54 protein-coding genes (2 of these 54 running past the window's edge) are annotated in these 56514 nt (G+C 61.0%); 33 read left to right on the plus strand and 21 right to left on the minus strand.

What is annotated here, in order from left to right; all coding sequences use genetic code 11:
* Together eat and J1G33_RS13195 are read right to left on the minus strand one after the other, a co-directional pair.
* On the minus strand, positions 1 to 1091 hold the 5' portion of the coding sequence (gene eat, locus J1G33_RS13190) for an ethanolamine permease (RefSeq protein WP_223018199.1). It extends 343 nt beyond the left edge of the window; only the first 1091 of its 1434 coding nucleotides appear in the window; the start codon lies at positions 1089 to 1091; its stop codon lies beyond the left edge, outside the window.
* 207 nt (positions 1092 to 1298) lie between these two features.
* Positions 1299 to 2819, minus strand: coding sequence for an aldehyde dehydrogenase family protein (locus tag J1G33_RS13195; protein ID WP_223018200.1), 1521 nt, complete (start codon positions 2817 to 2819; stop codon positions 1299 to 1301).
* Between the two features lie 271 nt (positions 2820 to 3090).
* Between J1G33_RS13195 and J1G33_RS13200 the strand changes: the two genes are divergently transcribed.
* From J1G33_RS13200 to J1G33_RS13220, 5 genes are all read left to right on the plus strand, one after another.
* Positions 3091 to 5001 carry a sigma-54-dependent Fis family transcriptional regulator gene (locus J1G33_RS13200; RefSeq protein WP_223018201.1) on the plus strand — a complete coding sequence of 637 codons (1911 nt, stop codon included), beginning with the start codon at positions 3091 to 3093 and terminating at the stop codon, positions 4999 to 5001.
* A 651-nt stretch (positions 5002 to 5652) separates the two neighbouring features.
* Positions 5653 to 6351 carry a hypothetical protein gene (locus tag J1G33_RS27870; RefSeq protein WP_228309020.1) on the plus strand — a complete coding sequence of 233 codons (699 nt, stop codon included), beginning with the start codon at positions 5653 to 5655 and terminating at the stop codon, positions 6349 to 6351.
* 109 nt (positions 6352 to 6460) lie between these two features.
* Entirely contained in the window at positions 6461 to 7810 is a 1350-nt protein-coding gene (gene mpl / locus J1G33_RS13210) for a UDP-N-acetylmuramate:L-alanyl-gamma-D-glutamyl-meso-diaminopimelate ligase (protein ID WP_216090349.1), read from the plus strand.
* Positions 7807 to 8436 (plus strand): flavin prenyltransferase UbiX, encoded by a 630-nt coding sequence (ubiX, locus tag J1G33_RS13215; RefSeq protein ID WP_005791790.1) that lies wholly within the window; start codon positions 7807 to 7809, stop codon positions 8434 to 8436. The genes mpl and ubiX overlap by 4 nt, the downstream gene beginning before the upstream one ends.
* The gene (locus tag J1G33_RS13220) at positions 8429 to 8713 is read left to right on the plus strand and encodes a YceK/YidQ family lipoprotein (RefSeq protein WP_032879282.1); all 285 of its coding nucleotides are present in this window, start codon (positions 8429 to 8431) and stop codon (positions 8711 to 8713) included. Before ubiX ends, J1G33_RS13220 begins: the two co-directional genes overlap by 8 nt.
* Positions 8714 to 8773: 60 nt before the next feature.
* Here the strand turns inward: J1G33_RS13220 and J1G33_RS13225 are convergent, their stop codons facing one another.
* The 3 genes from J1G33_RS13225 to J1G33_RS13235 all read right to left on the minus strand — a co-directional run bounded on the left by J1G33_RS13225 (position 8774) and on the right by J1G33_RS13235 (position 11724).
* Positions 8774 to 9415: an oxidoreductase gene (locus J1G33_RS13225; protein WP_032879283.1), complete on the minus strand. Its 642-nt coding sequence runs from the start codon at positions 9413 to 9415 to the stop codon at positions 8774 to 8776.
* Positions 9416 to 9444: 29 nt separating this feature from the next.
* Positions 9445 to 11163 carry a C13 family peptidase gene (locus J1G33_RS13230; RefSeq protein ID WP_032879284.1) on the minus strand — a complete coding sequence of 573 codons (1719 nt, stop codon included), beginning with the start codon at positions 11161 to 11163 and terminating at the stop codon, positions 9445 to 9447.
* 105 nt (positions 11164 to 11268) lie between these two features.
* A complete protein-coding gene (locus J1G33_RS13235) occupies positions 11269 to 11724 on the minus strand; it encodes a MaoC family dehydratase (RefSeq protein WP_223018203.1) in 456 nt (151 codons plus the stop codon).
* A 185-nt stretch (positions 11725 to 11909) separates the two neighbouring features.
* Between J1G33_RS13235 and J1G33_RS13240 the strand changes: the two genes are divergently transcribed.
* From J1G33_RS13240 to J1G33_RS13255, 4 genes are all read left to right on the plus strand, one after another.
* Positions 11910 to 12263, plus strand: coding sequence for a CidA/LrgA family protein (locus J1G33_RS13240; protein WP_005791782.1), 354 nt, complete (start codon positions 11910 to 11912; stop codon positions 12261 to 12263).
* Entirely contained in the window at positions 12260 to 12976 is a 717-nt protein-coding gene (locus J1G33_RS13245) for an LrgB family protein (RefSeq protein WP_005791780.1), read from the plus strand. Before J1G33_RS13240 ends, J1G33_RS13245 begins: the two co-directional genes overlap by 4 nt.
* 22 nt (positions 12977 to 12998) lie before the next feature.
* Positions 12999 to 13589: an LON peptidase substrate-binding domain-containing protein gene (locus J1G33_RS13250; RefSeq protein ID WP_032879285.1), complete on the plus strand. Its 591-nt coding sequence runs from the start codon at positions 12999 to 13001 to the stop codon at positions 13587 to 13589.
* A gap of 100 nt (positions 13590 to 13689) precedes the next feature.
* On the plus strand, positions 13690 to 13905 hold the full coding sequence (locus J1G33_RS13255; RefSeq protein WP_032881203.1) for a hypothetical protein: 216 nt from the start codon (positions 13690 to 13692) through the stop codon (positions 13903 to 13905).
* Here the strand turns inward: J1G33_RS13255 and J1G33_RS13260 are convergent.
* Positions 13899 to 15215, minus strand: a complete 1317-nt coding sequence (locus tag J1G33_RS13260; protein ID WP_032879286.1) for a bifunctional DedA family/phosphatase PAP2 family protein — start codon at positions 15213 to 15215, stop codon at positions 13899 to 13901. The genes J1G33_RS13255 and J1G33_RS13260 overlap by 7 nt on opposite strands.
* Positions 15216 to 15356: 141 nt before the next feature.
* Positions 15357 to 16040 (minus strand): DNA-3-methyladenine glycosylase, encoded by a 684-nt coding sequence (locus J1G33_RS13265; RefSeq protein ID WP_223018204.1) that lies wholly within the window; start codon positions 16038 to 16040, stop codon positions 15357 to 15359.
* A gap of 174 nt (positions 16041 to 16214) precedes the next feature.
* Between J1G33_RS13265 and J1G33_RS13270 the strand changes: the two genes are divergently transcribed.
* From J1G33_RS13270 to J1G33_RS13330, 13 genes are all read left to right on the plus strand, one after another.
* A complete protein-coding gene (locus J1G33_RS13270; RefSeq protein ID WP_005791769.1) occupies positions 16215 to 17480 on the plus strand; it encodes a glutamate-5-semialdehyde dehydrogenase in 1266 nt (421 codons plus the stop codon).
* A complete protein-coding gene (gene nadD, locus J1G33_RS13275) occupies positions 17480 to 18124 on the plus strand; it encodes a nicotinate-nucleotide adenylyltransferase (protein WP_032879289.1) in 645 nt (214 codons plus the stop codon). The genes J1G33_RS13270 and nadD overlap by 1 nt, the downstream gene beginning before the upstream one ends.
* 66 nt (positions 18125 to 18190) lie before the next feature.
* Positions 18191 to 18685 (plus strand): ribosome silencing factor, encoded by a 495-nt coding sequence (rsfS, locus tag J1G33_RS13280; protein WP_003176298.1) that lies wholly within the window; start codon positions 18191 to 18193, stop codon positions 18683 to 18685.
* A 9-nt stretch (positions 18686 to 18694) separates the two neighbouring features.
* Positions 18695 to 19162, plus strand: coding sequence for a 23S rRNA (pseudouridine(1915)-N(3))-methyltransferase RlmH (gene rlmH, locus J1G33_RS13285; protein ID WP_003176297.1), 468 nt, complete (start codon positions 18695 to 18697; stop codon positions 19160 to 19162).
* Positions 19163 to 19177: 15 nt separating this feature from the next.
* Positions 19178 to 21076 carry a penicillin-binding protein 2 gene (mrdA, locus tag J1G33_RS13290; protein WP_032879291.1) on the plus strand — a complete coding sequence of 633 codons (1899 nt, stop codon included), beginning with the start codon at positions 19178 to 19180 and terminating at the stop codon, positions 21074 to 21076.
* 31 nt (positions 21077 to 21107) lie between these two features.
* Positions 21108 to 22211 carry a rod shape-determining protein RodA gene (rodA, locus tag J1G33_RS13295; RefSeq protein ID WP_050549432.1) on the plus strand — a complete coding sequence of 368 codons (1104 nt, stop codon included), beginning with the start codon at positions 21108 to 21110 and terminating at the stop codon, positions 22209 to 22211.
* 17 nt (positions 22212 to 22228) lie between these two features.
* The gene (gene mltB / locus J1G33_RS13300) at positions 22229 to 23239 is read left to right on the plus strand and encodes a lytic murein transglycosylase B (protein WP_005791758.1); all 1011 of its coding nucleotides are present in this window, start codon (positions 22229 to 22231) and stop codon (positions 23237 to 23239) included.
* On the plus strand, positions 23239 to 24243 hold the full coding sequence (locus J1G33_RS13305; protein WP_014720084.1) for a septal ring lytic transglycosylase RlpA family protein: 1005 nt from the start codon (positions 23239 to 23241) through the stop codon (positions 24241 to 24243). The genes mltB and J1G33_RS13305 overlap by 1 nt, the downstream gene beginning before the upstream one ends.
* A 180-nt stretch (positions 24244 to 24423) precedes the next feature.
* Positions 24424 to 25581, plus strand: a complete 1158-nt coding sequence (locus tag J1G33_RS13310) for a D-alanyl-D-alanine carboxypeptidase family protein (RefSeq protein ID WP_005791754.1) — start codon at positions 24424 to 24426, stop codon at positions 25579 to 25581.
* 85 nt (positions 25582 to 25666) lie between these two features.
* Positions 25667 to 25948: a DUF493 domain-containing protein gene (locus tag J1G33_RS13315; RefSeq protein WP_005791752.1), complete on the plus strand. Its 282-nt coding sequence runs from the start codon at positions 25667 to 25669 to the stop codon at positions 25946 to 25948.
* The gene (gene lipB, locus J1G33_RS13320) at positions 25948 to 26595 is read left to right on the plus strand and encodes a lipoyl(octanoyl) transferase LipB (protein WP_032879294.1); all 648 of its coding nucleotides are present in this window, start codon (positions 25948 to 25950) and stop codon (positions 26593 to 26595) included. The genes J1G33_RS13315 and lipB overlap by 1 nt, the downstream gene beginning before the upstream one ends.
* A gap of 25 nt (positions 26596 to 26620) precedes the next feature.
* Entirely contained in the window at positions 26621 to 27622 is a 1002-nt protein-coding gene (gene lipA / locus J1G33_RS13325) for a lipoyl synthase (RefSeq protein ID WP_179119850.1), read from the plus strand.
* A gap of 153 nt (positions 27623 to 27775) precedes the next feature.
* The gene (locus J1G33_RS13330; RefSeq protein WP_148854013.1) at positions 27776 to 28696 is read left to right on the plus strand and encodes an LD-carboxypeptidase; all 921 of its coding nucleotides are present in this window, start codon (positions 27776 to 27778) and stop codon (positions 28694 to 28696) included.
* 71 nt (positions 28697 to 28767) lie between these two features.
* Here the strand turns inward: J1G33_RS13330 and J1G33_RS13335 are convergent, their stop codons facing one another.
* The 5 genes from J1G33_RS13335 to leuS form a co-directional block, all read right to left on the minus strand.
* Positions 28768 to 30093: a lytic murein transglycosylase gene (locus J1G33_RS13335; protein WP_148854014.1), complete on the minus strand. Its 1326-nt coding sequence runs from the start codon at positions 30091 to 30093 to the stop codon at positions 28768 to 28770.
* A 62-nt stretch (positions 30094 to 30155) separates the two neighbouring features.
* Positions 30156 to 30320, minus strand: a complete 165-nt coding sequence (gene arfA, locus J1G33_RS13340; RefSeq protein WP_003176285.1) for an alternative ribosome rescue factor ArfA — start codon at positions 30318 to 30320, stop codon at positions 30156 to 30158.
* Positions 30321 to 30534: 214 nt separating this feature from the next.
* Positions 30535 to 31572 carry a DNA polymerase III subunit delta gene (holA, locus tag J1G33_RS13345; protein WP_005791737.1) on the minus strand — a complete coding sequence of 346 codons (1038 nt, stop codon included), beginning with the start codon at positions 31570 to 31572 and terminating at the stop codon, positions 30535 to 30537.
* A gap of 39 nt (positions 31573 to 31611) precedes the next feature.
* Positions 31612 to 32217, minus strand: a complete 606-nt coding sequence (lptE, locus tag J1G33_RS13350; RefSeq protein WP_032879303.1) for an LPS assembly lipoprotein LptE — start codon at positions 32215 to 32217, stop codon at positions 31612 to 31614.
* An 89-nt stretch (positions 32218 to 32306) separates the two neighbouring features.
* Positions 32307 to 34913: a leucine--tRNA ligase gene (gene leuS, locus J1G33_RS13355; RefSeq protein WP_005791732.1), complete on the minus strand. Its 2607-nt coding sequence runs from the start codon at positions 34911 to 34913 to the stop codon at positions 32307 to 32309.
* Positions 34914 to 35174: 261 nt separating this feature from the next.
* On the opposite strand from leuS, the gene J1G33_RS27875 reads away from it, so the two are divergent.
* Both J1G33_RS27875 and J1G33_RS13360 read left to right on the plus strand, forming a co-directional pair.
* Positions 35175 to 35492: a hypothetical protein gene (locus J1G33_RS27875; protein WP_005791730.1), complete on the plus strand. Its 318-nt coding sequence runs from the start codon at positions 35175 to 35177 to the stop codon at positions 35490 to 35492.
* A 97-nt stretch (positions 35493 to 35589) separates the two neighbouring features.
* A complete protein-coding gene (locus J1G33_RS13360; protein ID WP_005791728.1) occupies positions 35590 to 36351 on the plus strand; it encodes a YdcF family protein in 762 nt (253 codons plus the stop codon).
* A 111-nt stretch (positions 36352 to 36462) separates the two neighbouring features.
* Here the strand turns inward: J1G33_RS13360 and lnt are convergent, their stop codons facing one another.
* From lnt to miaB, 5 genes are all read right to left on the minus strand, one after another.
* Positions 36463 to 37986 (minus strand): apolipoprotein N-acyltransferase, encoded by a 1524-nt coding sequence (gene lnt / locus J1G33_RS13365; RefSeq protein ID WP_032881204.1) that lies wholly within the window; start codon positions 37984 to 37986, stop codon positions 36463 to 36465.
* Between the two features lie 273 nt (positions 37987 to 38259).
* Positions 38260 to 39099, minus strand: a complete 840-nt coding sequence (locus J1G33_RS13370) for an HlyC/CorC family transporter (protein ID WP_005791724.1) — start codon at positions 39097 to 39099, stop codon at positions 38260 to 38262.
* A gap of 42 nt (positions 39100 to 39141) precedes the next feature.
* Complete coding sequence (ybeY, locus tag J1G33_RS13375) at positions 39142 to 39600, minus strand: rRNA maturation RNase YbeY (protein WP_005791722.1); 459 nt, start codon at positions 39598 to 39600, stop codon at positions 39142 to 39144.
* Positions 39593 to 40597, minus strand: a complete 1005-nt coding sequence (locus J1G33_RS13380; RefSeq protein WP_005791720.1) for a PhoH family protein — start codon at positions 40595 to 40597, stop codon at positions 39593 to 39595. Before J1G33_RS13380 ends, ybeY begins: the two co-directional genes overlap by 8 nt.
* A 230-nt stretch (positions 40598 to 40827) precedes the next feature.
* The gene (miaB, locus tag J1G33_RS13385) at positions 40828 to 42156 is read right to left on the minus strand and encodes a tRNA (N6-isopentenyl adenosine(37)-C2)-methylthiotransferase MiaB (RefSeq protein WP_005791718.1); all 1329 of its coding nucleotides are present in this window, start codon (positions 42154 to 42156) and stop codon (positions 40828 to 40830) included.
* 130 nt (positions 42157 to 42286) lie between these two features.
* Between miaB and J1G33_RS13390 the strand changes: the two genes are divergently transcribed.
* From J1G33_RS13390 to J1G33_RS13415, 6 genes are all read left to right on the plus strand, one after another.
* Complete coding sequence (locus J1G33_RS13390; protein WP_003194436.1) at positions 42287 to 42613, plus strand: DUF1820 family protein; 327 nt, start codon at positions 42287 to 42289, stop codon at positions 42611 to 42613.
* A 223-nt stretch (positions 42614 to 42836) separates the two neighbouring features.
* A complete protein-coding gene (locus J1G33_RS13395) occupies positions 42837 to 44891 on the plus strand; it encodes an NAD(P)-binding protein (RefSeq protein WP_223018205.1) in 2055 nt (684 codons plus the stop codon).
* 38 nt (positions 44892 to 44929) lie between these two features.
* On the plus strand, positions 44930 to 45688 hold the full coding sequence (locus J1G33_RS13400) for a transporter substrate-binding domain-containing protein (protein ID WP_032879309.1): 759 nt from the start codon (positions 44930 to 44932) through the stop codon (positions 45686 to 45688).
* A 30-nt stretch (positions 45689 to 45718) separates the two neighbouring features.
* Positions 45719 to 46435 carry an ABC transporter permease subunit gene (locus tag J1G33_RS13405; protein ID WP_032879311.1) on the plus strand — a complete coding sequence of 239 codons (717 nt, stop codon included), beginning with the start codon at positions 45719 to 45721 and terminating at the stop codon, positions 46433 to 46435.
* A complete protein-coding gene (locus tag J1G33_RS13410) occupies positions 46432 to 47142 on the plus strand; it encodes an ABC transporter permease (protein ID WP_032879313.1) in 711 nt (236 codons plus the stop codon). The genes J1G33_RS13405 and J1G33_RS13410 overlap by 4 nt, the downstream gene beginning before the upstream one ends.
* 9 nt (positions 47143 to 47151) lie before the next feature.
* Entirely contained in the window at positions 47152 to 48264 is a 1113-nt protein-coding gene (locus J1G33_RS13415) for a succinylglutamate desuccinylase/aspartoacylase family protein (RefSeq protein ID WP_032879315.1), read from the plus strand.
* Here J1G33_RS13415 and J1G33_RS13420 read toward each other — a convergent pair whose 3' ends face one another.
* The 4 genes from J1G33_RS13420 to J1G33_RS13435 form a co-directional block, all read right to left on the minus strand.
* Positions 48265 to 48819 carry a tetratricopeptide repeat protein gene (locus tag J1G33_RS13420; protein WP_005791705.1) on the minus strand — a complete coding sequence of 185 codons (555 nt, stop codon included), beginning with the start codon at positions 48817 to 48819 and terminating at the stop codon, positions 48265 to 48267.
* Between the two features lie 226 nt (positions 48820 to 49045).
* Positions 49046 to 50329: a glutamate-1-semialdehyde 2,1-aminomutase gene (gene hemL, locus J1G33_RS13425; RefSeq protein WP_005791703.1), complete on the minus strand. Its 1284-nt coding sequence runs from the start codon at positions 50327 to 50329 to the stop codon at positions 49046 to 49048.
* A 19-nt stretch (positions 50330 to 50348) separates the two neighbouring features.
* Complete coding sequence (thiE, locus tag J1G33_RS13430; protein WP_223018206.1) at positions 50349 to 50972, minus strand: thiamine phosphate synthase; 624 nt, start codon at positions 50970 to 50972, stop codon at positions 50349 to 50351.
* Between the two features lie 32 nt (positions 50973 to 51004).
* Complete coding sequence (locus J1G33_RS13435; protein ID WP_216092149.1) at positions 51005 to 51802, minus strand: hydroxymethylpyrimidine/phosphomethylpyrimidine kinase; 798 nt, start codon at positions 51800 to 51802, stop codon at positions 51005 to 51007.
* 275 nt (positions 51803 to 52077) lie between these two features.
* On the opposite strand from J1G33_RS13435, the gene J1G33_RS13440 reads away from it, so the two are divergent.
* The 3 genes from J1G33_RS13440 to amn form a co-directional block, all read left to right on the plus strand.
* Complete coding sequence (locus J1G33_RS13440) at positions 52078 to 54477, plus strand: hybrid sensor histidine kinase/response regulator (protein WP_148854017.1); 2400 nt, start codon at positions 52078 to 52080, stop codon at positions 54475 to 54477.
* A 68-nt stretch (positions 54478 to 54545) separates the two neighbouring features.
* Positions 54546 to 56204 carry an acyl-CoA dehydrogenase family protein gene (locus tag J1G33_RS13445; RefSeq protein ID WP_223018207.1) on the plus strand — a complete coding sequence of 553 codons (1659 nt, stop codon included), beginning with the start codon at positions 54546 to 54548 and terminating at the stop codon, positions 56202 to 56204.
* A 75-nt stretch (positions 56205 to 56279) separates the two neighbouring features.
* A protein-coding gene (gene amn, locus J1G33_RS13450; protein WP_164699529.1) for an AMP nucleosidase crosses the window boundary here: on the plus strand, positions 56280 to 56514 show its 5' end (the start). 1238 nt of this gene lie beyond the right edge of the window; 235 of the gene's 1473 nt are visible here — the first part of the coding sequence; the start codon lies at positions 56280 to 56282; its stop codon lies beyond the right edge, outside the window.

Here is a 56514-nt window from a genome sequence, read left to right on the forward strand (position 1 = left end):
AGCGACAGGCCGAAACCGATAATCCCGGGAATCACCAATGCCAGTACTGGCGCCTTGCTCTTGTTGGTCTCGGACAATTTGCGCGGCAGGTAGCCAGCGCGCGACAAGGCAAAAATCTGCCGCGAGTAGGCGTAGATAATCGAGAAAAAGCTTGCGATCAAACCGGCCAGGCCAATCAGGTTGACGAAGCTGCCCATCCAGGTCGAACCGCCGTAGGACAGCGCCAGGGCTTCCACCAACGGGTTGCCGGATTTGATCAGCGCATACGTGCCTGCACCGCCCGGCGCGATAACCAGGATCAACAGGGCAAAACTGGTCAGCACCACAATCGCGCCGATCAGCCCACGGGGCAGGTCGCGCTTGGGGTTCTTGGTTTCTTCAGCGGCCAGGGGCACGCCTTCTACTGCGAGGAAAAACCAGATCGCATAAGGGATCGCCGCCCACACGCCCACATAGCCGAACGGCAGGAAGCTGCTGGCGCCTTTGGCCTCGGTCACCGGAATATCCAGCAGGTTGGCGACGTTGAAGTGCGGCACCATCGACACCAGGAATACGCCCAAAGCGATCGCGGCGACGGCGGTGATGACAAACATCAGCTTCAAGGCTTCGCCGACACCAAAAATATGGATGCCGATAAAGATGATGTAGAACGCCAGGTAGATCATCCAGCCGCCAATGCCGAACAGCGACTCGCAGTAAGCGCCGATAAACACTGCAATTGCGGCGGGGGCGATGGCGTACTCGATCAGGATCGCGGTGCCGGTGAGGAACCCGCCCCAAGGGCCAAAGGCGCTGCGGGCAAAACCGTAGCCACCGCCGGCGGTGGGGATCATCGAAGACAGTTCGGCCAGGGAGAAGCACATGCACAGGTACATGGTAGCCATGAGCAATGTGGCGAGGAACATGCCGCCCCAGCCACCCTGGGCCAGGCCGAAGTTCCAGCCTGCGTAGTCGCCGGAGATGACGTAGGCGACGCCAAGGCCGACTAACAGCACCCAGCCGGCAGCGCCTTTTTTCAATTCTCGTTGTTGAAAGTAATCGGTGCCGACTTTTTCGAAGTCGACCGAAGAACTCGTGGGTTCGCTGGGCATGGGAAGTACCTTCCATTCTTATTGTTTTCAACTCGGCCGGTGTGTGCCGAATGCGCATCGCAAGTACTTATGAAGATCCAAATGTGGGAGGGGGCTTGCTCCCGATAGCAGTGGGTCAGTGACTCATACTTGCACTGACACTCCCCGATCGGGAGCAAGCCCCCTCCCACCCTTGATTGCATTTCAAAGGTGGGAGGGGGTGTGGGGTTAGAAAAAGCCCAACGGATTAATGTCGTAGCTCACCAGCAGGTTCTTGGTCTGCTGGTAGTGATCCAACATCATCTTGTGGGTTTCGCGCCCTACGCCAGACTTCTTGTAACCGCCAAACGCGGCGTGCGCCGGGTACAGGTGGTAGCAGTTGGTCCACACGCGACCGGCCTTGATCGCGCGGCCCATGCGGTAGGCGCGGTTGATGTCGCGGGTCCACAGGCCGGCGCCCAGGCCGAACTCGGTGTCGTTGGCAATCGCCAGGGCTTCGGCTTCGTCCTTGAAAGTGGTGATGCTCACCACCGGGCCGAAGATTTCTTCCTGAAACACACGCATGTCGTTGGTGCCCTTGAGCAGGGTCGGCTGGATGTAATAGCCGGTGGCCAGATCGCCAGTGAGCTTTTCAACCTTGCCGCCGGTCAGCAGTTGCGCGCCTTCGCCCTTGGCGATTTCCAGATAGGACAGGATCTTGTCAAATTGCTGCTCGGACGCTTGGGCGCCGACCATGGTGTCGGTGTCCAGCGGATCGCCACGCTTGATCGACTCGACCTTCTTCATCACCACTTTCATGAAGTCGTCGTAGATCGACTCCTCCACCAGGGCGCGGGATGGGCAGGTGCACACTTCGCCTTGGTTGAAGAACGCCAGCACCAGGCCTTCGGCAGCTTTTTCGATGAATGCAGGTTCCGCTTTCATGATGTCGGCGAAGAAGATATTCGGCGACTTGCCTCCCAGCTCAACGGTAGACGGAATGATGTTCTCGGCCGCCGCATGCATGATGTGCGAGCCCACCGGGGTAGAGCCGGTGAAGGCTATCTTGGCGATACGTTTGCTGGTCGCCAGGGCTTCGCCGGCTTCCTTGCCGAAACCATGCACCACGTTCAGTACGCCTGGCGGCAACAGGTCGCCGATCAGTTCCATCAGTACGCTGATGCCCAGCGGGGTTTGCTCGGCGGGCTTGAGCACCACGCAGTTACCGGCGGCCAGGGCCGGGGCGAGTTTCCAGGCGGCCATCAGCAGCGGGAAGTTCCACGGGATGATCTGGCCGACCACGCCCAGTGGTTCGTGGAAGTGATAGGCGGCAGTGAGTTCGTTGATTTCGGCGCTGCTGCCTTCCTGGGCGCGAATGCAGCCTGCGAAGTAGCGGAAGTGGTCGGCGGCCAGGGGAATGTCGGCATTGAAGGTTTCACGCACGGCCTTGCCGTTGTCCCAGGTTTCGGTGATAGCCAGCAGTTCGAGGTTCTGCTCGATACGGTCGGCGATTTTCAGCAGTACCAGCGAGCGGTCCTGGGCGCTGGTTTTGCCCCAGGCGTCAGCGGCAGCGTGGGCGGCGTCCAGAGCCTTGTCGATGTCTTTGGCGGTGGAACGCGGGAAGTCGGCGATAGGTTTGCCGTTGACCGGCGAGGTGTTGGAGAAGTAGTTGCCATCGACCGGCGCAACGAACTCGCCGCCGATGTAGTTGCCGTACTTGGCCTTGAACGAAACGATGGCGCCTTCGGTACCGGGGTGTGCATAACGCATGGTGGGCATCTCCTGCTTTTATGTTTATCGGAGTACAGCGCTGCAAGCGCGTTATAAAGCGTAGAGCAAAGGTTGGGCCAGTGCTTGCGGGCCAGGTAAATCAAGGGTTTGGTTTTGTTTACAAGGCATGAATGTGGCCGGGGCGATACAGGTGGGGTGACAGCTTGTACCGCAAACGGTACAGCCTGTGACCGATGGGTCGGCCCGGGATTGCAATGGCCGGATGGCTGGTGGATGCTGGGCGCTCTCACGCAGGGAGAATAATAAGAACATGCACAACGATCATTTCAGTCGCCATGCCCAGCAGGTTCTCACCGTCACCCGGGGGCAAGAGCCGCTTCAAGGGCCGGGCAGCGATCCCTCCATCGCCCGTTCCTGGCTGCGTTGCGTTGAGGATTACCACCTCGACCCCGCGCTGACCGTTGCGCCCACCGTGCTTGAGCATGGCCGCCTGCTGGAAAGCCGCGAACGCCTGCGCCAGGTGCTGCATATCGCCGGCAACGAAATGAACAGCCTGCACCAGCAACTCTCGGGGGCCGGTCATGCGGTGCTGCTCACCGATGCCCGGGGGGTGATCCTCAACTGTGTCACCGCGCCGTCCGAGCGCAAGATTTTCGAACGCGCCGGGCTGTGGCTGGGCGCCGACTGGAGTGAAGCCTGCGAAGGCACCAATGGCATCGGCACCTGCCTGGTGGAGCGTCAATCCCTGACCATCCACCGTGACGAGCATTTTCGCGGCCGCCATACCGGGCTGACGTGTTCGGCGAGCCCGGTGTTCGACCCTCACGGTGAATTGCTGGCGGTGCTGGATGTGTCCTCGGCCCGCGAAGCCGTGTCGCGCCAGAGCCAGTTCCACACCATGGCGCTGGTGAACCTGTCGGCCAAGATGATCGAAAGTTGCTACTTCCTGCGCCACTTCGAACACCATTGGCTGCTGCGTTTTCACCTGCAGGCTGAGTCGGTCGGGTTGTTCAGCGAAGGCTTGCTGGCGTTCGATGGCGAAGGGCGCATTTGTGCGGTGAACCAGAGCGCCCTGAACCTGTTGGGGCAGCTACGCGGCGGCTTGGTGGGTCAGCCGGTGGACGCGTTTTTCGACTGTTCCCTGGATCAGTTGCTAGGGCGGGCCAGCGCGAATGCCACGGCCAGTTGGCCGCTGCGTACCCGCGATGGTCGGCCTCTATTTGCAGCGCTGCGAGGCCAGCCCCGCAGTACGCCGGCCCCGGTCGTCAAGCCGCTGGCGCCACGCCTACTGGGTATTTGCCTGGGCGATCCGGCGTTGCAAAATGAGCTGCGCAAGGCCTCGCGAGTATTCGAACGCGACGTGCCCTTGCTGATCAACGGCGAAACCGGCTGCGGTAAAGAGGCTTTCGCCAAGGCCGTGCACCAGGCCAGCCAGCGAGGCGACAAGGCCTTTGTCGCGCTGAACTGTGCGGCCATTCCGGAAAACCTGATCGAGTGCGAGTTGTTTGGCTATCGCGCCGGCAGTTTCACCGGCGCCCTTAAAGAAGGCATGCGCGGCAAGCTGCAACAGGCCGACGGCGGTACGCTGTTTCTCGACGAAATCGGCGATATGCCACTGGCGCTGCAAACCCGCTTGTTAAGGGTGCTGGAGGATCGCCTGGTGGTGCCTATCGGCGGCGAACCTCAAGCCGTGAACCTGCGCATCATCAGCGCGACGCACCGTAATTTGTTGGAGCGTGTGGCCGATGGCAGCTTTCGCGAAGACCTGTATTACCGCTTGAGCGGCTTGGAAGTCGCCTTGCCGCCGTTGCGCGAACGCACTGACAAGGCGCAATTGTTGGACTTCCTCTTGGCCCAAGAGGCCGGCACCGAACAGGTGATGCTAGACGAGTCGGCGCGCCAGGCTTTGTTGGCATTCCCCTGGCCCGGCAACCTGCGACAGTTGCGTACGGTATTGCGCACGGTGGTGGCGCTCTGTGAGGACGGCCGAGTCGGTCTTGACGACTTGCCGGCATTGATTCGTCAGGCGCAGCCGCTGGGGGCGAGGGTGGATGCGCCGTACGCCTTGCCACTGGAAAGCGCCGAGCGTCAGGCATTACTCGGTGCGTTGGCGCAGCAGCGCTGGCATATGAGTCATGTGGCTGAACAGTTGGGGGTCAGTCGCAATACGCTGTACCGCAAGTTACGCAAACATGGAATCTCAAGGGACTCCACCCATTAAGGGAGTGCGACACCTGTCGGAATAACTCAGTTATTGCCGATGGCTCAAGTTTTGTCGCACAGGCTTTAAGGTTTTTTATCGCGCCATGTAATCACGTCGCCCCGGAACGCTGCACGTTGTTTTAAGCACTGATGGAATAAGGGCAGAGCATCACGTGCCCTTAATCACAGTTGTTTGAAACTTCTAGGGTGACAACACATGAACATTACAAGTCCAATAACGACTCCTGTGCTACAACTCCCTGTTCAACTTGACGTTACGCTCACGTCCCAACCGCAACCCTTAACCGCGGGCTGGGGCGAACCGATGGACCCCACTCAGCCTGAGCCTGGCACGCAGTTGTCTGCGCAGGAGACTGATCAAACGCCGAAGGTGCGCATCAAGCGTGGAATTTTTGGACGGCGGTTCGGGGGAGGATCCCGCCCCACGCCTCACGTGCCGCCCACGCCATCGCCCAGAGTGCCGCCTGCTCCGGTCAGTCCCTCGCCCACCCGGCCCCAAACCACGGCGGGTGGGAAAAAGCCGACGACAAGCCACGATACCCCTGGTGCCAGTGCGACCGCGGGCAGTTCAAGCCAGTCAACCGCAGGTAGACTCAAGGACGTGCTGACCAAGGGGCCTCAGACGCCCCCCCGCGGTGGGACCGCCCCTGTGAAACAGGACGATTCACCCAAGGTCAGCATGGCCGATGTCACCCAGCGACTGTTGGATGCCGACAGGCTGGTCAAAGCGGGCGTTATTTCTACATCACCCTCTACCAGCAAGACGGTCAAGGACGCGTTCATCAATGCAGGCGTCAATGGTATGGTCAGCGCGCCGATCAATGTGGGGGCGTATGCCGGGTCCGTGGCCGCGGGGGAAGCGATCAAGGGCCAATACGTGCCGTCGCCAGTGGCGCCACCGCCACCGCATTTGCCCGGCGTTGCACAGCCCGATCAGAAGCCCATGCCGCAAACCGTTGCGCCACCCGCACCCGATGAGCCTGCGCCGGGAGCCACGCGCCATCTGGATCGGGTAGAGAAAGTGGTGCTGGAGTTTGCCAATGTCGTCATGACGCTGGCGTCGGGCAGCACCGCAGACCGGCTTGCCATTGGCGACGCCTGGCCCAAGGAGCGTGGGGCACGCTTGACTAACCTGGAGCAGTTACTGAGCGTTTCAGAAACCCATATGAGGCAAGTGGCTGAGGACAACGGCGTTATTTTCAAACCTCACATCGAGTCGTCAACATCTCCCAGTACCGGGGGACGCTTAGGCGTAATAGAGCGTCGGTATGACGCGATGGAAAAAGCGGCCGAACGAATCATGACCTTGAAAGACGCTGAGCTTAAAAAAGCTGGCACCACGGTTTAAGACATCCCTTTTGCCCGTCGGATCCTACCGGCGGGCGTTTCGCCCTCAGCTAAAGCGTGCGAACTTTCCCACCCTACGCTAACCTGCCTCGATGTTTACGAGGTCGACTATGCACATTCATATTCTGGGTATCTGCGGTACGTTCATGGGTTCGATGGCGGTTCTGGCCAAAGAGCTGGGCCATCACGTTACGGGCTCCGATGCCAATGTTTATCCGCCCATGAGCACGCAGCTGCAGGCGCAAGGTATCGAGCTGACCCAAGGTTATGACCCCTCGCAATTCGACCCGGTGCCGGATCTGGTAGTGATTGGCAACGCCATGTCCCGCGGCAACCCAGCGGTCGAGTACGTGCTCAATAAAGGTTTGCCTTACGTCTCAGGCCCTCAATGGCTGGCTGATCATGTGTTGCAAGGTCGTTGGGTATTGGCGGTGGCCGGCACTCACGGCAAGACCACCACCAGCAGTATGCTCGCCTGGGTGCTGGAACATGCGGGCATGAGCCCGGGCTTCCTGATCGGCGGCGTGCCGCAGAATTTCTCGGTGTCGGCGCGCCTGGGCGATACGCCGTTTTTCGTGATCGAAGCCGATGAATACGACAGCGCGTTTTTCGACAAGCGCTCCAAGTTCGTCCACTACCGTCCGCGCACAGCGATCCTGAATAATCTGGAGTTTGATCACGCGGACATCTTTCCCGATCTGGCGGCTATTGAGCGGCAGTTTCATCACTTGGTGCGTACCATCCCGAGTGAAGGCTTGGTCATCCACCCGACCACTGAACCGGCGTTGCAGCGCGTGATCGACATGGGCTGCTGGACGCCGGTGCAGACCACCGGTGTGGACGGGCAATGGCAGGTCAAGTTGCTCAGCGAAGACGGCTCCCGGTTTGAAGTGCTGTTCGAAGGCCAAGCCCAAGGCGTCGTGGAGTGGGATATGACCGGCCAGCACAATGTTGCCAACGCGCTGGTAACCCTGGCGGCTGCACGGCATGTCGGTGTGGTGCCGGCCATGGGCATCGCGGCCTTGAGCGCATTCAAAAGCGTCAAGCGGCGCATGGAAAAAGTCGCCGACGTGAATGGGATTACCATCTACGACGACTTTGCCCACCATCCAACAGCTATCGCCACTACGCTCGACGGCCTGCGCAAGCGCGTTGGCGATGCCCAAATCATTGCGATCGTCGAACCGCGCTCCAACTCCATGAAGCTGGGTGCGCACCGCGATGGCCTGCCGGAAAGCGTCAACGACGCCGACCAGGTGGTCTGGTACGCGCCTGCCAACCTTGGTTGGGACCTGCCGGGGATCGCTGCTCTGTGCACCGTGCCTTCGACCGTGTGTGATTCGCTGGAAGGCATCATTGAGCATGTGAAGCACTTGGCCAGGCCCGGCACCCATGTGGTAGTCATGAGCAACGGCGGCTTTGGCGGCTTGCACGGCAAGCTGGCCGAGGCGTTGAAATGAGCGGCCCCGAACGTATCACCCTGGCAATGACCGGCGCATCCGGCGCGCCTTACGGCCTGCGCCTGCTGGATTGCCTGGTACGTGAAGACCGTGAAGTGCACTTCCTGATTTCCAAGGCCGCCCAATTGGTGCTGGCGACCGAGACGGATGTGCAATTGCCGGCCAAGGTGCAGATGATGCAAGCGTTCCTCACCGAATACACCGGTGCGGCGGCGGGGCAGATCAAGGTCTATGGCAAGGAAGACTGGATGTCGCCCGTAGCTTCGGGCTCCGGCGCGCCGGCGGCGATGGTGGTGGTGCCATGCTCCACCGGCACCCTGTCGGCGATTGCCACGGGCGCCTGCAATAACCTGATCGAAAGGGCGGCGGACGTGACCTTGAAGGAGCGTCGCCAATTGATCCTGGTACCGCGCGAAGCACCGTATTCGAGTATTCACCTGGAACACATGCTCAAGTTGTCGAACATGGGCGTGACCATCTTGCCCGCGTCGCCGGGCTTCTATCACCAGCCCCAAACCATTGATGACCTGGTGGACTTCGTGGTGGCGCGCATTCTCAACCTGCTGAACATTCCCCAGGACATGCTGCCGCGCTGGGGCGAGCACCATTTGGGCGGTGATGAATAAAACGCTGCTACTACTACTGGCGCTGCAACTGACGGGCTGCGCCACGGCGCGCACCCTGGACGCCGCGCAAGCGGGCGCGCCTGTGGTGTATGCCGGTACGCGCCTGGATTTGTATGCGATCAATGGCGGCTGCTGTGCCAAGGACCGCTTTGGTGCCGAGGCGCCCACCTATCCTCATATCGACCTGCCCGCCAGCGCGTTGCTCGATACGCTGCTGTTGCCACTGTCTTTGTTGACCGTGCTGGGCGTGGGCTTCAACGCCACTGGCGGACTCTGAGAACTACACGAACCCAATGTGGGAGGGGGCTTGCTCCCTCCCACATTGGGATTGGCGTTCTTACTTGCCGAGCTTGCGCAGCTCATCCGACTCCACCACCCGTACGCCATCCTGTTCTTCCAGCGCCAGGCGCCACATGGCGCGAGCCAGTTCGCAGACTTCGATGCCGTGGTACTTGCCCGGAATCAAACGCGACAACGGCCCGGCCAGCTGTTCGGCCAGACGCGGTTCCAGCCGCTCCCCCAGCAGCAAGGAAGGTCGCACGATGGTCAGTTGCGGCCAGTCCTGGGCTTTGAGTGCCTGCTCCATTTCGCCCTTGACTCGGTTGTAGAACACTGAGGATTTCGGGTCGGCGCCGATCGCACTGATCACGATCAGATGCCGCGCACCCAGTTCCCGAGCGCGCTTGGCGAAGGCCACCACCATGTCCAGATCGACCGCACGGAACGCCGTTTCCGAGCCGGCTTTCTTGATCGTGGTGCCCAGGCAGCAAAAGGCAATGTCCACCCGGCCGCTCAGTTGCGGCAGGAACACTGCAGGGTCGCCCACCGGGTTTTCCAGGCGTGGGTGTTCAGCCAGCGGCTTGCGGCTCGGCGCCAGTACACGGGTCACGGTGGGTTCGTTGAGCAGGCGATCAAGCAGGTGTTCGCCGGTGAGGCCAGAGGCCCCGGCCAGCAAGATATGCTGAGGTGTCAGGTACATGATGTTTCCCCCTTGTTACACATTACAGCTTAGTTGCCTTTGGCTTCCTTGCTATTCATTGAGACGCTTTCGAGCGCCTTTCGTGCCTGCTGTTTGCGTAATAGTTGCCAATGGGCGATCACGCCTTTGGGTGCCCATATCTGCGGTTCTGAGGCTTCGAAGTTGTCCGCCTGTTCGCGTTCGGCCACATGCAGTTGTGCCAGTTTGAACGCGTGTTGCAAATCGTCCGTTTGGTTGAAGGCTTGTGCGAAAAGGGCATCGCCAAAGTAGGTAAAGTCCGCCTCTTCTGAACAGCCAAAGGACACGCGATCCGCACGGGATGCCGTCATGATCAGCGTGCGCTCATCTTTCAGGGCCGGAATGAAACCGCCGGAGTAGCAGGCGGAAATCACGATGATCTTGTCGCGGTTTTTCAACGGCGCCAGCACGGCGGCCAGTTCATCGGCGGGCAGGTCGGCCAGTTCCATGCGCGGCTGGTCGAGCACCAACTCATGTTCATGGGTGCCGTGGCTGGTCAAGTAGATGAACACCAGGTCTTCGGGCCCGGTACGTTCGGCCAGGGTTTGCACGGAACGCCGCAGGCTTTCGCGGGTGGCCAGCGGACGGTCGGCGATGTGGTCACGGTGGTTGACCAGGCGGACCTGCCCGCGCGCGCCGAAGCGGGTGGTGAGCAGGTTGCTGACGTAATCGGCTTCGCGCAGGAACACGCTTTGCTTGCCGTCACCTGCCAACGCCAACGTATAAAGCTCGACGGCAGGTGTCGAGGCCGGAACGGCGGCCAGGGCCTCGTCGAGCAAGCGGCCTTGGGCCAATAGGCCGGTTTCCAGTGGGTCGGGCAGCAACTTGCCATCGGCATCGCGCACGCGCAGGCCATTGACCCAGGTGCCGGCCTGCACGGTGCCGTCGGTGAGCACGAGGGTGCCACGCCCCTGATAGTTGTCGCTGTCGAAGCCACCGATATAGAAGCTGCCATCGGTGAGGTTCAGGCGCCCCTCACCGGTAAAGCGCCAATCACTGAACTGACCGACGTAGTGGCTGCCATCGGCGCCAATCAATTCGCCTTTGCCACTGAGGGCGCCTTCCTTGAACTGGCCGATCCATACGTCGCCGTCGGCGTTTTCATAGCGGCCTTTGCCGTTGAGTTGGTTCTGCTTGAATTGGCCGATATAGATATCGCCCTCAGCGCTATTGAAGGTGCCATTGCCTTCCAGTTGGCCATCGACAAAGTGGCCGCTGAACTGATTGCCGCTGTCGTCATTGCGCTGGCCTTCGCCATTGGGCTTGCCGTGGGCAAATTGGCCCTGGTACTGGCTGCCATCGGCCAATTCCAGGCGACCGAGGCCTGCGTACTGGTCGTCCTTGAACTCGCCGCGATAGGTCATCTGCCCTTCTTTGAGGGTGCCTTCGCCATTGCGTCGACCGTTCTTGAAGCTGCCGACATAGCTGCTGCCCGTGGTAGTCAAGCTGCCCTGGCCATCAAACAGGCCCTGCTGGAACTGGCCTTTATAGACTTCGCCATTGCTGCCATGCCATTCGCCCTGGCCGTGCCACTGGCCTTTATCGAACTGGCCGGCGTACCAACTGCCGTTGGGGTAGTCCACGCGGCCCTGGCCTTGCAGCAGGCCGTTGACCACATCGCCACGGTAGCGGCCGCCATCGGGCAGGCGCGCATCGGGCGGCAACAGCGATTCGCCGTCTCCGCAAGCGGTCAGCAACAGGGCAAGGGCAAGGGGAGCGAGTGGGCGCATAGCGGGATCCGGATAATTGAGCGCCGAGTATGCCGCAGCCGCGAGATTCATACATAAATTTACATACACTGTGGCAAGGTTTATTGCCTCGCCACAGGGTCGGCCTTACACGAAGCAGAGTGACAGCGACTCGGCAATATAGGCAGATTTCTCCTGGCCTTCGATTTCCAGGGTGGCGGTGGCCTTGAACAGCCATTGGCCGGGTTTTTTCTCGGTGACGTCGGTGAGCGTGACGTTCAGGCGCACCTTGGAGTCGACCTTCACCGGCTGGATGAAGCGCACACTGTCCAGGCCGTAGTTGACGGCCATTTTCAAGCCCTCGGGCATGATCAGGATGTCTTCCATCAGCTTGGGCATCAGTGACAGTGACAGGAAACCGTGGGCGATGGTGCTGCCGAACGGGGTTTGTGCGGCCTTGACCGGGTCGACGTGGATGAACTGATGATCGCCGGTGGCCTCTGCGAACAGGTTGATGCGCGCCTGGTCGATGGTGAGCCATTCGGAACGTCCCAGTTCCTTGCCGACATAATCTTTGAGCTGCGCTACGGGTACATAGGGCATTGCGTCTCTCCTGGGTTCATCATTTTTATCCCCCGTTGATAAGGGGTTTTATATGGGATACAGAGAACCAATGTAGATCATCATGGGCAAATGGCCCGGTCAACCCAACATGCTTTTGGCGAATGCCTGGGCATAGGGCGGGCGTGCTTATAATGCGCATGGGCTTTGAGGGGGGAGAGAGCGGGATGCTGTTACGTGGCCTGACTTGGCTGGTGCTGTTTCAATTGATCGGTACGGCGATCAATCATTTGCTGTTGCCGGTACTGCCGGGGCCGATCATCGGGCTGCTGCTGATGCTGGGCTTTCTGGTCTGGCGCGGTGAAGTCGGCGAGCCGCTGAGCCTGGCGGCCGGCAGCCTGTTGCGTTATCTGCCGTTGCTGTTGGTGCCGCCCGCCGTGGGAGTGATGGTCTACGCCAAGGACATTGTCGCGGACTTCTGGGCTATCGTCGGGGCGCTGGTGTTGTCGCTGGTGATCGCCATGGGCTTTGTCGGTGTGCTGATGCAGCAGATGGTCAGGCGCAAGGAGAAGGACCAATGATGCTTGACTGGCAGGGCGCCTGGACGGCGGTCATTCATCATCCGTTGTTCGGCATCGGTATCACCCTGGGCGCCTATCAGTTGGTGCTGGCGGGGTACGAGAAAACCCGCTGGATCTTCCTGCAACCGGTGCTGGTGTCGATGTTGCTGGTGATCGGTGTGTTGCTCGCCTGTGGCCTGAGTTACGCCGAGTACCGCGAAAGCACCGAGATCATGGGGATCCTGCTGGGGCCTGCAACGGTGGCATTGGCGGTACCGCTTTATCTCAACCTGCGGCGGATTCGCCAATTGTTCTGGCCGATTTTTACTACGCTGGTGGTAGGCGGGGTGCTGGCTACCGGCTTGTGTGTGCTGTTGGGGTGGTGGTTCGGTGCCGAACACAGGGTGCTGATGACCATGGCACCCAAGTCGGTGACGTCGCCGATTGCCATGCTGGTCGCCGAACAGATTGGTGGCGTGGCGGCATTGGCGGCAGTGTTTGTACTGATCACCGGGGTGGTCGGCGCGATGATCGGCCCGGCGTATCTGTCGCGCCTGGGCGTGCACAGCCCTGAAGCGCGGGGCATGGCGCTGGGCATGACCGCCCATGCGGTCGGCACCTCGGTGGCCCTGCAGGAAAGCGAAGAGTGCGGCGCCTTTGCGGCGCTGGCCATGAGCCTGATGGGCGTGGCGACGGCGGTGTTTCTGCCGTTGGCCGTGTCGGTAATTGTTTAACCCGGGTTTTAAGGAAACCGTTATGAGTCTGGCGCTGTTCCCACTCAACACTGTGCTGTTCCCAGGCTGCACCCTCGACCTGCAGATATTTGAGGCGCGCTACCTGGACATGATCAGCCGCTGCATGAAAAAGGGCGAAAGCTTTGGTGTGGTGTGCATCTTCAATGACCAGGAAGTGGGCATAGCCCCGGACGGCTACGCGCTGATCGGCTGCGAAGCGTTTATTCGCGACTTCAAACAGCAGGACAATGGCCTGCTGGGGATTCGTGTCGAGGGTGGCCGGCGTTTCCGCGTACTAGACGTCACGGTGCAGAAAGATCAATTGCTGGTGGCCGAGGTTAAATGGTTGGAGGAGATGCCGGATCGGCCTCTGGAAGAAGAGGACGCCGACTTGCTGGCGCTGCTGGAGGCCCTGGCGGAGCACCCGATGGTGGCTTCGCTGGAGATGAACGCCCATGCCGAAAGCCAGCAGGCCCTCGGCAACCAACTGGCGTACCTGCTGCCGTTTACCGACGCCGATAAGGTCGACTTGCTGCGAATTGACGATCCGCAGCAGCGGCTGGATGCCATTCAGATGTTGCTGGATGAATTGCAGGGTGAGTTGTTCACCTGAGATACAGAATTTTCTGCGGTTGCTTTCGGATTTTGCTACGTCATTTCAGGCGCGGCGCCTGCAATATTTTCCGATCACACCATAATGATCGGGGATGACCATGATTCGTCTGACACCATCGGAACAAGTCGCCTGGGACACGTATTTTGTCAGCGTGACCACGCAATTGCTCCAGCAGGACGCCACCCGGGGCGCAGAGTACATCGCAGAGCGCGCCGCCGACATTGCCGACGAGATGCTGCTGGAGCGACGCGAGCGTTGCGTGGAGCGTCGCTCTGCTTCAGTGGACTGGATTGGCCCGGCCAAGGGTCAGTAGGCGTACCTGAGCAATGCATGGGAGGTGCCGGTGAATGCAATGAAGCCGAGCACCGCCACCACCGCCGGCAATACCAGCCACCAGGCTTTTTGCGTCATTGCCGGCAGCGGGCTGCGGTACTGGATCACGGTCAGGCTGAACGCACACACCGTCATGGCCAGTAGCGTGCCTGCGAGGATGTCGCTGGGCCAGTGAGCGCCCAGGTAAACCCGCGACAGAGCAATGAATGCGGCGGGTATGCAGCCCAGCAGCATCCAGGTCAGGCGCAATCGCGTGGGTTGGCCGCGACCGGCCAATACCGCGAGCGCCAGGAAGAACGCAAAAGCGCCGGAGGCATGGCCGCTGGGCATACTGAAACTGGTCAACGGGTCGGTCAGAATCTCCGGGCGGCCGCGGGCAAAGAACAGCTTGGTGCCGGTGTTGATCACCGCCGCGCCTGCCAGGGTCGCTCCCACAAACAGCGCGTGGCGCCATTGCCGGGCCACAAACAACAGGGCGGTGAACACGGCGCTGGCGACGAACATTTTCTTGAACTCGCCCAATTGCGTGATCCGCACCATCACCTCATCCAGCCACGGGCTGCGATGCTCCTGCACCAGGGCGCTCAGGCCCTGATCGAAGTCATTGAGATGCGGGTAGCCGATAAACAGCGCGATCAGCAGGGTCAGGCTGGCACAACCGATCCACAACGTTGCGCGACGATGGGCGCGCAGGCTGCTGTTCAAACTCAATCCCAATAGCGCCGCCAGGCACGCCGCGACAATCGCCGCTTCCGGCCAGAAACCTTCCGGCAAGGGCAGGCGGAACGCGGCACCGGCTGCCCAGCCCGGCAGCAGATACGCCACTGACCAACCGGCGGCGGCGATCAGGCTGACGATCGCAAAGCGCGGGAACGGCATGTCGCACATACCGGCGACCATCGGCAGCATGGGGCGCAATGGCCCGATGAAGCGCCCGACCAGCAAGCTGGCGATTCCGTACTTGTGGAAGTAGGTTTCTGCGCCATTCATCCATTCCGGATGATGTCGCAGGCCCGGCAAGCGCCGGATGTTCTGATGGAAATGTCGGCCCAGGTAGTAGGAAACCCCGTCGCCCAATAGACCGCCGAGGAAGCCCAGCAGCAGGGTTTCACTCAGTGACAACGCACCGCTGCCGGCCAGTGCGGCAATCGCAAACAGCAATACCGTGCCCGGCACGATCAGCCCGGCAATGGCCAGGCACTCCACGCACGCGACAATAAACACCGCGGCTGCCAGCCATTGCGGGTTCAGGGTCAGCCAGCCGGTGATGCTATCGAGCCATTGGCCCATACAATCCACTCCATAATGAGACGGTGAATTTCCACTGTGGGAGCTGGCTTGCCTGCGATGGCTGCGGCATGGCCAGCATGGAAGTTGCCTGGCCCACCGCTATCGCAGGCAAGCCAGCTCCCACATGGGATGTGTCGCCCGTTAGATCAAAAAATAATCGCGGCCTTCGACCTGCCCGCGGCGCAGCGGGTTCCGCGTGCAATACGGCGCATAGCCGGCATCGACGAAGCGGTACATCAAGTGTTCATCGCGCCCGCTGGGAATGCCCAGCCGGGTGGTCTGGATAATCTGTGTGGGCACCTGGCCCACATCTTCGACATACAGCAGTTCCTGATCGAAGCGCTTGGCGTCCCACATCGGCACTTTCAGGCCCAGTGCCTTGCACAACAGGGTCTGCCCGGCGCACAGCTTCTGCGCCGGGCGCGGGCTGCCGTCGGGGTTGGGGTTGTTCAACAGCATTTGCGCCAGGCTCGCCGGCCCGCAGAGTTCATCGACCCACGGGTAAGCCGACTTGATCAGCACGGCATTCCCCGGGCCGTGGGCGCTGAAGTTCAGGGAATCACCGCCCCTGGCGTAGTACATATAGATATGACCGCCATCCAGAAACAAAGCCTTACGCTTTTCTGTGTAGCCCAGCGACGCATGGCTGCCTTTTTCGGCCACGTAATAGGCTTCGGTTTCAATAATTCGCGCCGAAAGCCAGAGATCACCGACACGGTGGCGAATGATTTTCCCCAACAGTTCTTGCGCGAGCAGTTGTGCATCGCGGTCGAAGAAGCCGTCGGGCAGGGCGCTTGCGGGGAGTGGGGCGTTAAGTCCGGGCATGGCGTTCAGGGTTATTACGGCTAAATGTGACGGAATAATAACAACTCTCACCTTAATTACCGCTGAACCCCGGGTTTTTACAGTTCATTTCGACCATCCGCCCCTCACCGCTGTCAGTCGAGCGGCGTCACAGCTATAATCTGCCGCTTTCCTCTTTGCCAAGACTCCCTGACCATGACTGAGTCCGTTCTTGACTACATGACCCGCCTGGGTCGCGCTGCCCGTCAGGCCTCGCGGTTGATCGCCCGTGCGAGCACTGCGCAGAAGAACCGTGCGCTGCTGGCGGCTGCCGATGCTCTGGATGCTTCGCGCTCCGAGTTGACCGCTGCCAATGAACTGGACTTGGCCAACGGTCGCGCCAATGGCCTGGAACCTGCCTTGCTGGATCGCCTGGCACTGACCCCGGCACGTATCGACGACATGATCGAAGGCCTGCGTCAGGTGGCCAAGCTGCCTGACCCCATCGGTGAAATCCGCGACATGCGCTACCTGCCGTCCGGTATCCAGGTCGGCAAGATGCGCGTGCCGCTGGGTGTGATCGGCATCATCTACGAGTCGCGTCCGAACGTGACCATCGACGCCGCGAGCCTGTGCCTGAAGTCGGGCAACGCTACCATCCTGCGAGGCGGCTCCGAGGCGATCAATTCCAACCGTGCTATCGCCGCCTGCATCCAGCAAGGCCTGGCCGTGGCCGAGTTGCCAGCTGAAGTGGTGCAAGTGGTGGAAACCACCGACCGCGCGGCTGTGGGCGCGTTGATCACCATGCCGGAATTCGTCGACGTGATTGTGCCCCGTGGCGGCAAGAGCCTGATCGAGCGCGTCAGCCGGGATGCCAAGGTGCCAGTCATCAAGCATCTGGACGGCGTGTGCCACGTCTTCATCGACATCGCCGCCGACCTCGACAAGGCGATTCGCATTGCCGACAACGCCAAGACCCACCGCTACGCGCCGTGCAACACCATGGAAACCCTGCTGGTGCACGCCGGCATTGCCGAGCGCGTGCTGCCGCCGCTGGCTGCCATCTACCGTGACAAGGGCGTGGAACTGCGTGGCTGCGAGCGTACCCGTGCACTGCTCGGCAGCGATGTGATCGAAGCGACTGAACAAGACTGGTACACCGAATACACGGCGCCGATCCTGTCGATTCGCATCGTCGACGACCTGGATCAGGCCATCGAACACATCAATAAATACGGCTCCAAGCACACCGACGCCATTGTTTCCGAGCATTTCAGCGATGCCCGGCGTTTCCTCAATGAAGTGGACTCCGCTTCGGTGATGATCAACGCCTCGACACGTTTTGCCGACGGCTTCGAGTATGGCCTGGGGGCGGAGATCGGTATCTCCACCGACAAGCTCCATGCACGCGGCCCGGTTGGCCTTGAAGGGCTGACCAGCGAGAAGTACGTAGTGTTCGGCGACGGCCATGTGCGCACTTGATGGCTAAACGCATCGGGCTGCTCGGCGGTACTTTCGACCCCGTGCACATCGGCCATTTGCGCAGTGCCCTGGAAGTCGCCGATGCCCTGGCGCTGGACGAGGTGCGGCTGCTGCCCAATTTTCGGCCGCCGCATCGCGATACGCCGCAGGTGTCCGCGCAACAGCGTCTGGAAATGGTGCAGGTGGCCGTAGAGGGCATACAGCCGTTGATGGTGGACGACCGCGAGCTCAAGCGCGATAAACCGTCCTACACTGTCGACACCCTGGAGCTGATGCGCGCCGAGATGGCCGCAGATGACCAGTTGTTTCTGCTTTTGGGCTGGGACGCATTTTGCGGCCTGCCCTCTTGGCACCGCTGGGAGGAGCTCCTCCAGCATTGCCACATCCTGGTTTTGCAACGCCCGGATGCCGACAGCGAACCGCCGGATGCCTTGCGCAACCTGCTGGCCGCGCGGTCGGTAAGTGACCCCTTGGCCCTGACCGGGCCGAACGGGAATATTGCATTCGTCTGGCAGACCCCGCTTGCGGTGTCCGCCACCCAGATCCGTCAACTGCTGGCCAGCGGTAAGTCGGTACGTTTCCTGGTGCCTGACGCGGTCCTGGCCTACATCGATGCGCACGGGCTTTACCGTGCGTCGAACTGAAAAGGCGCGCTTGAACGCACGAACCGTGCAGCAAGCGCCCGAACATACGAGCAAAACGAGTTTTATATGACGAACAAAGACGTAAGCAAAGTTAAGCGCAAAGGCACCTTCAAAAGCGCACCGCTGCCGGTTGAAGCCCACGTGGGCCCGGAATTGGCTGGCGAAGAGCTGGTGAAAGTGGCCGTGGCCGCCCTGGAAGACGTTAAGGCCCAGGACATCCAGGTGCTGGACGTACGCGACAAGCAAAGCATCACCGACTTCATGATCATCGCCACCGGTACCTCCAACCGCCAGATCGGCGCGATGCTCGACAAGGTTCGCGAAGCCGTCAAAGCCCAGGGCGTGAAGCCTCTGGGTGAGGAAGGCAAGGGCGACAGCGACTGGGTACTGCTGGACATGGACGATGTGATCGTTCACATGATGACCTCCAACGCCCGCCAGTTCTACGACCTGGAACGTCTGTGGAAAGGCGCCGAGCAGAGCCGTGCCGCCGATGGCAAGCACCACAGCCCGGAAGTGGGCCACGCGCACTTCGACAAGCTCAACAAAGACCAGGAATAAGGAACGGCTGTGCGCCTGCGTCTGATCGCTGTCGGTTCACGCATGCCCAAGTGGGTGGAAGAAGGCTGGCACGAGTATGCCAAGCGTCTGCCCGCTGAGCTGTCGCTTGAACTGGTGGAAATACCGCTCAATACCCGGGGCAAGAACGCCGATGTGGCGCGCTTTATTCGCCAGGAAGGCGAAGCCATGCTGGCCAAGGTCGGCCCCAACGAGCGTATCGTCACTCTCGAAGTGCACGGCAAGCCCTGGAGCACCGAGCAGTTGGCGGTGGAACTGGATCGCTGGCGCCTGGATTCGCGTACGGTCAACTTCATGGTCGGTGGCCCCGAGGGGCTGGCGCCGGAAGTCTGCGCGCGAGCCGATCAGCGCTGGTCGTTGTCGGCGCTGACATTGCCGCACCCGTTGGTAAGGATTCTGATCGGTGAACAGCTGTATCGCGCCTGGACAGTCCTGTCCGGGCACCCTTACCACAAATAGTCTGCGCTGCCCCCGATGACCCAGCCGATCCGCATCAAGGACCACGAGAAAGACGCACGTCTGGTACGCGCGCGGGTGGTGTTCGGTGCGATTTTGGTGGTGGCGTTGATGTGCGTGCTGATTGCGCGTCTGTATTTCCTGCAGGTGATCCAGTACGACTATCACTCCACGCTGTCGGAAAACAACCGGGTGCATGTGCAGCCGATTCCGCCGACCCGTGGGCTGATCTTCGACCGCAATGGCGTGGTGGTCGCGGATAACCGCCCCAGCTTCAGCCTAAGCATGACCCGTGAGCGTTCCGGCGACTGGCAGCAGGTGCTCGATGTGATTGTCGAGGTGCTGCAACTGACGCCGGAAGACCGGGTGATCTTCGAGAAACGCATGAAGCAGGGGCGCCGGCCGTTCGAGCCGGTGCCGATCCTGTTCGAGCTGACCGAAGAGCAGATCGCCCGAATCGCCGTGAACCAGTTCCGTCTGCCGGGTGTGGAAGTGGTGGCGCAGTTGGTGCGCCACTATCCGCAAGGGGCGCACTTTGCCCACTCGGTCGGCTATATGGGGCGGATCAACGAGAAAGAGCTTAAAACCCTCGACCCGGTCAATTACAGCGGCACCCATCATATCGGCAAGACCGGCATCGAGCGTTTCTACGAGCCCGAGCTGCACGGCCAGGTGGGTTACGAAGAAGTCGAGACCAACGCCCGCGGCCGCGTCTTGCGCGTGCTCAAGCGCACCGACCCGATACCGGGCAAGGACATTGTGCTGAGCCTGGACATCAAGTTGCAGGAAGCGGCCGAGATGGCCCTGGGTGGCCGGCGTGGCGCCGTGGTAGCGCTGGACCCGAAAACCGGCGAAGTGCTGGCGATGGTCAGTCAGCCGAGTTTCGACCCTAACCTGTTCGTCACCGGCATCAGCTTCAAGGCCTACGCCGAGCTGCGCGACTCCATCGATCGACCGCTGTTCAACCGCGTATTGCGCGGCCTGTATCCACCGGGTTCGACCATCAAGCCGGCGGTGGCGATCGCCGGCCTGGATTCCGGCGTGGTCACGGCCTCCAGTCGGGTCTATGACCCCGGCTACTACATGCTGCCCAACTATGATCACAAATACCGTAACTGGAACCGCTCCGGTGACGGCTATGTCGACCTGGACACCGCGATCATGCGCTCCAACGACACCTATTTTTACGACCTGGCCCACAAGCTGGGGATCGATCGCCTGTCTGCCTACATGGGCAAGTTCGGCCTCGGTCAGAAAGTCTCTCTGGACATGTTCGAAGAGTCTCCCGGCCTGATGCCGTCGCGGGAATGGAAGCGTGCGACGCGCCGTCAGGCATGGTTCCCGGGTGAAACCCTGATCCTGGGGATCGGCCAGGGCTATATGCAGGCCACGCCGCTGCAACTGGCCCAGGCCACGGCGCTGGTGGCCAATAAAGGCATCTGGAATCGGCCGCACCTGGCCAAGACCATCGAAGGCGAAAAGCCGGTAGACGACAACCCGATTCCCGATATTGTGCTGCGCGACCCGTCGGACTGGGCCAAGGTCAACCACGGCATGCAGCAAGTCATGCACGGCGCACGGGGTACCGCACGCAAGGCGGCAGCCGGCGCGCAATACCGCATCGCCGGCAAGAGTGGTACGGCCCAGGTGGTCGCGATCAAGCAGGGCGAAAAATATGACCGTTCCAAGGTTCAGGAGCGTCACCGCGACCACGCCTTGTTTGTCGGCTTCGCCCCGGCTGACGACCCGAAAATCGTGGTCTCGGTGATGGTCGAGAACGGTGAGTCCGGCTCTGGCGTCGCGGCGCCCGTGGTGCGGCAGATCATGGATGCCTGGCTGTTGGCCGAGGATGGCAAGCTCAAGCCCGAATATGGCGGCCCCCCATCAAGCCCCGAGGTTACGGCCCGTGAAGAGTAATTTTGACCGCATCCTCTCCAGCGAGGATGTGATGCGTCGCCGTGCGACGTTGCTGCAACGCATGCACATTGATGGCCCCCTGCTGATCCTGCTGCTGACCTTGGCAGCCGGCAGCCTGTTCGTGCTGTATTCGGCCAGCGGCAAGAACTGGGACCTGCTGATCAAACAGGCGTCCTCGTTTGGCCTGGGCCTGTTGTCGATGGTGGTGATCGCCCAGCTTGAACCACGCTTCATGGCGCGTTGGGTGCCGCTGGGGTATGTCGCCGGCGTGTTGCTGCTGGTGGTGGTGGATGTCATGGGCCATAACGCCATGGGAGCCACGCGCTGGATCAACATTCCCGGGGTGATTCGCTTCCAACCGTCGGAATTCATGAAGATCCTGATGCCGGCCACCATCGCCTGGTACTTGTCCAAGCGCACCTTGCCGCCACAGCTCAAGCACGTGGTGATCAGCCTGCTTCTAATCGGCGTGCCGTTTATTCTGATCGTGCGCCAGCCTGACCTTGGCACCTCATTGCTGATTCTGGCCGGTGGCGCGTTCGTGCTGTTTATGGGGGGCTTGCGCTGGCGCTGGATCCTCAGCGTGCTGGCCGCTGCCGTCCCCGTGGCCGTGGCCATGTGGTTCTTCTTCATGCACGACTATCAGAAGCAACGGATCCTGACGTTCCTCGACCCGGAGAGCGACCCGTTGGGCACCGGCTGGAACATCATCCAGTCCAAGGCGGCCATCGGTTCCGGCGGCGTATTCGGCAAAGGCTGGTTGCTGGGCACCCAGTCCCATCTGGACTTCTTGCCCGAAAGTCATACCGACTTCATCATCGCGGTGATGGGCGAAGAGTTCGGCCTGGTGGGCATTTGCGCCTTATTGTTGATCTATCTGCTGTTGATTGGTCGCGGCCTGGTGATTACCGCCCAGGCGCAGACGCTGTTCGGTAAATTGCTTGCCGGCAGCCTGACCATGACTTTTTTTGTTTACGTTTTCGTCAACATCGGTATGGTCAGTGGCCTGCTGCCGGTGGTTGGGGTGCCGTTGCCATTCATTAGCTACGGCGGAACTTCGCTGGTGACATTGCTGTCAGCGTTTGGGGTTTTGATGTCGATTCATACGCATCGCAAGTGGATCGCACAGGTTTGAATAAGGTGAAGATGTCAATGCAAGTAATGCGCGGCTGGGCGACTCGGCATGCGACCTGGATGGGCCTGATTGGGCTGCTGGGTGCAACGCAAGAGGCGCAGGCCGGTGACTACGATGGTTCACCCCAGGTCGCCGAATTTGTCGGTGAGATGACCCGCGACTACGGTTTTGCTGGCGAGCAACTGATGGGCGTGTTCCGCGAAGCCCAGAAAAAGCAGGCGATCCTCGACGCCATTTCCCGCCCCGCCGAACGCGTGAAGCAGTGGAAGGAATATCGCCCGATGTTCCTTACTGACGCACGTATTGCCCGCGGCGTGGACTTCTGGCGCCAGCATGAAGCCGTCCTGGCCCGCGCCGAGCAGGAATACGGCGTGCCGGCCCAGGTCATCGTCTCGATCATCGGCATTGAAACGTTCTACGGCCGCAATACCGGCAGCTACCGGGTGATCGACGCCTTGTCGACCCTGGGCTTCGATTACCCGCCGCGTGCCGAATTCTTCCGCAAGGAGCTGCGCGAATTCCTGCTGCTGGCCCGCGAAGAACAGGTCGACCCGATGACACTCAAGGGCTCGTACGCCGGCGCGATGGGCTTGCCGCAGTTCATGCCGAGCAGCTTTCGCGCCTATGCGGTGGACTTTGACGGCGACGGCCATATCAATATCTGGAGCAACCCCGACGACGCCATCGGCAGCGTGGCCAGCTACTTCAAGCGTCACGGCTGGGTTGGCGGCGAACCGGTGGTTATCCGCGCCGATGTCACAGGTGAGCGCGCCGATGAAGGCTTGACCCAGGGTATCGAGCCGGTCAAGACCGTCGGGGAGTTGCGAGCGCTGGGCTGGTCGAGTCAGAATGCGCCACGCGACGACATGCCGGTGACGGCATTCCGCCTGGAAGGTGCAAACGGCCCGGAATACTGGATGGGCCTGAAGAATTTCTACGCAATCACGCGTTATAACCGCAGTGTGATGTACGCCATGGCCGTGCATCAGCTGTCAGATGAGCTGGTTCAAGCACGGGGCAACAAGTAATGCGGGTATCGCCGTTCAAAAAACCGCTCAAGCTGGTGGCGTTCGCCGCGTTGTCCTTGCTGGTTGCCAGTTGCTCCACCACCCCTAACCGTGCGCCTGCCAAGAAGGCCGGTGGCGCGGTGGTGCGCGCCCAGCCGGGCCTGGACATCAACCGTGCGCACAAAGACGGCGCGCCGTGGTGGGATGTGGATGTCTCGAAAATCCCGGACGCCACGCCGACTCTGCACACCGGCCCCTACAAGGCCAACCCCTACACCGTGCTGGGCAAGAATTACTTCCCGCTGCAGGAATCCAAGACTTACGTGCAGTCCGGCACCGCGTCCTGGTACGGCACCAAGTTTCATGGCCAGAACACCGCCAATGGCGAGGTGTATGACCTGTACGGCATGAGCGCGGCCCACAAGACCCTGCCGTTGCCCAGCTATGTTCGCGTTACCAACCTGGACAACAACCGTACGGTGATCCTGCGGGTCAACGACCGCGGGCCGTTCTATTCGGACCGGATCATCGATTTGTCCTACGCCGCGGCCAAGAAGCTTGGATACGCCGAAACCGGCACTGCACGGGTGAAAGTCGAGGGCATCGACCCGGCACAGTATTGGGCCCAGCGTGGCAAGCCGGCGCCGTTGATGCTTAACGAACCGGCAACCCCCCAACCGCAAGTGACGGCCTCGACCGGCAAGATCGAGCAGTGGACGCCGCCGCCGGCGCAACATGCTCCGGATACCGTCGTCGTCCCTCACGCAGCACCGGGCGCCTCGATGGCGGGCGGGCAATACCTGCAGGTCGGTGCTTTCGCCAACCCGGATGCGGCAGAACTGTTAAGGTCCAAGCTCAGCGGTATGGTCAGCGCGCCGGTCTTCATCAGCTCCATCGTGCGTAACCAGCAAACGTTGCACCGTGTACGCATGGGCCCGATCGGTTCGCCAAGTGAAGTGGCGCAAGTGCAGAACAGCGTCCGCCTGGCCAACCTGGGGCAACCCAGCGTGGTCACCGCAGAATAAGTAACGGATTGATGGCTCAGGTGCGCCTGCGCGCTTGAGTCCAGGTTGTTGGCTCGTTGAACAATAAAAACCCAGGGGCAAGGGGTGAGCGGGCAACCGAACACGTGACAGTCTGGAAGCGGGCTGTCTGAATAGTTTTGCCCGCGAGGGCAAGTTTCCATAAGCAATTTCGAGAGACGGATGAACATCACCACCTTAGCCAAACGCACGTGCCTGCTTATCTCGCTGATCATCACCCCGGCCGCCTGGGCGGTTGAAATGGTGCCGGCCTCCCCGCAACTGGCCGCCAAGTCGTGGGTCCTCATGGACGCCGCCAGTGGCAACGTGCTGGTCGAAAACGGCGGTGATGTACGCCTGCCGCCAGCCAGCCTGACCAAGCTGATGACTGCCTATATCGCGACCCTGGAAATCCGTCGCGGCCAGATCGGCGAGAACGATCCGGTCACCGTCAGCGAAAACGCCTGGCGTACCGGTGGTTCGCGGATGTTCATCAAGGTCGGCTCGCAAGTCACCGTCAGTGACCTGTTGCACGGCATCATCATCCAGTCCGGCAACGACGCCAGCGTCGCCCTGGCCGAGCACATCGCTGGCAGCGAAGATGCGTTCGCCGACGTGATGAACAAGACTGCCGCCGACCTGGGCATGACCAACAGCCACTTCATGAACCCGACCGGCCTGCCGAACCCAGAGCACTATTCGTCGGCTCACGACATGGCGATCCTGGCGCGCGCGATCATCCGCGTTGACCCGGTGCACTACGCGATCTACTCCCAGAAGGAGTTCTTCTGGAACAACATCAAGCAGCCTAACCGCAACCTGCTGCTGTGGCGCGACAAGACCGTCGACGGCCTGAAAACCGGCCACACCGACGAAGCCGGTTACTGCATGGTGTCGTCCGCTGTGCGTGATGGCCAGCGCCTGATCGCCGTGGTATTCGGCACCAACAGCGAACAGGCCCGTGCGGCCGAGACGCAAAAACTGCTGACCTACGGCTTCCGCTTCTTCGAAACCCAGACCTTCTACCAGAAGGGTGCCGAGCTTGCGACCGCGCCGGTATGGAAAGGCGCCACCTCCCAAGTCAAGGCCGGCCTGGCTGACGACCTGACCCTGACCATGCCTAAAGGCCAGCTGAAAAAGCTCGCCGCCAGCATGACCCTGAACCCGCAATTGGTCGCCCCAATCGCCAAGGGCGACGTGATCGGTAAAGTCGAAGTCAAGCTGGACGACAAGGTGGTGCATAGCGCCGACCTGATCGCGCTGGACGCTGTCGAGGAAGGTGGTATCTTCCGCCGCGTATGGGATAGCATCCGTCTATTCTTCTACGGCTTGTTCAACTGATTGTGTGCACCTGCAAAGCCCCGCGTTGATCCAGCGCGGGGCTTTGCCCGTCGCCACGGCTTAGCGCTTACGAGGCTGTTCTGCCATGACCGATAAAGACGTAGAAGTAAAGGCGCCAAAGATCGAATTCCCTGTGACGGATTATCCCGTCAAGGTGATCAGCGATACCGGTGTCGGCCGCAAGGACAAGATTCTCGAAATCGTCAGGAAACACGCGACGATCAACGACAACCGCGTGGACGAGCGTCAAAGCTCCACCGGCAAGTACACCACGATTCAGTTGCACATCGTTGCGACCGATCAGGACCAGCTCTACAACATCAACAGCGAACTGCGGGCCACCGGCTTCGTGCACATGGTGCTGTGATGTCGCACGTTCTGGGCTTTCGCGAGCTCGGCCAGATGGCCTACGAGCCGGTCTGGCATGCCATGCAGCGCTTTACCAACGAGCGCGGCACCTCTGCCCCGGATGAAATCTGGCTGGTGGAACACCCGCCGGTATTCACCCAGGGGCAGGCCGGCAAGGCCGAGCATCTGTTACTTCCGGGTGATATTCCGGTGGTGCAGGTCGACCGGGGTGGCCAAGTGACTTACCATGGCCCAGGGCAATTGGTGGCTTACCTGCTGCTGGATGTGCGCAAGCTGGGTTTTGGCGTGCGCGACCTGGTCAGCCGCATGGAGGCTTGCCTGATCGAGCTGCTGGCCAGTTATGGCGTGACCGCCGCGGCCAAGCCCGATGCACCCGGTGTGTATGTAGACGGCGCGAAAATCGCCTCTCTGGGGCTGCGTATTCGCCACGGTTGTTCCTTTCATGGCCTGGCCTTGAACGTGGACATGGACCTGGCGCCGTTCCGGCGGATCAACCCGTGCGGTTATGCCGGGCTGGCGATGACCCAACTGAGCGATCATGCCACACCGATTAAATTTGCCGAGGTTAGTGCCCGGCTGCGCGCGCAGCTCGTCAAACACCTCGACTATGCAGAGCAGACGACCCTGACGGGCGGAATCGATTGATATGACTACTGATGTTGTGCAAACCATGATCCCGACGCTGGACATCACTGAGCGTCCAGCCCCGGCCCCGCGTGCCAAGGTGGAAGCCGGCGTCAAGCTGCGCGGCGCCGAGAAGGTTGCACGCATCCCGGTCAAGATCATCCCGACCACCGAACTGCCGAAGAAACCCGACTGGATTCGCGTGCGCATCCCGGTTTCGCCGGAAGTCGACCGTATCAAGTCCCTGCTGCGCAAACACAAACTGCACAGCGTATGCGAAGAAGCGTCCTGCCCGAACCTGGGTGAATGCTTCTCTGGCGGCACCGCCACGTTCATGATCATGGGCGACATCTGCACCCGTCGTTGCCCATTCTGCGACGTAGGCCACGGCCGTCCGAAACCTCTGGACGTCAACGAGCCGCAAAGCCTGGCCATCGCCATCGCCGACCTGAAACTCAAGTACGTGGTGATCACGTCGGTCGACCGTGACGACCTGCGCGACGGCGGTGCCCAGCACTTCGCCGACTGCATCCGTGAGATCCGCAAGCTGTCACCCAACGTGATGCTCGAAACCCTGGTGCCGGACTACCGTGGCCGTATGGACGTGGCTCTGGAAATCACCGCCGCCGAGCCGCCGGATGTGTTCAACCACAACCTGGAAACCGTACCGCGCCTGTACAAGGCTGCGCGTCCGGGTTCGGACTACCAGTGGTCGCTGACCCTGCTGCAGAAATTCAAGCAGATGATGCCGCACATCCCGACCAAATCCGGCTTGATGCTGGGCCTGGGCGAGACCGACGAAGAAGTCATCGACGTCATGAAGCGCATGCGCGAACACGACATCGACATGCTGACCCTGGGCCAGTACCTGCAACCATCGCGCAGCCACTTGCCGGTGCAGCGTTTCGTGCACCCGGACACCTTCGCCTGGTTCGCCGAGGAAGGTTACAAGATGGGCTTCAAGAACGTGGCGTCGGGCCCGTTGGTGCGTTCTTCGTACCACGCCGACGAGCAGGCCAAGCTGGTCAAGGCGAGCCTGGTTTCGTAAGCCGCCCCCAGAATCAATGTGAAATGCTGGCTTGTGTGGGAGCTGGCTTGCCTGCGATAGCATCACCTCGGTGTCACTGATACACCGAGGCGCTTGCATCGCAGGCAAGCCAGCTCCCACATTTCGTTCTGCGTCATATAGGGAGAACCATAGATGACCGCCGCCGTACCTGCACTGCGCCCCGAAGGCACCATCGGCCTGATCGCCCCCGCTGGCCCTGCCGCGCTGGATGTTGAAAAAGCCGGGCAATGGATGCGTGCCCGCGGTTACGACCTGCGCATTTACCCCGGTGTATACGAGCGCGACGGCTACCTGGCCGGCAGCGATGAAGTGCGTCTGCGCGATTTGCATGCCGCCTTCGCCAATCCCGACGTCGATGCCATCTTCTGCCTGCGCGGCGGCTACGGCACGCCGCGCTTGCTCGACGCGCTGGACTACGACCTGCTGCGCGCCCACCCCAAACCATTCGTGGGTTACAGCGATATCACCGCCTTGCACTTGGCGATCAACCGTTACGCCGGTTTTGTCACATTCCACGGGCCGATGCTCAATGCCGACCTGCTGGGCGACAAGCAACAGCCAACCGAATCCTCCCTGTTCAGCCTGCTGCGTGGCCAACTGGGCGCCGGCAGTGTGCTTGCGCACCCGGTGGCCTACCCATTGACCACGATCGAGCCAGGCATTGCCTGTGGGCGCTTGCTGGGCGGTAATCTGTCGATGATTGCTGCAACAATGGGCACGCCGTATGAGATAGACGCCGAAGGCATCATCCTGTTTATCGAGGACGTCAACGAGCCGCTTTATCGTATCGACCGCCTGCTGACTCACCTGCGCCTGGCCGGCAAGCTGGCCCAGGTCGCCGGTGTGCTGGTAGGGGATGTGGCGGGTGTGGATAACGGTGCGCTGGAGCGGTTGCTGAAGCAGACCTTCGAACCCCTGTGCGTTCCGGTGCTGGCTGGCTGGCGCAGTGGGCATTGCGACCCCAACCTGACGTTGCCGATGGGTGCTTTGGTGCGCTTGGATGCGGGGGAGCGGCGGGTGGTGTTGGAGCAGGATGTAGTGTTCAACCCCTGAGTTTTTTACAGTCTGCTAAACCGCCATCGGGGGGGGCTTGCCCCCGATGGCGGTAGTTGCCCTAAGCAGATCTATCGGTCCTGCAGTGATTCCAGCAACTTCACCGTCGGATACCCATCCGCCGGCCAGCCCAACGCCTGCTGCGCCGCGCGAATCGCCTTGCGCGTATTGGCGCCGATAATCCCATCCGGGTTACCGGCGTCATAGCCTTTGGCGCTGAGTGCCGTTTGCAGGTCGATACGCTGGGAGCGGCTCAGCGGCAGCTCATCTTTGGGCCAACTGCCACGAATCACACCGCCGCCGCCAAATCGCTCCGACAATAGGCCAACCGCCAGCGCATAGGACGACGAATTGTTGTACTTGAGGATTGCGCGGAAGTTATCCAATACCAGGAATGCCGGGCCACGGTAGCCAGCCGGTAACAGCAGGGCGGCGGACAACTGGTCGACATTGGCCGGCAGGCTCACGCCAGGGGGGAGTTGGATGCCCAGTTGCAGCCATTGCGCCACGGTCTTGCGCACGCCGCCATCGGCCAGGCTGTAGTCGAAGCCCGACGGCAGCGGCTGCACTTCAACGCCCCATGGCTGGCCTTTCTGCCACCCGGAGCTTTGCAGGTAATGCGCCGTGGAGGCGAGGGCGTCGGACGGGCTGTTCCAGATATCGCGACGACCATCACCGTCAAAGTCCACCGCATGGGTGTTATAGGTGGTCGGGATAAACTGCGTCTGGCCCATCGCACCAGCCCAGGAACCTTTCATCTGGTCGGCCTGAATATCACCATGCTGGATGATCTGCAGCGCTGCCAGCAGCTGCGCCTGGGCAAAGGCCGGGCGACGGCCTTCATAGGCCAGGGTGGCCAGGGAGCGGATCACCGAATTATTGCCCTGGAACGCGCCGAAGTTGCTCTCCATGCCCCACACCGAGACCAGTGCCTGGCGGTCGACGCCATAGCGCTGTTCGATGCTTTGCAGAATATCGGCGTACTTGACCAGCAGCGCCTGACCATTGCGCACGCGCACCGGTGACAGGGCGCCGTCGAGGTATTCCCACACCGGGCGGGAAAATTCAGGTTGGCTTCGGTCGGCGCGAATCACCGCCATATCAGGGGTGACGCCGGCAAAAGCGTTATCGAACACAGCCGCAGTGATCCCGGCTTGCAGCGCTTGCGCACGGAAGCCAGCCTGCCATTCGGCAAAGGTCTGGGTCGGTTGGATATCAAGATTATCCACTGCCAAGGGGGCTACCACAGCCGGTGCGATAGCCGGTGCCGTCTGGAGCTTGGGCAGGGGCTGAGCGTCCGCGGCGGTGGGTTTTTCCGCGCAGGCGACAAGCAGAATGAGGCTGGAGGCAGCGATCAATTGGCGTAGGTGCCAACGACGAGAAAGACTAGAGGGCATGCACAGGTCCAGGGGGTTACAAATCAGGTACAGACCTTATCATGCCAGAGGGGCGCTTGCCTTCAGGCAGCCAGAAAGTAAGAAGCCTCCCAGCTATTAGACTGGAAGGCTTCGCGGCGGTAGCTGCCTTTGCCCTTGCCGGCGCGTTCCTGACGGCTGCGGAACAGTGGCTGGGCGATGATGGATTTGGCCTTGTTGGGGCCATGCTTGGATGGCTTTTTGCTCATGGTGTCTAGTCTCTGTGGGTGGTGGAGCGGGCAAATAATCTGCCTAAGTTGAGCGGCTGTAAAGCCCCGCGAAGTGTAGGAAAGGTACGCAGGTCAAATGTGGGAGGGGGCTTGCTCCCGATAGCGGTACATCAGTGAAACATAAATTCCTGACACACTGCCATCGGGAGCAAGCCCCCTCCCACATTGGATCTATGGTGTTTTCAAGAGAGGGTTATTCGGCTGGCAGGGTGAGGCGCTGGCCGGCCATCAATAGCGACAAACGGCTCAGGCTCATCCACGGCGAGCCGGCTGCCTGGCCCTTGATCTGCGCATCGATGCGTTGCGCTTCCAGCAACAGTTGCGCCCAGCGTTGCGCCGAGTGCCGTTGCAGGGCTTTGCTCATCAGCGGTTTGCGCTTGTCCCACACCGGGGGCCTGGCCTGGCTGAAGCATTTGTCCAGGGGTGTGCCCTGGCTGTATTGCAAGGCGATATTCGCCAGTACTCGCAGCTCCCGGGCCAGGGCCCAGAGGATCACCGGCGGTTCCACCCCTTCGCCACGCAAGCCTTCAAGCATACGCAGCGCGTGGGCGGGCTCACCGTTGAGGATCGCATCGACCAGGCCGAACACATCAAAGCGAGCGCTATCGGCCACTGCGCCTTGTACGGTTTCGACGGTGATCTGCCCATCCTCGGCCATCAGCTTGAGCTTTTCGATCTCCTGGGCGGCGGCAAGCAGGTTGCCCTCGACCCGGGCGGCGATCAGCTCCACGGCATCTTGTGTCGCCGCCAGCCCCGATTGTGACAGGCGCTGACGAATCCACTGCGGCAACTGGTTGCTGTCCACTGGCCAGATCTGGATGAACTGGGTTTGCGCACCTTCTACCAGTGCCTTGCCCCACTTGGTTTTCTGCGCGCTGCCATCGAGCTTGGGCAGGCTGATCAGCAGCACGGTGTCTTCGGCAGGGCGCGAGCAGTACTCCATCAGCGCCGCCGCACCTTTGTCGCCCGGCTTGCCCGAGGGCAGGCGCAGCTCCAGCAGGCGCTTTTCGGCAAACAGCGACATGCTCGCGCCGGCTTGCAGCAGGGTACCCCAGTCGAAACTGGCGTCAGCACTGAATACCTGACGTTCATCGAAGCCTTGCTGGCGCGCGGCAGTGCGGATGGCGTCGGCGGCTTCCTGGCACAGCAGCGGGTCATCACCGCTGACGATATAGACAGGCGCGAGGCCACCTTGCAGGTGTTTGGCGAGTTGGGCGGGGGCGAGTTTCATAGGCAGGGCGAACGGGGCGCCAGGGGCGCCCCGTCTGGCTTACTCGACAGGAACTTCAACAGGCGATTGTTTCGGCGTGTTGTCTTCATACTCTTGCGCGGCTTTCAGGGCATCGGCGTCAGCCTTGGCCTTGTTGTCAGCGGTTTGCTGCAGGGCGGCGAGCTTTTCCGGGGTCAGCATTTGCAGGCGAGTCATCATGCGCTGGATCAGCTCACGACGCATTTCCTTGCGCACCTGGAGGGTCTCGGAGTCCGAACCCACCAGGTTATTGCCATCGTGGCTCACGACTTTCTGCACCTGGATCTTGTCACCCATCAGCGGCAACTGATCGCGACCCTGTACTTCGAAGTAGAGCGCAGTGTTCAACTCCACATCGGACGCACGGCCGGCACTGGCGTAGCTGATATTGCGCTGGGTTTCTTTCTCGTCCGTCAGGATCAGTTTGTAGGTCGCGCCGTTGTACACGTGCACGCCGCTGTTCTCCAGGGTCTGGCGCAGCTGGGTGACGGTTTCGCCATAGGCGTTGCGGGCGCTGACGTCGAGTTCCTTGAGCGACAGCTCGTTGGTGCCGGTGCCGCGCAGCTGGAAGCCGCAAGCGCTCAGCAGCACGGCAAGGCCCATAACCAGCAGATTGCGTTTGATCATTTTGTTGCTCCCCTTGAAACCAGGTGGGCCTTATCCAGGCCCTAAAGGTTTAGTTCGGCGCAGGGCCCAAGCCCCGCGCCCGATCCGATTTAGCTGGCGACGATGTTGACCAGTTTGCCGGGCACCACGATCACTTTGCGGATCGTCAAGCCTTCGGTAAAGCGCAGCACGTTTTCGTTGATGCGAGCAGCCGCTTCGACCTCTTCACGGCTGGCACTGGCCGGCATGTCGATCTGGCCGCGCAGTTTACCGTTAACCTGGATGACCAGTTGCAGCGTGTCCTGAACCAGGGCGCTGTCATCCTGTACCGGCCAGGCGGCATCGATGACGGCGCCGCTGTGGCCCAGGCGGTTCCACAGGTCGTGGCTGATATGCGGCGTGATCGGTGCGAGCAGCAGGGTAACCGTTTCCAGGCCCTCGTGAATCAGCGCGCGATCAAGTTCGGTGGCCTGCGGGGCTTTTTCCAGCACGTTCATCAGCGTCATCACCTGGGCGATGGCGGTGTTGAACTTGTGGTTCTGCCCTACGTCCAGGCTCGCTTGGCGGATGGCCAGGTGAGTGCTGCGGCGAATGGCTTTCTGCTCGTCGTTCAAGGCCGCGACGTCCAGCTTGCCCGGCAAGCCCTGGCTGACATGGGCATGGGCCAGGCGCCAGACGCGCTTGAGGAAGCGGTGCGAGCCTTCGACGCCGGAGTCGGACCATTCGGCGCTCATGTCGGGCGGCGAGGCGAACATCATGAACAGACGGCAGGTATCGGCGCCGAATTGGTCGATCATCGACTGTGGGTCGACGCCGTTGTTCTTGGACTTGGCCATCTTCTCGGTGCCACCGATTTCCACCGGCAGGCCGTCGGCTTTCAGTTTGGCGCTGATCACCTTGGCTTTGCTGTCACGCTCAAGTTCGACGTCCGCCGGGTTGAACCAGGTGTAGGCGCCATTGGCTTCGCGACGATAGTAGGTATCGGCGATCACCATGCCCTGGGTCAGCAGGTTCTTGAACGGCTCATCGGAGCTCACCAGGCCTTCGTCACGCATCAGCTTGTGGAAGAAGCGCGCGTACAGCAGGTGGAGAATGGCGTGTTCGATACCGCCGATGTACTGATCCACCGGCAGCCAATGGTCGGCTGCGGATTTCTCCACCAGGCCACCTTCATAGTGCGGCGAGGCGTAACGGGCGTAGTACCAGGAGGACTCCACGAAGGTGTCCATGGTGTCGGTTTCACGCTTGGCCGGTGCGCCGCATTTCGGGCAGTTGCACTCGTAGAACTCGGGCATGCGCGCCAATGGCGAGCCAGCACCATCTGGCACTACATCTTCAGGCAGCACGACGGGCAGTTGGTCTTCCGGTACCGGTACATCGCCGCAGGTTTGGCAGTGAATGATCGGGATCGGGCAGCCCCAGTAGCGCTGGCGGCTGATACCCCAGTCGCGCAAGCGGAACTGGGTGCGCGAAGCACCGAGGTTCTTCTTGATCAGCGCGACTTCGATGGCGTCGAAGGCGCCCTGGAAGTCCAGGCCGTCAAATTCGCCGGAGTTGATCAGGGTGCCGTGCTCGCCGTAGGCGTCTTGCCACGGGGCTGGGTTGGTGTCGCCCGAGCTGGTACGTACTACCGACTTGATCGGCAGGCTGTATTTGGTGGCGAATTCGAAATCGCGCTCGTCGTGGGCCGGCACGGCCATGACGGCGCCGTCGCCGTAGTGCATCAGCACATAGTTGGCGACCCATACCGGCAGTTTCTCGCCGGTCAGCGGGTGCTCGACGAACAGGCCGGTCGGCAGGCCTTTTTTCTCCTGGGTGGCGACGTCGGCTTCCGCCACGCTGCCGCCTTTGCATTCGGCGATGAACGCCTGCAGCTCGGGGTTGTTCTGTGCCGCCTGGGTGGCCAGCGGGTGTTCGGCGGCGACCGCGACGTAAGTCGCGCCCATCAGCGTATCCGGACGGGTGGTGAAGACTTTCAGGGCGCCCGCTTCGCCGATGGAATCGACGTTATACGGGAACTGCACTTCCATGCCCTTGGATTTGCCGATCCAGTTGCGCTGCATGGTCTTGACCTGTTCAGGCCAGCCCGGCAGATCGTCGAGGCTCGACAACAGTTCATCCGCGTAGGCGGTGATCTTGAAGTAGTACATCGGGATTTCGCGCTTTTCGATCAGCGCGCCGGAGCGCCAGCCGCGACCGTCGATGACCTGCTCGTTGGCCAGTACGGTCTGGTCGATCGGGTCCCAGTTCACGGTACCGCTCTTTTTGTAGATCACACCTTTTTCGAACAGGCGCGTGAACAGCCATTGTTCCCAACGGTAGTAATCGGGCTTGCAGGTGGTGACCTCGCGGGACCAGTCCACCGCCAGGCCCAGGCTGCGCAGCTGGGTCTTCATGTAGGCGATGTTTTCGTAGGTCCACTTGGCGGGCGCCACGTTGTTTTTCATCGCGGCGTTTTCTGCCGGCATACCGAAGGCGTCCCAACCCATGGGTTGCAGGACATTTTTGCCGAGCATGCGCTGGTAGCGGGAAATCACGTCGCCGATGGTGTAGTTACGCACGTGCCCCATGTGTAGCTTGCCGCTGGGGTAAGGGAACATCGATAGGCAGTAGTAAGTCTCCTTGCCTGGCTGTTCGCTGACTTCAAAGGACTTTTGCTCGTCCCAGAAGGTTTGTGCGGCATTTTCTATTTCACGGGGCTGATATTGTTCGTGCATGGCTACTTTTGAACTGAATAGGGGTGGCCTAATCCTCTTCGGTGCATAGTCCGGGTTGTTCGACACCAGAAAGTGGCGCGTCCGTGCCCAAACCCTGCGGGAAGTGGAGTTACAGGAAGCGCCGTAGCATACATGACCCCACTCTATCGAGGGAAACCCTGATTGCGCGGCAAGGGCCGTCTGTCGCGGCACCGGGCAGGTGCAGCAACGGGGGCTACGCTGTTTATTGGGGAGCAAGTATTTCTTCAATGAGGTGAGGGGATGGTTGAATCGCAGCGAACTCTAACGAAACCGCAATTGTATGAAGGACTGATCGACCGTTTGGGTCGGGCATTGGATGCTGCAAGAACCGCAGGCCGATTGCGTGATGAGCGGCCTCTGGAGCTGGAGTTGCGAGGCTTGAGCCAGGCAGAGCTTGAATTGATCAGGACTTACCTGGAGTTGAATCAACACCGCGCCTCTCATGGGCAGGCCTCCCCGCCAGCCCAGGAGCCTCCTCGTTCGGCCAAGGTCATTTGGCTCAAAGACTTGGCGGCCGGTCGCGGCCCGGAAAGGTCCCGGTCCGTACGGTGCAAGTGAAGCACAGTACTATCCATTAACGTTGTCGAAACAGGCTGGTAAAGATTGTCGCTTGATCGCGTTGCATTTAGGCTTCGGGCATCTTTGGAGATGCCCGATGCCTTTTCGTTATTTCATCAAACAATTGCTGTTGCCGCCCGGCATTTTTTTGTTGTTGTTGGCGTGTGCCTGGTGGTTTCGCCGTAGCCGCCCGCGCCTGGCCGGGGTGTGCTTTGCCCTGGGGCTGGGCGGGATGTGGTTGATCAGCCTGCCGGTGATGGTGCAATGGGGCGCCCGTGCGCTTGAGACAGCGCCGCCATTGGCTCGCGAAGACTGGGCCACGCTCGCCCAGCGCGCCGATGCGATTGTGGTGTTGGGCTCCGGGCGCGAGCGTGGGGACATCGCCTGGGGCAGCGACCAGCCCACCGGCGTTGGTCTTGAGCGTGAGCGTTATGCGGCGCGACTGGCCAAGGCGTCAGGCTTGCCGGTGCTGACCAGTGGCGGCTTGCATTACGGCACGCCGCCCAGCGAAGCCGAATTGATGGCGGTGTCGATGCAGGATGATTTCGGCGTCAGCGTGCGCTGGAAGGAAGAGCGCAGCCGTACCACCTGGGAAAACGCCCAGATGAGCGCCGAGATTCTGCTGCCCCAAGGCATCAAGCGTGTGGTGGTGGTGACGCAGGCCTGGCATATGCCGCGTTCGGTGTGGAGTTTTGAGAAAGCCGGTTTCACCGTGGTGCCCGGGCCGGTGGGCTTTCTGGGCGTGGACCACGGCCGGCCGCTGGGCGGCTGGATGCCGGAGGTCAAGGCGGTGTGGCAGAGCGGGCAGTTGATCAACGAAGCGGTGGGGCAGGTGGGGTATCGGTTGTTCTACCGATAGGTGCAACACAGGAAATCAATTGTGGGAGCTGGCTTGCCTGCGATGGCGGTGGGTCAGTGAGCACTCAGCGCATTGATACACCGCCATCGCAGGCAAGCCAGCTCCCACAGGTCAGAGCGTTTTGGACATCCGGCCAGCCAGCAGCGCCCAGCCAAACAACCCCAGGCACACAATGATCAACGGCCACGAACGCCATTGCAGGTATGGCGTGAGGTTATGCATCGGCACCACCTCCCCATAGAGAATGCCGCGCTCGAACTGCGGGATCTGTGCGGTGATCTGCCCAAACGGGTTGATCAGCCCGGTCACGCCGTTGTTGGTGGCGCGGATCATCCAGCGCCCGGCTTCCAGTGCACGCATCTGCGCCATTTGCAGGTGCTGCAATGGGCCGATGGAGCGGCCGAACCAGGTGTCGTTGCTGATGGTCAGCAGCAGGTCGCTCTGGGCCGACAGGCCGGCAGCGAATTCCGGGTACACCACTTCATAGCAAATGAACGGCGCAATCTGATAGCCCTTGGCCTGAAGCATGGCCTGGTCTGAAGGGCCACGGGCGAAGTCCGACATCGGCAGGTCGAAGAACGCAATCAGCCCGCGCAGCATGTCCTGCAACGGCACGTATTCGCCAAACGGCACCAGCTTTTGCTTGAGATAGGTGCCGTCACCTTCGCCGACTACGGTAATGCCATTGAAGTAGCGCTTCTCATGGTGCACTTCCTGGCGAATCGGTACCCCGGTAATCAGCGCGGTGTTCCGGTCGGCGGCAAACTTGCCCATCATGCCCAGGTAGCCCTCGACCGACTCCTTGAGCACCGGCACGGCGGTTTCCGGCCATACCAGCAGGTCGACACGCTTGGAGCTCAGGCTCATGTCGCGATACAGCGCCAACTGTGCATTAAGCTGCTCGGGGTCCCACTTCATGCTTTGCTCGACGTTGCCCTGGATGGCGGCGACGCTCAGGGGGGCGCCGGAGGGCGAGGTCCAGGCGTGGTGCTTGAGCGCCAGGCCGATGGCCCAGGGGGCGACCAGCAACACCAGGCCCGCACCAATGAAGGCGTTGCGCTTGCTTGCCAGCAGGCGCGGCAGGTTGCACAGCAGGGCTGCCGTGAGTGCAAGCGCGAAGGAAATCAGCCACATTCCGCCCAGCGGCGCGAGGCCGGTCAGCGGGCCGTCGAGTTGGCTGTAACCGGAGTACAACCAGGGGAAACCGGTGAGGAACCAGCCACGAAACGCTTCCTGGCCAACCCATAACGCGGCGAAGGTCAGGGCATCCGCCAACGGTGCTTCATTGCGGCGCAGCCAGCGCGCCCACAACCAGGCGGGCAGGGCAAAGAACCAGGCAATGGCGGCGGTGAACAGCAGCATCAGGAACCCCGCCAGCAGCACCGAAGCGCCGCCGAAGTGGTGGATGCTGTAGTAGATCCAGCTGGTGCCGGCGCCAAACAGGCCGAAACCGAAACACCAGCCGCGGCCCAGGGCCTGGCGGGGTGTCAGCTCCCGCAGGCCGATATAGAACAGGCCGACCGCTACCAGAGCCAACGGCCAGATATCGAACGGCGCCAGCGCCAGGGTAGTGATGGCGCCGGCCACCACGGCCAGCAGGTTACCGGGCCAGCCGGGGCGGTTCAGGCGCTGCATGTAGGGGTGGGTCATCAGCTATTTCCTGTATCGCGCCGGGCCTGCTGCGGCACAGGGCAAGGCGCGAGGAGTGTGGTTTGGTTTTTCCAAATGAACGACGAGTAACGCAGCCCTGTGTCGCAGCAGGCCCGGCCCTTCGGGTTGTCCCTGAGAGCGGGCCATACTGCGTTGCAGGCCTTGAAAAGGGAATGCCATTCCCTGCGGCCTGCGCCTTGCCTGGCCCGCTCTCAGGGGCAACGCGACACAGGAAATAGCTGATGCCCCACCCCTTCCTTAGCGGGCAATAGGTGTCAAACGGATCAGATGGATACGACGACTATCGGCATTCAAAATGCGGAAGCGATAGGCGCCAATCTCGGTGGTTTCGTTACGCTTGGGCAGATGCCCGAACGCACTCATCACCAGGCCGCCGACCGTGTCGAACTCATCGTCGGAGAATTCGCTGTCGAAGAACTCGTTGAAGTTCTCGATCGGCGTCAGCGCCTTGACCAGGAAGTCACCGCTGGGCAGCGGCTTGATGTAGCTGTCTTCTTCGACGTCGTGCTCGTCTTCGATATCGCCGACGATCTGTTCCAGCACGTCTTCGATGGTCACCAGGCCAGCCACGCCGCCGTATTCGTCGATCACAATGGCCATGTGATTGTGGTTGGCGCGAAATTCGCGCAGCAGCACATTCAGGCGCTTGGATTCAGGTACGAAGGTGGCCGGACGCAGCAGGTCCTTGATGTTGAAGCTGTCGCCATTCTCCTTGAGGATCAGCGGCAACAGGTCCTTGGCCAGCAGGACACCCATGACGTCGTCATGGCTTTCACCGATCACCGGGTAGCGCGAGTGCGCCGAGTCGATCACGGCCGGGAGGAATTCCCGTGGGGTCTGGGTCGCCTTGATGCTGATCATCTGTGAGCGCGGGACCATGATGTCCCGTACTTGCAGGTCAGCCACCTGGATGGCGCCTTCCACGATGGCCAGCGCTTCGCTGTCCAGCAACTTGTTCTGGTGGGCCTCGCGCAGCAGCTCCAGCAGCTCCTGGCGGTTTTTCGGCTCGTGGGCAAAAGCCTGGGTCAGTTTACCCAGCCATGACTTCTGCCCGTTGCTCGATCGGTCTTCGCTCATAGCGATTACTCTAAATCCTTTGATATGACAGTTGAGTGTTGATCAGCTTTCGTCGTCTGCGTAAGGGTCGCGGTGACCCAATTCAGCAAGCAACGTTCGTTCCAGTGCTTCCATTTCCTCGGCTTCATCATCGTCTATATGGTCGTAGCCCAAGAGATGCAAGCAGCCGTGGATGACTAGATGGGCCCAATGGGCTTCAAGTTCCTTGCCTTGTTCCTTTGCCTCGCGCTCGACCACCTCGACGCAGATCACCAGATCGCCCAGCAGCGGGATATCCAGCAACTCGTCGGGTACGTCGGCGGGGAAGGACAGCACGTTGGTCGCGTAGTCTTTTTGACGCCAGGTGTGGTTCAGCTCGCGGCCTTCGGGCTCATCCACCAGACGAATGGTCAGCTCCGAGTCTGCGGTGCGCTGGCGCAGGGCCAGGGTGCACCAGTGCCGGAACTGTGCTTCGCTGGGGGCGGGCGCTTCGGTGGCAAGCTGCAGGTCTAGCTCAAGCATCGCCGCGAACGTCCCTGGCCGGTGCGTCATCCTTGTGATCGAAACGCTCATAGGCTTCTACGATGCGCTGCACCAGCGGGTGACGCACCACGTCCTTGGGCATGAAATGCGTGAAGCTGATGCCCGGTACATCCTTGAGTACCTCGATCACCTGCGCCAGCCCCGACTTGGTGCCCTTGGGCAGGTCGACCTGGGTGACGTCACCGGTGATCACGGCGGTAGAGCCGAAACCGATGCGGGTGAGGAACATCTTCATCTGCTCGACGGTGGTGTTCTGGCTTTCGTCGAGGATGATGAAGCTGTTGTTCAAGGTGCGGCCACGCATGTAGGCCAGCGGGGCGATTTCGATCACCTGGCGCTCGATCAGCTTGGCCACGTATTCAAAGCCGAGCATCTCGTACAGCGCGTCGTAGAGCGGGCGCAGGTACGGGTCGATCTTCTGGGCCAGGTCGCCGGGCAGGAAGCCGAGCTTTTCGCCCGCTTCGACCGCCGGGCGCACCAGCAGGATGCGCCGCACTTGCTCGCGCTCCAGGGCATCCACCGCACAGGCGACGGCCAGGTAGGTCTTGCCGGTACCGGCCGGGCCGATGCCGAAGTTGATGTCGTTGCCGAGGATTTCCTTGACGTACTTCTGCTGATTCAAGCCGCGTGGGCGAATCATGCCTTTTTTGGTACGCAGGGCCACGCTGGCTTCGGCCACCGGGTTGTTGGCCAGGTCCTCCACGGCTGATTCCTGCAGGTACAGGTGTACCGTCTCTGGCGACAGCTCACTACCCTTGGTTTCGCGGTAGAGGCGACGCAGCAGGTTTTCGGCAGACGTGGTGTGTTGGGGTTCACCAATGAGCTCGAACTGATTGCCGCGGTTGCGGATCTCGATGCTCAGGCGTTGTTCGATCAGGCGCAGGTGCTCGTCGAACTGTCCGCACAGGTTGGCGAAACGGCGAGCCTCAAACGGCTCGAGGAGAAAACGATGGGGTTCTGCTATGGGTGCGTTCAAGGTTGCTTTTAGCCGCCCTTTGGCTGATGAGGTGAGAGAGAGAATAACGCCAGGCGCCGGTGTGCGAAAGCACTTAAATAGCCTGGCCCCACTCTCGATAACCATGAAGAACTCCTGTGGGAGCTGGCTTGCCTGCGATAGCGGTGGGTCAGTTGGCACATAGGGCACTGATACATCGCTATCGCAGGCAAGCCAGCTCCCACATTTTGATCTTCATCCGGTCCGCGAGATCAGTTGATCAACGAGCCGCGCAACGAGTGTGGCTGCGCCGCATCGATGTGCACATCGGCAAATTGGCCGATCAGGGTCGGGTTGTCGCAGCGGAAGTTGACGATGCGGTTGTTCTCGGTGCGCCCCTGCAACTCACCCGGGTCTTTCTTCGAGTAATCGGTGACCAGGATGCGCTGGGTCGAGCCGACCATTTGTCGGCTGATTTCGAAACCCTGTTGGTTGAGGCGATGTTGCAGTGCGTTCAACCGCTCCTTTTTCAACGCCTCCGGGGTTTCGTCCAGCAGGTCCGCCGCCGGGGTGCCCGGGCGCTGGCTGTACACAAACGAGTAGGAAAAGTCGAAACCGACGTCTTCAATCAGCTTCATGGTCTGCTGGAAATCTTTCTCGGTTTCGCCCGGGAAGCCGACGATAAAGTCCGAACTGATGCAGATGCCCGGTACGGCGGCGCGCAATTTGCGCAGCTTGGATTTGTATTCCAGCGCCGTGTGGTTGCGCTTCATCGCCGACAGGATGCGGTCCGAGCCCGATTGCACCGGCAAGTGCAGGTGCTTGACCAGCTCCGGCACTTCGGCGTGGGCCTGGATCAGGCTGTCGGAGAATTCCAGCGGGTGCGAAGTGGTATAGCGGATACGTTCGATGCCATCGACGGCGGCGACCACGCGGATCAGCTCCGCCAGGTCGGCCAGGCGCCCGTCGTGGGTCAGGCCGCGGTAGCCGTTGACGTTCTGGCCCAGTAGGGTCACTTCGCGCACGCCGTTTTCAGCCAGGTGGATGATTTCTGCCAGTACATCGTCAAACGGCCGGCTGACTTCTTCACCGCGTGTGTAGGGCACCACGCAGAAAGTGCAGTACTTGCTGCAACCTTCCATCACCGACACGTAGGCGCTCGGGCCGTCGATGCGCGGCTCGGGCAAATGGTCGAATTTCTCGATTTCCGGGAACGATACGTCCACCTGCGGCAGCTTGGTGACGCGTGCGGCGTCGATCATTTCCGGCAGGCGGTGCAAGGTCTGCGGGCCGAACACCACGTCGACATACGGGGCGCGGTCGCGGATCGCAGCACCTTCCTGGCTGGCCACGCAACCGCCGACGGCGATCACCATGTCCGGGTTGGCCAGTTTCAATTCACGCCAGCGGCCCAGCTGGGAGTACACACGGTCCTGGGCCCGTTCGCGGATCGAGCAGGTATTGAGCAGGATCACGTCGGCATCTTCGGCGCGGGCGGTGACTTCCAGGGCCTGGTGTTCGCCCAGCAGGTCGACCATGCGCGAGCTGTCGTACTCGTTCATCTGGCAACCGTGGGTTTCGATATAAAGCTTCTTGGCCATGGGAATCGTCAACTGGTGGTAAAGAACCGCGCATTATAGGGGTCATGCCCATCGGTTCCTAGCGCTGTGCATCGGGTGCCATGCTATAGTTCGCGCCCTCTTTTATATCCCCATGTGTTCCCCGCCCACCATGACCAAACGTGAAGCTCCAATCTACAAGGTGATTTTCCTCAACCAGGGCCAGGTGTTCGAAATGTACGCCAAGCAGATCTATCAAAGTGATCTGTGGGGCTTCCTGGAAGTGGAAGAGTTCGTCTTTGGCGAGCGCACCCAGTTGGTCGTCGATCCGGGCGAAGAAAAGCTCAAGGCCCAGTTCGAAGGCGTGGTGCGCAGCTTTGTGCCGATGCATTCGATTGTGCGCATCGATGAAGTCGAACGCCTGGGTACGCCGAAGATCAGCGAAGCACGGGGCACGAGCAATGTGATGCCGTTTCCGATGCCGATGCCCGAGAAATGATCTGCAATTAATTTGTAGGGCGTTTCCGAAACTGCCTCTCAGTGGATGGACATTTTGTTTGAAAGATAGCAAATTTTGTTTATTCAGAGAGGGCATCATGAATATACCAATAATAAGAAAACCTCGAAGTTTCCCCCGTTCAACTGCGTTTAATCACGCCACTCATTAGCGCCAAGTTCCATCACGCCGTCATTAACGAACTGACTTGTTCGGGAGTAGCCCTGTGCGCGATCCTCGCTATGACATTCTGTTTGAGCCGGTACAAATAGGCCCGGTCCGTACTTGCAATCGCTTTTATCAAGTTCCCCACTGTAATGGCATGGGCCATGTACATCCCTCGGCCATGGCCCGGATGCGCGCAGTGAAAGCCGAGGGCGGCTGGGGCGTGGTGTGCACTGAAGAGTGCGAAATCAGCCCGCTGAGCGAGTTCTCCCCTTATATCGAGGCGCGTTTGTGGGATGAGCGCGACATTCCTGCATTGGCCCGCATGTGTGAGGCGGTACACCAGCACGGGTCGTTGGCAGGGGTAGAGCTGGCATTCAACGGTTACTCGGCGCCCAACCGCTACAGTCGCGAAATTCCCTGGGCGCCTTCCAATACCCCGGTGCGCAGTTACGACCCGGTGCAGGCCCGGGCCATGAGCCATGCCGATATCCGGCAATTGCGCGCCCTGCATCGAGCCGCCGCATTGCGCGCCCGGGAGGCGGGTTTCGACATCATCTATGTGTACGCCGGCCACGACCTGAGTGTGCCGTTCCATTTCCTCACGCCACGCAATAACCGGCGTACCGACGAATACGGCGGTGTGTTGGAAAACCGTGTGCGTTTGCTCCGCGAATTGATTGAAGACACTCGCGACGCAGTCGGTGATCGGTGTGCCGTAGCGGTCCGCCTGGCGGTGGATGAACAAATGGCCGACGGCTTGAGTCGCGAGGGCGAAGGTGCCGAAATCTTCTCGATGCTGGCAGACCTGCCGGACCTGTGGGACGTCAATGTCGCCGATTGGTCCAATGACAGCGTGACGGCGCGCTTTGCCGGGGAGGGTTACCAGGAGACCTTCCTGCTGGGGCTCAAGGCGCTGACCAGCAAGCCCGTGGTGGGCGTCGGCCGCTTCACTTCGCCAGACACCATGGTGTCTTTGGTTCGTCGTGGCGTGCTGGACCTGATCGGGGCGGCCCGCCCTTCGATTGCCGATCCCTTCTTGCCCAAGAAGATTGAAGAGGGGCGCGCCGAGGAAATTCGCGAGTGTATCGGCTGCAATGTATGCGTCAGTGGTGATCACACCAGCACGCCCCTGCGCTGTACACAGAACCCGACCATGGGTGAGGAATGGCGACGTGGCTGGCATCCCGAGTCGGTCAACCATACGCAGCAACCCGGCCGGGCGCTGGTGGTCGGCGCCGGGCCATCCGGGCTTGAGTGTTCACGGATCCTGGGTGCGCGAGGGATGGAAGTGGCCCTGGTCGACAGCCTGCGCACCCTGGGCGGACGTGTAGCGCTGGAAGCCCGGCTGCCGGGGCTGGCGAGTTGGGCGCGGGTGATTGACTATCGACTGGATGCGTTGAGCCGTATGCCGTCGGTGGAGATCTATCGGGAAAGCCACTTGCAGGCCCAGGACGTGCTGGATTTAGCCGCTGAGCATGTGTTCATTGCTACGGGTTCCCACTGGCGACGTGATGGATTGGGGCGCGCCTTGCGCCGATCCTTATCGGGCCTGGACAGCCTGCCCGTGCTGACGCCTGATGACCTGATGGCAGGGGCGTTGCCCGCTTCGCCGGTGCTGCTGTTCGATGACGATCACTATTACATGGGCAGCGTGCTGGCCGAACATCTGGTGGCGCGTGGCGTGGAGGTGATATTCGTCACCCCCGCGGCGGACGTGGCGGCCTGGACCCATAACACCCTTGAGCAGCATCGCATTCAGCGTCGTCTGATGCAGCTGAATGTCACGATCGTGCCGTCCCATACGCTGGTCAGCGTTAAGCCAGAGGGCGTGGTAGCGGGCTGCATCTACACCGAACGTACGCGGTTGATCCCAGCTGCAGCCTTGCTGCTGGTCACTTCCCGGGAGCCTGAGCAGGCGCTGTATCAGGCCTTGAACAACTCACCCGAACAGTTACAGGCGGCAGGCATCCGAACGCTCACGCTGATCGGCGACTGCGTGGCGCCCGGCACCATTGCGGCGGCGGTGTATTCAGGGCATCGCATCGCGCGTGAGTTCGATGCGCCGGAGGGCTCGCTGGTAGTGCGCAGAGAAATTCCATTTATAGAGATGTAGTCAGTCCAACTGTTCAATCAATAACGAGGAATACAATAATGAAAAAAATACTCCTGATGTTATTCACCGCGCTCCTGATTAATACATCGTTGTTTGCCAACGATTACAACGTGATCCGTTTCGCTGCCGATCCCAACTATGCGCCCTTTGCTTATAAAGACAGCACGGGGACTTTGACCGGTTTTGAAATAGATATCGGCAATGCAATTTGTGCACGTTTGAATGTTCGCTGCCAATGGGTCGAGAGTGACTTTGACGGCATGATTCCCAGCCTCAACGCCGGCAAGATCGACGCCATCTTCGCTTCAATGACCATCACTGCCGCTCGGCAAAAGGTCATCGACTTCTCCTCGGAGGTGTTTTCCAGCCCCACTGCCATGGTGATGCGCCCTGGCACTGAGCTTTCCACAGGCATGGCCGTCGGCTATTTGCAGGGCAGTACTCAGGAAGTTTATGCCCGGCAAGTGCTCGCTGGGCAGGGTATGAAGGTGGTGGCTTATGCCGATCAGGAGCAAGTGTACGCGGACCTGCTGACAGGGCGTTTGCAGGCATCGCTGCAGGATGCTCAGCAAGCACAGAGCGGATTTTTGCGTTCACCCCAAGGCGTCGGGTTTGTACTGGGGCCGCTGATTGACAGCGAGTTGATGCCGTCCAAAAGCGGCATCGGCCTCGCCAAGGGCAACCACACGTTGAAAGCGCTGTTGGATAAGGGGCTGGCTGCCCTGCACGCCGATGGCACCTACGCTCGCCTGCAAGAGCAGTACTTCCCCGGTGTGAACATGTTCAGCGGCCAATAACCGCCTTCAACGGCCAGCGAGGACACGATCATGCTACCTGCCTTCACTCAATTCGCCGCGTCCCTGGGCAGTTTTTTGCCGATGTTACTGCACGGGGTCTGGGTCACCTTGCAACTGGCACTGTTGTCATTGCTGCTGGGGCTGATCCTGGGCCTGCTGGGGGCAGGTGCCAAGCTGTCCAGGGTGAGGGCATGGCGCCTGTGCGCACAGGTGTACACCACCTTGATTCGCGGGGTACCGGACCTGCTGTTAATGCTGTTGATTTTCTACGGATTGCAGACAGGCCTGAGTCGTCTGACCAGCGAATTGGGCTGGGCCTACATCGATATCGACCCTTTCAGCGCCGGCGTGATCACTCTGGGGTTTATCTACGGCGCTTATTTCACCGAAACCTTTCGCGGCGCGTTGCTGGCTGTACCCCGTGGGCAGTTCCAGGCAGCCAAGGCCCTTGGCCTGAGCTTCAGGCAGAGCTTTTTGCATGTGATATTCCCGCAGATGATGCGATTCGCCCTGCCGGGTCTGGGCAATAACTGGATGGTCTTGCTCAAGGCTACAGCGCTGGTGTCGATCATCGGCCTGGCAGACCTGGTGAAAGTGGCGCAGATGGCGGGCAAGAGCAGTCAGCAATTACTGGCTTTTCTGCTGCTGGCGGCGCTGGTCTACCTGTTGCTCAGCAGCGTTTCAAACGCAGCGTTGCGCTGGCTGGAGCGTCGGTATGGTGAAGGTGTGCAGGGATCATCATCATGATCGAGCTTATCCAGGAGTATTGGCGGCCGTTTATTTATTCCGACGGTCAACAAATCACCGGTCTGGCCATGACCTTGTGGCTGACCAGCGCCTCTTTGTGCCTGGGCCTGCTGTTGGCGTTGCCACTGTCCATCGCCAGGACGTCCAGCCGACGCTGGCTGCGCTGGCCGGTGCAAAGCTTTACCTACGTGTTTCGCGGCACACCGCTGTATATCCAGTTACTGATCTTCTACACCGGCATCTACAGCATTGGCGCTGTTCGCGAGCAACCGTTGCTGGATGCCTTTTTTCGCGAAGCGCTCAATTGCACGCTTCTGGCGTTTGCCCTCAATACCGCGGCCTACACCACGGAAATACTGGCGGGCGCAATTCGGGCAATGCCACGCGGTGAAATCGAGGCTGCTCGTTCCCTGGGCTTCGACGGCTGGAAGTTGTACGTGCACTTGATCATGCCCTCGGCCCTGCGCCGGTCGTTGCCCTACTACAGCAATGAAGTGATCTTCATGTTGCATTCCACCACCCTGGCGTTCACGGCAACGGTGCCGGATATCCTGAAAGTCGCACGGGATGCCAACGCTGCAACCTTCCTCACCTTCCAATCCTTTGGCCTGGCCGCGGCGCTTTACTTGTGTATTACGTTCGCGTTGGTCGGCTTGTTCCATCTGGCTGAACGACGTTGGCTGAGCTTTCTTGATTCGAGTCGATAGGGGGGCAATATGCAGACTCACAGGCATGAACTGTTAACGGCTGTGCCAGGTACCACGCGGCATATTCATAGTTTTCATTACGGTCCGGCCAATGCGCCGAGCAAGGTTTACATCCAGGCGTCCCTGCACGCCGATGAATTACCGGGGATGCTGGTGTTGTGGCATCTCAAACAGCGTCTGGCGCACCTGGAGGCGACAGGTGCGTTGCGTTGGCAAGTGGTGCTGGTGCCGGTGGCCAATCCGTTGGGGTTGGAGCAGGTGCTGATGGACGTACCGCAGGGGCGTTTCGATAACGACAGTCGAGAGAACTTCAACCGCTTCTTCGTTGACGTCAGCGAGCAGGTCGGCGACCAGGTACAGGATGTTCTGACCGATGATCCTGCGCATAACCTGCATCTGATCCGTGCGGCCCTGCGGCGAACCCTTGTCAGCCAGGTACCGGCGACCCAGCTGCACTCTCTGCGTTTGGTCCTGCAAACGCTGGCCTGTGACGCCGACAGGGTGCTGGACCTGCATTGTGATTTCGAGGCAGTGCAGCACCTGTACCTGGCGCCCGATGCCTGGCCCCAGGTGGAGCCGCTGGCGCGGTACCTGGGCGCTCGGGCCTGCTTTATGAGCCCGGACGCGGGCGGGCATTCGTTCGACGATTGCTACACCTTGTTCTGGGCACGGATGCAGGCGCGTTTTCCTGGGGCCTTTTCGGCGCCGGGTTTTGCCGTGACCGTGGAGTTGCGCGGCGTTGCCGATGTGGACCACGGGCTGGCGCGGCAGGATTGTCAGGCGTTGATCAACTATCTGATGTTACAGGGAGGCATTGAGGGGCAAGCGCCGCCACTGCCGGCGCTATTGAGCCCGCCAACACCCTTGGCGGGGGTCGAGCCGGTGGTGAGCCCGGTGGGAGGCTTGATGGTCTTTTGCGCGCAGGTGGGGGACTACCTCGAAGCAGGACAGATCGTGGCGCAAGTCATCGACCCGATCACGGACCGAGTGATTGAGGTCGCGTGTGAGCATGAAGGGCTGTTGTATGTGCGATCAGTACGCCGCATGGCAAGCGCCGGTATGACGATTGCCCATGTAGCGGGGTCCACGGCATATCGACAGGGCTACCTGTTATCGCCGTGATCAGGGCAGGGGAGAGAAGGGCGAGCGCCCATCGGCGCTCTGCAATTCCTGCAGGTAATTACGGAAAATCTGCCCCAGTACCTGGGTCGCCACTTCCAGTTCATCGCGCTGCATGTGCTCGGCGACCTCATCGGCGGTGTCCAGCGCGTCTTCAGCACCGTTGACCGCGGCCATTTTCAGCACGATGTAGGCCTGCACGTTATTGGCCGGCACGCCTTCACCCTTGAAGAACATATTGCCGAGCTGGAATTGCGCCTGGGCGTGGCCTTGTAGCGAAGCCTTTTCGAAGTAGCTCAACGCTTTGTTGAGGTCGACGGCCGGGTTCTTGCTGTCGTGGTAGAACTCGCCCAACTCGTATTGCGCTTGCGCATCCCCTTCATCAGCTTGTTTCTGGCACGCGCTCAGGGCTTCGGCCTGGCTGTCTGGCTGGGTATTGAGGGTGCAACGACCCATCGCTGGGATTAACAACGAGTTGCCGCCTGCCTGGGCATGTGCCAGCAGCGGCTGAAGGAGCAACAGGCAGCCCAGAACCAGGGTGCGGCCGGTGCGTTTCATGGGAATCGACTTACCTCTGACGGGGCGCGCGGACCCTCGGGGAGTCCAATAAGCGCGCATTATGAAATAAGCAGGCCTCTGCTTACAAAGTCTTTACTCGTTTTTCTGCTGCTTGGGCAAGTTATCTGCCGGATTGCAGGGCAATTCTCGAAAAAACCAGGAAACTTCTGTAAGCAAAGTAGCAAATCTGACGCTGCCTGGGGGGCAACGTCAGAACGTGGGTCACTTATTTCAGGGCCGCGAAGGCGCGTTCGGCAGCATCCAGGGTCAGTTTCAGCTCGGCTTCGCCATGGGCGATCGAGGTGAAGCCGGCTTCGAAGGCGCTCGGCGCCAGGTACACGCCGCCTTCAAGCATCAGGTGGAAGAAGCGCTTGAACAGGTCGGCATCGCTGCCCATCACGTCATCAAAGGTGACGATGTCGTCGGCGCCGCTGAAGTACAGGCCGAACATGCCACCGGCCTGGGTGGTGACAAACGGGATACCCGCGGCGTCGGCGCGCTGCTGCAGGCCATCAAGCAGGCGGGTGGTGTAGTCGGTCAGCTCGGCGTGGAAGCCCGGGCGGCTGATCAGGCGCAGGGTGGTCAGGCCAGCGGCCATTGCCAGCGGGTTACCCGACAAGGTGCCAGCCTGGTAGACCGGGCCCAGCGGGGCGATGTGCTGCATGATTTCGCGCTTGCCGCCGAAGCAGCCTACTGGCATACCGCCACCGATGATCTTGCCGAAGGTGCTCAGGTCCGGCGTGACGCCGTAGTGTGCCTGGGCGCCGCCGAGGGCGACGCGGAAACCGGTCATCACTTCGTCAAAGATCAGCACCACGCCGTGCTTGTCGCACTGCTCGCGCAGGCCTTCGAGGAAACCCGGTGCCGGCGGTACGCAGTTCATGTTGCCGGCCACCGGCTCGACGATGATGCAGGCCACGTCCTGGCCGACTTCGCTGAGCATTTGCTCGACGGCGGCGATGTCGTTGAACGGCAGGGTCAGGGTGTGCTTGGCGAATGCCGCCGGCACACCGGCAGAGTTGGGTACGCCCTGGGTCAGCGCGCCGGAGCCGGCCTTGACCAGCAGGCTGTCGGAGTGGCCGTGGTAGCAACCTTCGAACTTGATGATGTTGTCGCGGCCGGTGAAACCACGGGCCAGACGGATCGCGCTCATGGTGGCTTCGGTGCCGGAGCTGACCATGCGCACCATTTCCATCGACGGCACGATAGAGCAGACCAGGTCGGCCATCTCGGTTTCCATGGCGGTCGGCGCGCCATAGGACAAGCCGTGTTGCAGCTGCTGGCGCACCGCGTCGAGTACGTCCGGGTGGCTGTGGCCGAGAATCATCGGGCCCCAGGAGCCGACGTAGTCGACGTAGCGCTTGTCATCTTCGTCGGTGACGTAGGCGCCTTCGGCGTGTTTGAAGAACAACGGCGTGCCGCCCACGCTCTTGAACGCACGCACGGGGGAGTTCACACCGCCGGGGATGTGTTTCTGGGCATTGGCAAACAGGGTTTCGGAACGGGACATGATGGACGTCTCTCTGAAATCAGATTTTAAGAAGGGCATTGAAAGCACGGGCGCGTCGCGTGACTTCCTGAGTACTGTCGACGCCGAACAAACCGTGCACCACGGCCAGCAGGTCGGCACCGTGGGCCACCAGCGGTTCGGCGTTGTCCAGGGTCACGCCGCCGATCACGCAGATCGGCAGCTGCAAGCGCGTGCGGGCCTCGGCCAGCATTTCAACGGTGGCGGCAGGTGCGCCGGGCTTGGTGGTGGAATTGAAGAAGCGCCCGAAGGCGACATAACTGGCGCCTTCCTTGGCGGCCTGTTCGGCCAGTTCGATCTGGCTGTGGCAGGTAGCACCGATGATCGCCTTGGAACCGAGCAGCGCACGGGCCGGGGTCAGCGGACCATCGGTCTGCCCCAGATGCACACCCACGCCCAGGCGCGCGGCGAGTTCGGCATCATCGTTGATGATCAATTGAGTCTTGTAGCGCGAGCACAGTTCATACAGCTTTTCGGCTTCACGCAGGCGCCGTGCCTCGTCGCTGCTTTTGTCGCGGTACTGCAACAGTGTCACGCCGCCGTCCAGCGCCGCTTGGACGTAGGCGAGGAACTTGCCGGCCAGGAGCTGGCTGTCGGTAATGGCGTAAAGGCCACGTAGTTTCATCGGGCAAGCCCCTTGCTGTGACGAGCGATAAGTTACGAGCAGAAATCCAGCGGCAGCCGGCGCGGCACGAACTGGCCATGGCCCAGTTGCTCGGCGTCACGCAGGGTGCGCCAGGTGTAGTTGAGGGCCGATTGCACCGCGCTGGTCAAACCTTCGCCCTGGGCGATGCGCCCGGCGAGGGCGCTGGCCAAGGTGCAGCCCGAACCGTGATAACTGCCAGGCAAGCGCTGGCAGGTAAAGGTATGGCGCGTGCCGTCGCGGCTGTACAGGCGGTTGTGCACTTCGTGTTCGTCGCCATGGCCGCCGGTGATCAGCAGGTGCTTGATGTACGGCAACAGTTTCTCGGCGCACTCGTCGGCAGTGCCGTCTGGCAGTTCGGCCAGGATGCGCGCTTCCGGCAGGTTGGGCGTGGCGATCAGCGACAAGGGCAACAGCCGCTCGCGCATCGCATAGCCGACCTCGTCCTTGCCCAGGCTACCGCCGCCGCCGGCGCGCAGCACTGGGTCGCAGACCACCGGCAGATGCGGGTGCGCCTGCAGCAGTTCAACCACCGTATCGACCATGGCGGTGGAACCGAGCATGCCCAGTTTGACGGCCGCGACTTCGGAGTCGCCGAGCACGGCATTGGCCTGGGCCATCACCCACTCACGGTCGAGCACGCGGAAGTCGCTGACATTGACGGTGTTCTGCACGGTCAACGCTGTGACGGCCGGGGCCGCGTGACAGCCCTGGGCGAGCAGGGCTTCGATATCTGCCTGCAAGCCGGCGCCACCACTGGGATCGTGGCCGGAGAGACAGAGGACAACAGGGCGAGAGCTGTAGATATTCATGGTGCGCGAGCTTACCACCAAACGCTTTTTGCGTGGCCGTCTGACGATGGTTGAAGTGTGAGCGCTGGAACAGCGCTTTTCTGGCGATTGAAACAGCATGAAAGTCCTCTGAAGACCTTGATGTAGAGCCTTTCAAAAAAATAGTTCAATGGTGTCCAATGGCCTTTAATGGCTATGCTAAAGTGCATTCAAACAACTTACTGTATCGCCGGTGTACGTCTTCTCAAAAGGATGGGGGGCTTTTGACATAACCGGACAGGCCACGCTGGGGCTCTATGCGCTATTTGCTGATCTTTATATTGTGCGGGCTACCCTTGCTCGCCGGCGCCGTCGAGTTCAACCAGGACACGCGAAGCCTGCCGCTGGGCCAGGTCATGCAAGTGCTCGAAGATCCAACCGATGCCCTCACCATTGCCGATGTCAGTTCCCCCGCCTACGCCGCCCAGTTCAAGACGCATGACAAAGCCACTCTCAACGCCGGCTATTCGCGCTCGGTGTTCTGGCTCAAGGTCAACCTGCATTACAGCGCAACAGATCCCCGTGCACCGCGCACCTGGTTTCTGGAGTTGGCTTATCCGCCGCTCAATCGCCTGGACCTGTATCAGAGCGACGGCACCGGTCACTACCGCCTGACCGCCCGCACCGGCAGTGCATTACCGTTTTCCAGCCGTGAGGTGAGCCAGAGCAATTACCTGTTCAAGCTCAATTTTGCGCCCGATCAGCAGCAGACCCTGTACCTGCGCTTGCAAAGCCAGGGCTCGATCCAGGCGCCGCTGACCCTGTGGGCGGGCACGGCGTACCTGGAAGAACAACCGCTGCGCTTGTATGTACTCGGGGCTATTTATGGTGTGCTGCTGGGCATGCTGATCTACAACCTGTTCATTTACCTCAGCGTGCGCGACACCAGCTACCTCTATTACATCCTCTATATTGCATCGTTCGGCTTGTACCAGCTGTCGGTCAATGGCGTCGCGGTGCAGTACTTCTGGCCGAACAACCCGTGGTGGGCGAATGCGGCGGTGCCGTTCCTGATCGGATCGGCGGCATTGTTCGGCAGCCTGTTTGCCCGCAGCTTCCTGCACACCGTGCAGCACAGCCGCTGGATCGACCGGATCCTGCTGGCGCTGGCAGCGTGCGGCGGCGTGGTGATGGCGCTGGCGCTGTTGACCAGCTACGCCGTGGCCCTGCGCCTGGCCACCGGCCTGGCGCTGGTGTTCACCGTGACCATCTTTGTCGCCGCGATCAAGGCCTGGTACTGCGGGCAGCGCATGGCGCGCTACTTCATCATCGCCTGGTCGGCGTTCCTGCTGGGCGGAGTGGTCAATACGCTGATGGTGCTGGGCTACCTGCCCAACGTGTTTCTGACCATGTACGCCAGCCAGCTCGGCTCGGCCATTGAAGTGGCACTGCTGTCCCTGGCCCTGGCCGACCGCATCAACGGTATGCGCGAACAGCAGGCGCAAATCCTCCTCGACGCCAGCCAGAAGCTCGAAGCGCTCAACCAGCAACTGGCCCGCAGTAATCGCCTCAAAGACGAGTTTCTCGCCACCCTGACCCACGAACTGCGCACGCCGATGAATGGGGTGATTGGTTCCCTGGAATTGATGCAGACCGTGCCGTTGGGCGAGGACCTGGCGCAGTACCAGCAAACCGCCGCGGGCTCGGCGCGGGACATGATGCGCATGGTCAACGGTATCCTCACCCTGACCGAGTTGCAGGCCGGTCGGATGGTGGCCCAGCCGCAAGCGTTCAGCCTGCGCGGTGTGCTCGACACCTTGCGCCAGCAGTTCACCCCCAGCGCGCAGAGCAAGGGCCTGGCGTTTTCCATTGATGTTGCCGATGAGTTGCCGGACCGGGTGATCGGCGATGCCGACAAACTGCTCCAATGCCTGGATTGCCTGCTGGACAATGCATTCAAATTTACCCAACTCGGCGCTGTGCGCTTGCGCGTGGTCGGGGTGCCCGAAGGGGAGGGTGCATTGCACCTGAGCTTTATTGTCACCGACACCGGTATCGGCTTCGCCTTTCTCGATGAGGCCACGCTGTACCAGCGCTTCTTCCAGCTTGATGGCTCGATGACTCGCGAATACGGCGGCCTGGGCATTGGTTTGGCGATTTGCCGGCAGTTGATCGAGCTGTTGGGTGGGCGCCTGACCCATCATTCGGAGCCGCGCAAGGGCAGCCGTTTTCAGTTGGAGGTGGACGTCAGCGTGGTGCCTGCGCAACCCAAGCCGAGCGGGCAAGCGCAGCCCAGGCAGCGTGCGCCCCAGGATTGCACCGTGTTGCTGGTGGACGACAACAGCGTCGGCCAGTTGGCGGTGCGTGGCATGTTGCTCAAACTCGGCTACCGGGTGAAAACCGTAGATAACGGCCCGGCGGCACTGGTGGCGTTACAAGGTAATCGCTTCGATGCGGTGCTTCTGGACGTGCCTGAGGGCGGCTTCTCGTTGTGCTGTCAGATTCGTGCACTGCCCGACTGTGGTGAGTTGCCGGTGATCGCCTTGAGTAGCTCAAGTGATGGACCAGAGCGTGAACGCTGCCATGGCATCGGCATGACTGATCGCCTGGCTAAACCGGTGCGGTTCGAAGCCCTGCAAGGGGTGCTGGAGCGCCGCGTGTTGCGCTTGGGTGAGGGCGAAAGCGCCGGGCATTCGGCGGGTATGCCACTGTTTTAAGCGTGAGGTCGGTGCTTAACTGAATTCAAGGCCCCTCTTTCACGTGGCCTTTTTCCAGGAGGCCCGTCATGAACCTGCATCAGTTTGCCGAAACCCACGACGTCACCAATCAGCCACCGTCCCTGGACGGCACCAACCTGTATCGCATCGACTTGCCCCTGCAGCAATTGTCGCGTCGCTTTGGCGCCGGCTGGGCCGAATCGCGTATCGATGCCTACGGCGCGCTGGCCGGAGGGCCGTTGATGGCAGCCGGGTTCCTGGCCAATCAGAACAAACCGGTGTTCAGCAGCCATGACCGTTATGGTCATCGCATTGACCTGGTGGAGTTTCATCCGGCTTATCACGAACTGATGCGCACTGCTGTTGAGCATGGCCTGCCGTCGCTGCCCTGGGCTCACCCGCAGGCCGGCGCCCATGTGGCCCGTGCGGCAATGACCTACCTGCACAGCCAGGCCGAGGCCGGCACCGGTTGCCCGCTGACCATGACCTTCGCCTGCGTTCCGGCCTTGCGCCTGCAACCGGACCTGGCAGATCGCTGGTTGCCGAAAATCCTTTCGACCCAATATGACCCACGCAACGTCGGCATTGCCCACAAAGCCGGCGCCACCATCGGCATGGCCATGACCGAGAAGCAGGGCGGCACCGACGTGCGGGCCAACACCACACGCGCTTATCCGGTGGGCGCGGGTGGGTCCGGCCAGGCCTATGAGCTGGTGGGCCACAAGTGGTTCTGCTCGGCACCGATGTGCGACGGCTTCCTGACCCTGGCCCAGACCGACAAGGGCCTGACCTGTTTCCTGCTGCCCCGGCACCGCCCGGATGACACGCGCAACGAGTTCTATATCCAGCGCTTGAAGAACAAACTCGGCAACTGCTCCAACGCGTCCAGCGAAGTAGAGTTTCGCGGCGCCCTGGCCTGGATGGTCGGTGAAGAGGGCCGGGGTGTGCCGACCATCATCGAAATGGTCGCCATGACCCGCTTCGATTGCATGGTCGGCTCCAGCGCCTTGATGCGCCAGGCGTTGACCCAGGCCAGTCATCACTGCGCGCACCGCCTGGTCGGTGGCCGCGTGCTCAACCAGCAGCCGCTGATGCAGAACGTCCTGGCCGACCTGGCATTGGAGAGCGAAGCGGCCCTGGCCTTGAGCCTGCGCATGGGGCGCGCCCTGGATCATCTTGATGATGCGCAGGAAGCCAAGTTCGCTCGGCTGGTCACGGCGGTGGGCAAGTATTGGATCTGCAAGCGAGCGCCCGCGATGATCAACGAAGCCGCCGAATGCATGGGCGGCGCCGGGTATGTGGAAGACAGCATCCTGCCGCGTCTTTACCGTGAGGCGCCGGTGAACTCGACATGGGAAGGTTCCGGCAATGTGCAATGCCTGGACGTACTCCGCGCGTTGTCCAAAGAGCCGGGCGTGCTGGAGGTGCTGTTTGTTGAGTTGGGAGATGGCCATGGTGACAAGCAACTGGCGCGGCATATCGAGCAGTTGAAGTCGGCGTTTATGGACACCCAGGACATTCAGTACCGTGCGCGGCAGTTGACCGAGGATATTGCCGTGGCGTTGCAGGCCAAGTTATTGCTGGAGGCAGGAAATGCGGCGGTCAGCGACGGGTTTATCGCCAGCCGGTTGGGCGAATCGTCGGGGCGGGTATATGGCACCTTGCCGCGTGGGGTGGATGTAGAAGCCATAGTCGCGCGCTCAACCCCGCCATCTCCCATATTTTAAGGTGCATTCCAATCCGGCTGTTTCGGTGAGGCCGGGATACAGGCAAGATAAAGGCCTGCAAGTCCAGAACACAGGATGCTTACCGTGACCGAAGCTTTTGTTGTCGTTAAAACCGCCGAAGAAGCCGTGGACCGGCTGGCGGCTCTGCATGAGCAAGCCACCGGCGCGCTCAATCAAGCCCTCAAGCAATACCTCAAGGACCGCGTCGAGCCCGACGCCGCACAACGTGCACTGTTTCGCTACCCGGAACTGCGCCTGACCTACCACTGCCATGGCGAAGTCCCACAGACCACCCGTGCATATGCCAAGG

Source organism: Pseudomonas sp. P867, assembly GCF_019891455.1.
GTDB lineage: Bacteria > Pseudomonadota > Gammaproteobacteria > Pseudomonadales > Pseudomonadaceae > Aquipseudomonas > Aquipseudomonas synxantha_A.

What these genes read in the sequence shown, in the direction of transcription:
- J1G33_RS13265 (WP_223018204.1), bottom strand. Translation starts at nt 16,040, where the DNA reads ATGCCCGGACTTAACGCCCCACTCCCCGCAAGCGCCCTGCCCGACGGC.
- ubiX (WP_005791790.1), top strand. Translation starts at nt 7,807, where the DNA reads ATGAGCGGCCCCGAACGTATCACCCTGGCAATGACCGGCGCATCCGGC.
- J1G33_RS13330 (WP_148854013.1), top strand. Translation starts at nt 27,776, where the DNA reads ATGACCGCCGCCGTACCTGCACTGCGCCCCGAAGGCACCATCGGCCTG.
- J1G33_RS13310 (WP_005791754.1), top strand. Translation starts at nt 24,424, where the DNA reads ATGAACATCACCACCTTAGCCAAACGCACGTGCCTGCTTATCTCGCTG.
- J1G33_RS13405 (WP_032879311.1), top strand. Translation starts at nt 45,719, where the DNA reads ATGCTACCTGCCTTCACTCAATTCGCCGCGTCCCTGGGCAGTTTTTTG.
- J1G33_RS13315 (WP_005791752.1), top strand. Translation starts at nt 25,667, where the DNA reads ATGACCGATAAAGACGTAGAAGTAAAGGCGCCAAAGATCGAATTCCCT.
- J1G33_RS13360 (WP_005791728.1), top strand. Translation starts at nt 35,590, where the DNA reads ATGCCTTTTCGTTATTTCATCAAACAATTGCTGTTGCCGCCCGGCATT.
- mltB (WP_005791758.1), top strand. Translation starts at nt 22,229, where the DNA reads ATGCAAGTAATGCGCGGCTGGGCGACTCGGCATGCGACCTGGATGGGC.
- J1G33_RS13270 (WP_005791769.1), top strand. Translation starts at nt 16,215, where the DNA reads ATGACTGAGTCCGTTCTTGACTACATGACCCGCCTGGGTCGCGCTGCC.
- ybeY (WP_005791722.1), bottom strand. Translation starts at nt 39,600, where the DNA reads ATGCTTGAGCTAGACCTGCAGCTTGCCACCGAAGCGCCCGCCCCCAGC.
- rsfS (WP_003176298.1), top strand. Translation starts at nt 18,191, where the DNA reads ATGACGAACAAAGACGTAAGCAAAGTTAAGCGCAAAGGCACCTTCAAA.
- J1G33_RS13235 (WP_223018203.1), bottom strand. Translation starts at nt 11,724, where the DNA reads ATGCCCTATGTACCCGTAGCGCAGCTCAAAGATTATGTCGGCAAGGAA.
- J1G33_RS13420 (WP_005791705.1), bottom strand. Translation starts at nt 48,819, where the DNA reads ATGAAACGCACCGGCCGCACCCTGGTTCTGGGCTGCCTGTTGCTCCTT.
- J1G33_RS13225 (WP_032879283.1), bottom strand. Translation starts at nt 9,415, where the DNA reads ATGTACCTGACACCTCAGCATATCTTGCTGGCCGGGGCCTCTGGCCTC.
- J1G33_RS13335 (WP_148854014.1), bottom strand. Translation starts at nt 30,093, where the DNA reads ATGCCCTCTAGTCTTTCTCGTCGTTGGCACCTACGCCAATTGATCGCT.
- J1G33_RS13195 (WP_223018200.1), bottom strand. Translation starts at nt 2,819, where the DNA reads ATGCGTTATGCACACCCCGGTACCGAAGGCGCCATCGTTTCGTTCAAG.
- J1G33_RS13245 (WP_005791780.1), top strand. Translation starts at nt 12,260, where the DNA reads ATGATGCTTGACTGGCAGGGCGCCTGGACGGCGGTCATTCATCATCCG.
- miaB (WP_005791718.1), bottom strand. Translation starts at nt 42,156, where the DNA reads ATGGCCAAGAAGCTTTATATCGAAACCCACGGTTGCCAGATGAACGAG.
- mpl (WP_216090349.1), top strand. Translation starts at nt 6,461, where the DNA reads ATGCACATTCATATTCTGGGTATCTGCGGTACGTTCATGGGTTCGATG.
- J1G33_RS13260 (WP_032879286.1), bottom strand. Translation starts at nt 15,215, where the DNA reads ATGGGCCAATGGCTCGATAGCATCACCGGCTGGCTGACCCTGAACCCG.
- J1G33_RS13435 (WP_216092149.1), bottom strand. Translation starts at nt 51,802, where the DNA reads ATGAATATCTACAGCTCTCGCCCTGTTGTCCTCTGTCTCTCCGGCCAC.
- lipA (WP_179119850.1), top strand. Translation starts at nt 26,621, where the DNA reads ATGATCCCGACGCTGGACATCACTGAGCGTCCAGCCCCGGCCCCGCGT.
- J1G33_RS13445 (WP_223018207.1), top strand. Translation starts at nt 54,546, where the DNA reads ATGAACCTGCATCAGTTTGCCGAAACCCACGACGTCACCAATCAGCCA.
- J1G33_RS13230 (WP_032879284.1), bottom strand. Translation starts at nt 11,163, where the DNA reads ATGCGCCCACTCGCTCCCCTTGCCCTTGCCCTGTTGCTGACCGCTTGC.
- lnt (WP_032881204.1), bottom strand. Translation starts at nt 37,986, where the DNA reads ATGCAGCGCCTGAACCGCCCCGGCTGGCCCGGTAACCTGCTGGCCGTG.
- J1G33_RS27875 (WP_005791730.1), top strand. Translation starts at nt 35,175, where the DNA reads ATGGTTGAATCGCAGCGAACTCTAACGAAACCGCAATTGTATGAAGGA.
- J1G33_RS13410 (WP_032879313.1), top strand. Translation starts at nt 46,432, where the DNA reads ATGATCGAGCTTATCCAGGAGTATTGGCGGCCGTTTATTTATTCCGAC.
- rodA (WP_050549432.1), top strand. Translation starts at nt 21,108, where the DNA reads ATGCGTCGCCGTGCGACGTTGCTGCAACGCATGCACATTGATGGCCCC.
- J1G33_RS13255 (WP_032881203.1), top strand. Translation starts at nt 13,690, where the DNA reads ATGATTCGTCTGACACCATCGGAACAAGTCGCCTGGGACACGTATTTT.
- thiE (WP_223018206.1), bottom strand. Translation starts at nt 50,972, where the DNA reads ATGAAACTACGTGGCCTTTACGCCATTACCGACAGCCAGCTCCTGGCC.
- J1G33_RS13220 (WP_032879282.1), top strand. Translation starts at nt 8,429, where the DNA reads ATGAATAAAACGCTGCTACTACTACTGGCGCTGCAACTGACGGGCTGC.
- J1G33_RS13370 (WP_005791724.1), bottom strand. Translation starts at nt 39,099, where the DNA reads ATGAGCGAAGACCGATCGAGCAACGGGCAGAAGTCATGGCTGGGTAAA.
- leuS (WP_005791732.1), bottom strand. Translation starts at nt 34,913, where the DNA reads ATGCACGAACAATATCAGCCCCGTGAAATAGAAAATGCCGCACAAACC.
- J1G33_RS13250 (WP_032879285.1), top strand. Translation starts at nt 12,999, where the DNA reads ATGAGTCTGGCGCTGTTCCCACTCAACACTGTGCTGTTCCCAGGCTGC.
- J1G33_RS13415 (WP_032879315.1), top strand. Translation starts at nt 47,152, where the DNA reads ATGCAGACTCACAGGCATGAACTGTTAACGGCTGTGCCAGGTACCACG.
- lipB (WP_032879294.1), top strand. Translation starts at nt 25,948, where the DNA reads ATGTCGCACGTTCTGGGCTTTCGCGAGCTCGGCCAGATGGCCTACGAG.
- mrdA (WP_032879291.1), top strand. Translation starts at nt 19,178, where the DNA reads ATGACCCAGCCGATCCGCATCAAGGACCACGAGAAAGACGCACGTCTG.
- holA (WP_005791737.1), bottom strand. Translation starts at nt 31,572, where the DNA reads ATGAAACTCGCCCCCGCCCAACTCGCCAAACACCTGCAAGGTGGCCTC.
- J1G33_RS13390 (WP_003194436.1), top strand. Translation starts at nt 42,287, where the DNA reads ATGACCAAACGTGAAGCTCCAATCTACAAGGTGATTTTCCTCAACCAG.
- J1G33_RS13200 (WP_223018201.1), top strand. Translation starts at nt 3,091, where the DNA reads ATGCACAACGATCATTTCAGTCGCCATGCCCAGCAGGTTCTCACCGTC.
- nadD (WP_032879289.1), top strand. Translation starts at nt 17,480, where the DNA reads ATGGCTAAACGCATCGGGCTGCTCGGCGGTACTTTCGACCCCGTGCAC.
- arfA (WP_003176285.1), bottom strand. Translation starts at nt 30,320, where the DNA reads ATGAGCAAAAAGCCATCCAAGCATGGCCCCAACAAGGCCAAATCCATC.
- hemL (WP_005791703.1), bottom strand. Translation starts at nt 50,329, where the DNA reads ATGTCCCGTTCCGAAACCCTGTTTGCCAATGCCCAGAAACACATCCCC.
- J1G33_RS13240 (WP_005791782.1), top strand. Translation starts at nt 11,910, where the DNA reads ATGCTGTTACGTGGCCTGACTTGGCTGGTGCTGTTTCAATTGATCGGT.
- J1G33_RS13305 (WP_014720084.1), top strand. Translation starts at nt 23,239, where the DNA reads ATGCGGGTATCGCCGTTCAAAAAACCGCTCAAGCTGGTGGCGTTCGCC.
- lptE (WP_032879303.1), bottom strand. Translation starts at nt 32,217, where the DNA reads ATGATCAAACGCAATCTGCTGGTTATGGGCCTTGCCGTGCTGCTGAGC.
- J1G33_RS13440 (WP_148854017.1), top strand. Translation starts at nt 52,078, where the DNA reads ATGCGCTATTTGCTGATCTTTATATTGTGCGGGCTACCCTTGCTCGCC.
- J1G33_RS13400 (WP_032879309.1), top strand. Translation starts at nt 44,930, where the DNA reads ATGAAAAAAATACTCCTGATGTTATTCACCGCGCTCCTGATTAATACA.